The organism is Erythrobacter sp. KY5, from assembly GCF_003264115.1.
Classification (GTDB): Bacteria; Pseudomonadota; Alphaproteobacteria; order Sphingomonadales; family Sphingomonadaceae; genus Erythrobacter.
Genome location: NZ_CP021912.1, coordinates 2,008,334 through 2,063,829 on the forward strand (window position 1 = coordinate 2,008,334; position 55,496 = coordinate 2,063,829).

Consider the following 55,496-nt stretch of genomic DNA (forward strand, 5'->3'; position numbering starts at 1 on the left):
CATAGCGCGGAGTGCAATCGGTGCTGATCGCGAGCGCCTTGTTGGTGCCGTGCACCCGCACCACCGCCGCATCGCCGCCGGTCTGGAGGGTGTCGACCATGACCTGGCTGTCATATTGCTCGGCAATCCAGGCCCTTGATGAAAGGTTCGGACTGGCGAGCATTTTGAGCAGGTCTGCGCCCGGATCATCGGTGTCGGGCACGTCCTGCATCGGCGCGATATTTGCCCAGCGCATATACTCCTCTTTCGAGAGGTAAGGGCGGTCATATTCCGGCGCATCTGCGGCAAGCGGACCGAGCGGGATGTCGCACACAACCTCGCCATTCCATTCGAGCACCATGTGGCGCGTGTCGGTGACCTCGCCGATTACCGCAAAATCAAGCTCCCACTTCTCGAAGATCGCCGCAGCCATCTCTTCCTTGCCAGGCTTCAGAACCATGAGCATACGCTCCTGGCTTTCGCTCAGCATCATTTCGTATGGCGTCATGCCCTCTTCGCGGCACGGCACCTTGTCCATGTCGAGCCGAATGCCGGCCTTGCCATTGGTTGCCATTTCGACGCTGGAGGAGGTGAGGCCCGCCGCGCCCATGTCCTGAATTGCGACGATTGCGTCGGTCGCCATCAGTTCGAGGCAGGCTTCGATCAGCAGCTTTTCGGTGAAGGGATCGCCAACCTGCACGGTCGGGCGCTTTGCCTCGGCGTCTTCCTCGAAATCGGCGCTGGCCATTGTTGCGCCGTGAATGCCGTCGCGCCCGGTCTTGGAACCGACATAGACGATCGGATTGCCGACGCCGGTGGCGGCGCTGTAGAAAATCTTGTCCGCATCCGCGATTCCGACCGTCATCGCGTTGACGAGGATGTTGCCGTCATAGGCCGGGTGAAAGTTGGTCTCGCCGCCCACCGTCGGCACACCGACACAATTACCATAGCCGCCAATCCCCGCGACAACGCCTTGCACGAGGTGCTTCATCTTGGGGTGGTCGGGCCGTCCAAAGCGCAGCGCGTTCATGTTCGCCACTGGCCGTGCGCCCATGGTGAATACGTCGCGCAAAATGCCGCCCACACCCGTCGCCGCGCCCTGATAGGGTTCGATGTAGGAGGGGTGGTTGTGGCTCTCCATCTTGAAGATCGCAGCTTGCCCGTCACCGATGTCGATGACGCCCGCATTCTCACCCGGGCCGCAGATGACCCAACCGGCCTCTGTAGGCAGCTTCTTTAGGTGAAGGCGCGAGCTCTTGTAGCTGCAATGCTCGGACCACATGACCGAGAAAATGCCAAGCTCGACAAGGTTCGGCTCACGGCCAAGGCCCGACAGAACGCGTTCGTATTCCTCGGGTGACAGGCCATGCTGTTCGACGATTTCTGGCGTGATTTCGCTCGTATTTGTAGTCATGGGCGATGCCCATAAGTCAGAGGCCCGCTGCCGCCAAGCCGCCTCTTTGGGTAAAATAGCGATTCTCCCCCACCCAGACAGCAAATGCAGTGATGACGGCAAAGGCTACGAGCGCCTGAAGATAGAGGAACAACCCGGCTTCCTCCGGATGCGGACCGAACCAGTTGATCGCCTGCATTGCCAGCATGACGAGCATAAGCAGAACCGGTTGAGCAATCGGACCGCGCGATTTGCTGCAATAATAGAAGAACGCAGCGAGCGTGATCCCGATTTCCAGCGGCATCGCGATTTCGGGAGAATTCCACAGGCCAAGGCCGTAGGTCTTCTCGCCGCCTGCGATCGTGAGGTCAGGTGCGTGAACAAGCCAGTCGAGCGCCCAGTGCGAGGCGACGACCAGTCCGGCCAGCACGCCGCCCAGTGCACTGCGCTGCCAGATCGCGATGATCAGCGCAAAGCCAAGAGCCCATATGCCGGTTCCCGCAAGACTGTGGGTGAACGGATAATAATAAAGGTCGAGCGGCACCATTTCGGTCGCCGCAGGATCGACCCGCATCTTCTCGACCCCGACGATCGCCAATGTGAAAAAGGCCCAGTCCACGAGCTGCGCGGCCACGAAATACGTGCCGAGTTTCGGCCCGCGTGAATAGGCTGCTGCGGCGATGAATGCCGGTGCGAAATGCCCGATGAACATTGGAAAATCCTGCCCCCGATTTTATCCTAGCTCGTGAAGCGCAAAGTGGCCCATGTTGCAACAGCGCTTGCCGTGCCGGTCGCAAATGCTCCCCACATGATATCGATCACGCTGATCTTGGTCGCCCAAACCTTGAGAACAGCCTGACTTGTAAGGTCATATGTTGCGTAGCAAAGCGCGCCGAGAAGAACGCCATTGATGAGGGCGGTCATCACCTGTCCGCTCTCCAGACCCGGCTTAATCGCGAAATATGTCATTCCTGCGAGATAGAGAAAATAGAACACGGCTGCGGGTGCGGCACGGAATTCGTCGGCCATGATCTCGCCTATCACCGGGCGATAGAAGTTATCGCCCGCCCAGCGCAGCCAGAGTGCATCGAGCACGCCGAACACGACGGCAGCGCAGGCATAGGCGATCAGAAACTTGGTCATTAGAATTCTCTCTCGTACGAAGGTGGCCTTGACCGCGCCGATGCGCAGCGTCAATGCAAGAACCCATGGACGAGGGAACGGGTTCCGGATCGGAACAGATGCAAATCAATGAAATGAGTTTCGAGCAAGCTTTGGTCGCGCTCGAAGAGATTGTGACGCAGCTTGAGCGCGGCGATGTGCCGCTCGACAAGTCTATCGAACTTTACGAACGCGGAGAGCGGCTTCGCGCCGCCTGTCAGGATCGGCTCGACACGGCGCAGGCACGGATCGAGAAGATCGTTGCGGGCGCGGACGGCAAGCCTGCTGGCACCGCGCCTCTCGACGGGGACAACTGACATGGCCCTCGCAAGTGTCGAGAATGATCTGCTGGGCGATGCTCTCCACCGGGTACAGGGCGAGATTGATTCCGTATTCGACGCGTTCCTGCCTGTTCCGGATGATACAAGTGCCAGACTGGTCGAAGCCATGCGCTACGCTGCGATGGGCGGCGGTAAACGCGTTCGCCCGCTGCTGTTGGTAAGCACGGCGGAGCTGTACGGCGTAGATCGCACCGCAGCGCTCTGCGCCGCTGCCGCGGTCGAGGCGATCCATGTCTATTCGCTGATTCACGACGATCTGCCGTGCATGGATGATGACGACCTTCGCCACGGAAAGCCTACGGTGCACAAGGTCTATGACGATGCGACGGCGGTGCTGGCGGGCGATGCGCTTCACGCGCTCGCCTTCGAAATCCTCGCCGACAGCCAGACCAGCGCCGACCCCTTCGTTCGCAGCGAATTGATCGCAACGCTCGGAAAGGCGAGTGGCATGGGAGGCATGGCGGGCGGTCAGATGATGGACATGGTGGCCGATGAAGAAGGCGTCCAATACGACCTTCGCGCAATTACGCGCCTGCAACAGCTGAAAACCGGAGCGCTGCTGGCCGCGAGCGTGGAGATGGGTGCGATCCTGGGCAAAGTTGCGCCCGAGGGCCGCGCTCACCTGCGCGCCTATTCGCGCGATATCGGGCTTGCCTTCCAGATTGCAGACGACTTGCTCGATGTTGAAGGCGATGCCGACAAGGCTGGCAAGGCGCTGCGCAAGGATGACGAACAGGGCAAGCAGACGTTTGTCACGCTCATGGGCGTCGACAAGGCCCGCGAACAGGCCCGCGCGCTGGTCGATCAGGCAATCGCGCACCTCGCCAGCCATGGCAGCGAGGCGGACACGTTGCGCGCGCTGGCCCGGTTCATTGTCGAGCGGGATCGCTAGGAATACGGAGCCGGGCGAAAGAACCCGGCGTTTCATGAGGACGTTGCCATGACCAGCCGCATCGGGATTTATCCCGGCACATTCGACCCGATCACGCTTGGCCATGCCGACATCATTCGGCGCGGGTCCAAACTGGTCGACGAGCTCATCATCGGCGTGACCACCAACCCGTCGAAAAATCCCATGTTCTCGACCGATGAACGCTTCGCAATGGTAGAGCGGGAAGTCGCTGCCATGGGCCTCGAAAATGTCAGGGTGGTTGGCTTCAACGCGCTGCTCGTGAAATTCGCGCAGAAAGAGCGCGCAAACGTCATCATCCGTGGTCTGCGCGCCGTCGCCGACTTCGAATACGAATATCAAATGGCAGGCATGAACCAGCAGCTTGACGACGACATCGAGACCGTGTTTCTTATGGCGGACGTCTCGCTTCAACCGATTGCATCGAAGCTGGTAAAGGAAATCGCGCTTTATGGCGGTGACATCTCCCCCTTCGTCAGCGCACCGGTAAAGGACGAAGTGATCGCCCGCGTCGAGGAAGTCGGCCGCAAGGGCGATTATTAGAGCTGGTGAAGGCCGCACACTCATTCATTGAAGTGTCAGCCTGCCGCCGTTAGACGCATCAGCCATTCTGTTCTCAAACTTACGAAGGCCGCTCGGACCCGTGAAGGCACCCATGTTCAAGAAAACCCTCGGCTCGCTTGCCGCTATCGCAATTCTTTCGGCCTCGACTGCCGCCATCGCGCAGGAAGTTGACGAGGCGCTCAAGGATAATCGCGACGAAGGCGCTGTCGCAGAAGAAGTCGACTCGCGTACCTTTCCGCCGGTCGAGTTCGACGCGAGCGTAAAACCCGACAATGTCTGGGTGCTCGACCTGTCGAATGGCGAGCGGGTGAAGATCCGCCTCATGGAAGAATGGGCGCCCAAGCATGTCGAGCGCATCAAGACACTGACCAAGGAAGGATTTTACGATGGCGTGGTGTTCCACCGCGTTATCGATGGCTTCATGGCGCAGGGCGGTGACCCTACCGGCACGGGGCAGGGTGGCTCCCAGCTTCCCGACCTTGAGGAAGAGTTCAATCCCATGCCGCATGTTCGCGGAACCCTGTCGATGGCGCGCGCTTCTGACGACAACAGCGCGAACAGCCAGTTCTTCATCGTTTTCTATCCGCGTTTCAGCCTCGACAAGCGCTACACCAATCTTGGCCGCGTGATCGAAAACATGAAAGCCGTCGACGACATCAATCTTGGCGAACCGCCGCAGAACCCGACGCGCATCCTGCAGGCATCACTGGCGAGCGATAACAAGCCGCGCGTCACGGCGGCACCAGCGCCGCAGCCGGAACAGGATATCACGGCGGACCTGCTCAACGCCCCGCTCCAGTAAGGGCGCAACGATCTGGGTTATTCCCATTACCATGCGGCCTACGCCGCGCGCAGGGTTTACCAACCATAAGCTAAGCGACTATGGGCGCGGGCCATGCGCGTTGACCTGTTTGACTTCGAGCTTCCCCGGGAAAGAATAGCCCTCAGACCCGTGCGTCCGCGCGATGCTGCGCGCATGCTCTTGGTGCAGGGGGCGCAAGGCCCTCTTTGCGATCACGGCGTTTCAGATCTGCCAGACCTGCTTCAGCCGGGCGACGTGCTCGTCTTTAACGACACACGGGTGATACCCGCGCAGCTAGAAGGTCGGCGTGCGGGGGGAGATGCCAAGATCGGTGCGACCCTGCACAAGCGCATCGACCTTCGCCGATGGCAAGCCTTCATCCGCAACGCGAAGCGCGTGAAAGAGGGCGACCAACTGGTCTTTGGGGGCGGTGTCACCGTTATTGCTGAACAGCGTCACGGCGATGGCTCGATGACGCTCCTGTTCGAGGGTGCCGAGCCGGTGGAAGTCTTGCTCGACCGGGCCGGGACTATGCCGCTCCCGCCCTATATCGCCCAGCGACGCGGGGTCGATGACCAGGACCAGCGCGACTACCAGACGATGTTCGCGGCAGAGGATGGCGCGGTCGCAGCGCCTACGGCAAGCCTTCATTTCACGACAAAACTGGTTTCCGCGCTCGACAATGCGGGGATCAAGCGGGAGATGCTGACGCTACACGTTGGCGCGGGCACGTTTCTGCCGGTCAAGGCGGATGACACCGAAGATCACAAGATGCACTCCGAATTCGGGCGCATCAACGCCGGTACGGCTTCGCGCATCAATGCAGCGCGCGCGGCAGGTGGCCGGGTAATCGCTGTCGGAACGACTTCGTTGCGGCTTCTCGAAAGTGCAGCGGGCGAAGATGGCAAGTTGCGCGAATTTGCCGGTGACACGGACATTTTCATCACGCCGGGTTACAAGTTTCGCGTGGTCGACGGATTGATGACCAACTTTCATCTGCCGAAGTCCACTTTGATGATGCTTGTCAGCGCGCTCATGGGGCGCGAGCGTATGATGGAGGCGTACGAGCACGCGATCCGACAAAACTATCGTTTCTACTCGTATGGAGATTCTTCGCTGCTTCTACCTTGAGAGAGGGGCCAGCGTGCTTGCAATCGCGGCGTGCTGTGCCACATCGCGCATGATGAGCGAAACAATCCTTGAGATCAGCGGCCTTACCAAGGTCTATGCGGGCGGCACCAAAGCGCTCGACAATGTCGACCTGTCGATCCGCAAAGGAGAGATTTTCGCACTGCTCGGCCCCAACGGGGCGGGAAAGACGACGCTTATCGGGTCGGTCTGCGGCATCGTGCGGCCAAGCAGCGGAACGATCACGGCGTTCGGGCATGACCTTTCGAACGATTGGCGCAAGGCCCGTGCGCGTATCGGCCTAGTCCCTCAAGAGCTGTCGACCGACATGTTCGAAACGGTCTGGCGGGCGGTGTCCTATTCGCGCGGCCTTTTCGGCCATCCTCCAGACAAGGCGAGGATCGAGGAAGTGCTCCGTTCACTTTCGCTTTGGGAGAAGAAGGACAGCCAGATCCGTGAGTTGTCCGGCGGAATGAAGCGCCGCGTTCTCATCGCCAAGGCGCTGGCGCATGAACCTGAACTCCTGTTTCTGGACGAACCAACCGCTGGCGTCGACGTGGAGCTGCGCAAAGGCATGTGGGAGCAGATTGCGGCTCTGCGCGAACGCGGTACGACAATCATCCTCACCACTCATTACATCGAGGAAGCCGAATTGATGGCCGACCGGGTTGGCATCATCCGCGGCGGTAAGATCCTGATGGTCGATGACAAGGCGGCGATGATGCAGCGCATGGGAACAACCGAGGCCGTGTTCAAACTCGCAGAGCCTCTGTCCCAATTGCCGGACAGTATCGCGCGTTTTTCTGTGTTGCTCACCGAAGATGGGCGGGAGATTTGTTATCGCGGCGGCGATGGATCGGGCAGCGGAAGCGAGGAAGTCGCAGCACTTACAAAGGCCTTGATCGCAGCGGGAATCGATTATCGCGGGATCGACATCCACGATTCCTCGCTCGAAGACATCTTCGTCGATCTTGTCTCCGCGCGGGAAGAGGAGGCGGCGTGATGGCCTTCAACATTCGCGGCGCATGGTCGATCTATCAACGCGAGCTCATGCGCGCGCTTCGCACCGCCTTTCAGTCGATCCTTTCGCCGGTACTGACCACCTCGCTCTATTTCGTGGTGTTCGGGACAGTGATCGGCGGACGCATGGAACCGGTCGACGGGGTCGCGTATGGCGCTTTCATCATTCCGGGCTTGCTGATGTTGACCCTTCTGGGCGAGACCACCAGCAACTCGTCATTCGGTATCTACATGCCGCGCTTCACCGGAACCATTTACGAGCTTCTCTCCGCCCCTGTGGGCGTTGCGGAAACGTTGATCGGTTTCGTTGGGGCAGCAGCGACCAAGGGATTGATCCTTGCCGCGATTATCCTCGGCACGGCCACCCTGTTCGTCGATTATGAGATCAAATATCCGCTCGCCGCGATTGGATATATCATGCTGGTCGCTGCGAGCTTTTCGCTGTTCGGATTCATTCTCGGCATCTGGGCCGATAGCTTCGAAAAGCTCGGGATCATACCGCTACTGATCCTGACGCCGCTCACCTTTTTGGGGGGCACGTTCTACTCAATCGACGATCTGCCGGGGATATGGTCGACCATTGCCTACGCGAACCCCATCGCGTTTCTCGTCAGTGGCCTGCGCTGGACGTTCTATGGCACTTCTGATGTCTCGATCTGGGTATCGCTAAGCCTTACGCTTGGCTTCCTCGCATTGTGCACCGGGATCATTGCATTCATCTTCAAGACCGGTTGGCGGCTTCGTGAATGAGCATGGTGTGTTGCTGTGGCACCACACTTTCGTCAAATCGCTAGTGATACCCAGCCCGAAGGCGTCATATTCACTCGCGCGACAGAAATCCGATCCTAGTTCCTGAGTTGTCGCCCGACCCCCGTGAGCGACTTCAAAAGGAATAGAACAATGAAAAAACTGGCATATTGCGCGATTGCAGCTGCCTTCATGGCCACCCCCGGCGTTGTCTTCGCACAGGCTGAGGCGGCTGAGCCCTATGTGGGTCTCTCGGCAGGCTATCACGATCTCGGAGCCGACGATGACGACACGTTCGACATCGACGACACCGGTGCAATCTTCGGCGTTGTTGCCGGCGTCGACTTCCCCATCGGCCAGCAGGTCTTTGCAGGCGTCGAAGGCAACTACCACTTCGGCACCGACGCCATCGATTCCGAATACGGCGTTGCCGCCCGCCTCGGCATTCGCACTGGCGAGAATTCCAAGATTTTCGTGCGCGGCGGATATCAGGAAGTCGATCTTGACCTTGAAGCCATCCTCGACACCGAACTCCCCGACGGTTTCGAAGACAGCGACGGTGATTATCTCGTCGGCGTAGGCGGCGAATTCGGCTTTGGCGGCAGCAATGCGAGCATCCGTGTTGGCGTCGACACCATAGCGTTCGATTCCGTGCGCGGCACTGTTGGGGTCGTCTTCGGCTTCTGATCGCGACAGCAATTCAATCCAAGGCCCGGCGATGCAACCCATCGCCGGGCCTTTTCGTTTCGAAAGGCGCGCGGTGTTTCGTGGTGACACGGAGCCGATCGGCAGCTAGCGCGACCGACCATGAGCCAACGCTTCTCCTTCGAACTTAAGGCCACCGATGGCCGCGCACGCACGGGTAAAATCCAGATGCTGCGCGGTGAAATCCGCACGCCCGCTTTCATGCCGGTCGGAACGGCAGCAACCGTAAAGGCGATGAAGCCCGAGGCGGTGCGCGCGCTTGGCGCGGACATTATTCTGGGCAACACCTATCACCTGATGCTGCGCCCCGGAGCAGAGCGCGTGGCGCGGCTTGGCGGGCTACACAACTTCATGCGCTGGGATCGCCCGATCCTGACCGATAGCGGGGGGTATCAGGTGATGAGCCTGTCGGACCTGCGCAAGCTTACCGAAAAAGGTGTCGAGTTTCGCAGCCATATTGACGGCTCGAAACATATGCTCACGCCAGAGCGTTCGATGGAAATACAGCGGCTGCTCGGCTCTGACATCGTCATGGCGTTCGACGAATGCCCTCGCGCCGACCGCCCGCGCGACGAGATCGCGGCCTCGATGGAGCTTTCCATGCGTTGGGCAAAACGCAGCCGCGATGCCTTCGACAGCGGCGAAGAGCACGCCGCGCGTTCTGCCCTGTTCGGTATCCAGCAGGGGGCGCTTGACGAAGATTTGCGCCGGATCAGCGCCGACAAGCTCACCGATATCGGTTTTGACGGATACGCGGTGGGTGGCCTGGCAGTGGGTGAGGGGCAGGAGGCGATGTTCGGTGTTCTCGACTATGCGCCCGGCATGCTGCCCGCCGATCGCCCACGCTATCTGATGGGTGTTGGCAAGCCCGACGATCTGGTTGGAGCGGTTGAGCGCGGAATTGATATGTTCGATTGCGTTCTTCCCACGCGCTCCGGACGAAATGGACAGGCCTTCACATGGAACGGCCCGTTAAATCTTCGCAATGCGCGGTTTGCGGAAGATCAGGAGCCGCTTGACGAAACATCGACCTGTTCCGCGTCGCGCGACTATTCGAAAGCGTATCTGCATCACCTCATCAAATCGGGCGAAATGCTGGGCGCGATGCTTCTGACAGAGCACAATCTGGCGTTCTACCAATCGTTGATGCAGGCCATGCGTACTGCAATTTCCGAACAGCGTTTCGATAGTTTCGCTGCCGAATTCCGACGCAACTATCTGAGGAATTGATCCGGCAGGCGTTTGACTTGCCACGCACGCAATGTATTCTCTTTGTCGTCGCAGAGGGGATCATAACTTCATGAAAACGTGGAATTGTCGCGTCATGGGTGCCATGGCGCTGGCAGCATTGGCATTTGTGCCCGGAACCGGAACGGCGGTCGCACAGGGGCAATCCGAAGATAGCGCTGAAAAACTGGCCGAGCGATTTGGCACGCGTTCTTCCGTGCTCGATGTGAGCCTATCGCCTTCGGGCTCGAAGCTCGCCTGGATTGCGCCGGGAGCCAATCACACAGAGGTGCTCAACGTCTTCGACCTCGATGGTGACGGCGGCATCAAGCAGATCGCATCAAATTCAGAAAGAATCGGCGATCTTGAATATTGTGAATGGGCAACAGACACGCGTCTGATCTGCGAAGTCGTGGGGATGACGCGAACCGCCGACAATGTTCTCATCCCTTTCAGCCGCATGTTCGCGATCAATTCTGACGGTTCCGATCCCCTCGCAATGAACCGCCGCCAGAGATCGCGCGCGCTGGGTTTCAATCAGTATGGCGGCGATGTGGTTGCCCTTGATGTGGCGGGTGAAGAGGGAGAGATCCTCATTACCCGCAATTACATACCCGAACGCCAGCTCGGCACGCGAATGGCCAATCAGAAAGACGGGTTGGGCGTTGACCGCTTCGACGTGGTCGACGGCAAGCGAAAGCCGGCAGAAGCGCCTGATGAACGGGCGACATCGTACCTTGCCGATGAGAACGGTGCCTTGCGTCTCAAGGTTCGCTCGCTTGTTGATGGGACGGGCTTACTCACCGGGGAACGGGTCTTCATGGTGCGCGCGCCCGACGAATCGGGTTGGAGCAGGCTCGGCGATGTTACCTTGGATGGCCAGACCATTTCCGGCTTTTCTCCGGTGGCCGTCGATGCGCGAAGCAACACCGTCTTCGCCTATATCAATGTCGACGGATATCGGTCCGTGATCCAGATCCCGCTCGATGGCAGCGGAACGGCAAAGCTTGTGGCGGGCCGCGACGATGTCGATGTCGATCGCCTCATCCGCATTGGACGCCAGCGCCGCGTTGTCGGTGTAAGCTATGCGACTGAAAAGCGTTCGGTTGAATATTTCGACGAAGAGCTCGCATCTCTCGCAGTTGGCCTTGGCAATGCGCTTCCAAATCAACCTCTGATCAACATTGCCGGAGCGAACACGGACGAAAGCCGTCTTCTGATCATCGCTTCGTCCGATACCGATCCCGGCACCGTGTATCTCTATGACAAAGGGACGCGGCAGCTGGAGGTGCTTCTCGCCATGCGAGACTTCCTGGTCGATCACCCGATGGGTTCGATGAAGCCGATCAGCTATCCGGCAAAGGACGGCACCGAGATTCCCGGATACCTCACCCTGCCTGCAGGGTCAGAGGGTGAGAACCTACCGGCAATCGTCCTGCCACACGGCGGACCGGCTGCGCGCGATTTCTGGGGTTTTGACTGGCTGGTCCAGTTCTTCACCGCACGCGGCTATGCGGTCATGCAGCCCAATTACCGCGGGTCTTCGGGCTATGGCGAAGCCTGGTTTGGCCGGAACGGTTATCAAGCCTGGGACGTAGCGATTGGGGATGTGAATGACGCCGGACGATGGATGGTGTCGCAGGGGATTGCCGATCCGGAGAAGCTTGCCATCGTTGGTTGGTCCTACGGCGGGTATGCAGCGCTACTGTCGCAGGTTACAGCGCCCGACCTGTTCAAGGCGGTCGTGGCTGTTGCGCCTGTAACGGACCTTGAGTTTCTGCGCGATGACGCGCGCAACTACACCAACTTCCGTTTCCGCGATCGACAGCTTGGCACAGGTCCCCACATCGCAGCCGGCAGCCCACGCCGCCACGCAACCCGCTTCTCTGCCCCGGTCGCGCTGTTTCACGGTGACCTGGACCTCAATGTAAGCGTTCGTCATTCGCGCTCGATGGCTGATGCTCTGAGGGACGAGGGCAAGCAAGTTCAGTATGTCGAGTTTGAGGAGCTCCAGCATGACCTCGGGGACAACAAGGCGCGAAGCGAGATGCTGGCTTCAATCGACGAATTTCTGACCGACGCACTGTCTCGCTGAAACTTTGCCTCGGCGACCTCTCGACAAACGCGTTGCTTCGGGCCAATGGCGCTTGCATGAGTGATTTCACTGCAAAACTGCCCGATGATTGCGAAACGATGGTCGATGTCCGCGAGGGCGTCGATGCGACCGATCGCGCGCTGGTCGAGTTGCTGGATCGCCGGTTCGGCTACATGCGCGCGGCCGCGCGGATCAAGCCGACGCGCGATGACGTGCGTGATGAGGAGCGCAAGGCCAGCGTCATCAACGCAGCCGTCGCCGACGCCGAGACGCGCGGAATTCCAGGCAATGTGATCGCCGATATCTGGGAGCGGCTAGTCGAAGGGTCGATCGCGTACGAATTCGTCGAATGGGATCGCACCCGCGACTAAGCCTTTGTGCGATTGAGGAAACGCTCAAGCCGAGCTTCCTTCTTGTCCGGATTGGTCTGGCGGATCGTACGCGCAAGCTTTTCGATTTTCGCTGCCCACTTGTCAGCATGCTTTTCCGCGCCGCCAAATTTCACTTGTCCTAACGGCAAGATACGGACCGGCTTCATTCCGCAAAACTCAAGCACCTGCTTTTTCCAGCGGTGGATGATTGAATTGCCGTAAAGCAGCCGCAGGGCGAAGGGCGGCGTATCCATTGTGATGATTACGTCAGCTGAACGACCTGCCATGTTGCGGTCCCACCACGTGTCATTGTCGTGATAGCTAAAGGTGAATCCGGGCAACATGACCCTGTCGAGCAAACCTTTGAGAAGCGCAGGTTCCGCACCCCACCACATCGGAAAACAGAATACGACATGATCGCACGCGTCGAGGCGTTCGGCGAAGTGCGCAAGATCGGGCTCCCAGTTGGTTCGCTTGCGATAACCGTGCCTGAGGTTGGGATTGAATTCCATGTCACGCACGGCGATGCGGTGAATTTCGCAGTTCGCCGGTATAGCCGCTTGGTAGAGATCGAGGAGGTGCGAGCAGTAGCGGTCGGTATCGGGATGGCCGTCAACTAGCAGGATGTTCATTCGATGATCCCCTATCAGATTATCCCCGCTTGCCTCGCTTGACCGCAAATGAAAAGGGCAGCTCCCGAAGGAGCTGCCCGTTTCCGTTGTCTATGAGCTCGCGGCTATTAGCGCGAGTAGAACTCGACCACGAGGTTCGGTTCCATGGTGACCGGGTAGGGCACTTCGTCGAGCTTCGGCACGCGGGTGAACTGAACCTTGTCGTTGCCGTCGGGCGCGACATAGTCGGGAATTTCACGCTCAGGCAGGCTCTGCGCTTCGATGACGAGAGCCATTTCCTTGGCCTTGTTGCCGAGGCTGATGACGTCGCCAACATCGCAGCGACGCGATGCAATGTTGCACTTCACGCCGTTCACATAAATGTGGCCGTGCGAAACGATCTGACGTGCGGCGAAGATCGTCGGAGCGAACTTGGCACGGTACACGATCATGTCGAGGCGACGCTCAAGCAGGCCGATCAGGTTCTGGCCGGTGTCACCCTTCATGCGGGTGGCGTCCTTGTAGGTCGAGCGGAACTGCTTCTCGGTAACGTCGCCATAATAACCCTTGAGCTTCTGCTTGGCGCGCAGCTGCAGGCCGAAGTCGCTCATCTTACTCTTGCGACGCTGACCGTGCTGGCCGGGGCCGTAGGAACGCTTGTTTACGGGGCTGTTGGGGCGACCCCAGATGTTTTCACCCATCCGGCGGTCGAGTTTGTACTTGGCGCTCTTGCGCTTCGACATAAGTCTTTCCTTCAATCTAGCTGGACCAACCGATTGCTGGCCATTCAACCCGGCATCGCTCCGTCAACCATATCGGTTGGCGCGGCCACCGCTTCACCGGGGTGCGGGGCCAAAATGCGAAGGCGCGCCAATAGCATCATCGGCGCGCCAGTCAAGCTTTGTGAAGCGTCTAACTGCCGCGTCGATCAGTTGCCAGAATTGAACCGGCGCCATTCGGCTTTGGTCATGCAGACACGGGTCGGGCGACGGCTCGCGGCATCGAGCCGGACCCGGCGGCAAATGCGCTCTGCCTCTTCAGGCTCTTCTTCGACCTGCGGCGCAGCCGGTGCGGGAGCAGGGGCGTCAGCGGGACTCGACTGAGCCGCTTCGTCAGCAGGTTCACTATCCTGTTGCTCAACCTGCGTTTCGGTTACGGTCGGTGCCGTTTCCTGAGCCGGCTCATCGGCAGATGCGGACGCGGCGAATACCAGCGCGACCGCGGCGAGCGGGAGGGTGAGCTTCATCAAAATCTCATTGAAGTTTAGAGGGTTTGCAATGGCTAACCGCGCTCAGCTTGCTTGTCCACCGTCATTCGGGGGATCGCTGGACGACACAAAGGGGCAAATCACTCTGGGTCGCGGCGCGGGCGTTCAAGCGTGCTTAGAATGCCGCGCAATGTGCGCACTTCCAGATGGTTCCAGCCGGGTTTGGTGAGCACGCTGCGCAACGTGCGCGCGGTTGCCTCTCTTCGGCTTTCGGGAAGGAAATAGCCGCGAGGATCGAGCAGCTTCTCAAAATGGCCGATCAATCCTTCCAGATCGTCCTGTGGGGCAGGGGGCAGGAGTTTGTCTTCGGCAGTGGGCTGGACGAGATCCCCCATGGGGTCCTCAAGTTCGCGGCCTATCCGGGACCACTCATATGCGCACAGGATGACCGCCTGCGCGAGGTTGAGAGAGCCGAACTCGGGATTGATCGGGACGGTCAGGATATGCCGGGCGAGCGCCACATCCTCCGTTTCAAGACCCGATGCCTCACGCCCAAACAGGATCGCATGGCGTCCGGGTTCAGCATGGACCAAACGTGCCGCCCCGTCCGCGCCCACGACCGGCTTGGTCACACCGCGCTTGCGCACGGTCGTAGCGTAGACATGCTCGCAATCTGCGACGGCTTCGGCGGTGCTTGAATAGATTTTGGCCTCGTCGAGCACGATGTCGGCACCCGCTGCTGCCGGGCCAGCCGAAGGGTTTGGCCAGCCATCACGCGGGTTCACGATGCGCATTTCGGTCAGCCCGAAGTTCAGCATCGCTCGAGCGGCTTTCCCGATATTCTCACCAAGCTGGGGGCGGACAAGTACGATGATAGGCTTGTTCGCCATGCTCAGTCTTTCGCTGCTTCCTGTACGGAGCTGGCGAATTCTTCGAAATCGCGAGCTTCGGAAAAGTCGCGATAGACGCTCGCGAAGCGGATGTAGGCGACCGAGTCGATCTGTTTCAGCCCTTCCATAACCATTTCACCGATGCGGGCAGAAGGTACTTCGGCTTCCCCGGCGGTTTCGACCTGACGCTGAATGCCGGACACAAGCTGGTCGATGCGTTCCTGCGATACATCACGTTTGCGACAGGCGAGCGCGACTGAGCGTTCGAGCTTGGAGCGGTCGAAAGCCTCTCGACGCTCCTCGCCCTTGTCGCCCGACTTCACGATGGTGACTTCGCGCAGCTGCACGCGTTCGAAGGTGGTGAAACGGGCTCCACAAGATGAACATTGCCGGCGCCGCCTGATCGAGGTGTTGTCCTCGGTCGGGCGGCTGTCCTTCACCTGGGTATCTTCGTGGGCGCAGAACGGGCAGCGCATGTCGGTTATGAACTCGCTTGATTACCGTCCCGGATAGACCGGGAAGTCTGCGCAAAGCTTGGCGACTTCGCCGCGAACCTGCTCTTCGATTTGTGCATCGCCTTCGGGTCCATTCTTGGAAAGGCCATCGACTACGCGCGCGATCAGCTCTCCGACCTTGCGGAATTCGACCGGGCCAAAGCCGCGGGTGGTGCCCGCAGGCGTACCGAGACGGATGCCGCTCGTGACGAAAGGAGATCGGGTGTCGAAGGGAATGCCGTTCTTGTTGCAAGTCAGCCAGGCGCGGTCGAGACCTGCCTCTGCCGCCTTACCGGTCACGTCCTTGGCAGTCAGATCGACCAGCATCGAGTGGTTGTCGGTCCCGCCCGAGACGATGCGCAGCCCATTCTCTTCAAGGCTTGCAGCCAACGCGCGAGCGTTCTCAACTATGCGGTGCGCATAGGTCTTGAACTCAGGCTGGAGAGCTTCGCGAAAGGCGACAGCCTTCGCCGCCACGACGTGCATCAGAGGACCGCCCTGAAGGCCGGGGAAAACCGCCATATTGAGCGGCTTGGTGTACTTTTCGTCGTTCCACAAGATGATGCCCGAACGCGGCCCGCGCAGGCTCTTGTGGGTTGTCGAGGTGACGATATCGCAATGCGGGAAGGGCGAGGGGTGCGCGCCGCCAGCGACGAGGCCCGAAATGTGGCTCATGTCGCAAAGGAGGATCGCGCCAACCTCGTCCGCAATTTCGCGGAATGCGGCAAAATCCCAGACGCGCGAATAGGCAGTGCCGCCGCAGATGATGAGCTTGGGGCTATGCTCGCGAGCGGTCGCGGCGACCGCTTCCATGTCGATAAGCTCGTCGCCTTCAGTGACGCCATAGCTGACCGGATTGAACCACTTGCCGCTCATGTTAACCGGCGAACCGTGAGTGAGGTGACCGCCCGAATTGAGGTCGAGACCCATGAAGGTGTCGCCCGGCTCAAGCATTGCCAAAAACACTGCCTGATTCATCTGGCTACCGCTGTTCGGCTGCACGTTGGCGAAGTTGCATCCGAACAGCTGCTTTGCTCGTTCGATAGCGAGGGTTTCGACTACGTCAGCATAGTCGCAGCCGCCATAGTAACGCTTGCCCGGATAGCCCTCGGCATATTTGTTGGTGAAGACGCTACCGGTCGCCTCAAGCACCGCAGTCGAAGCGATGTTTTCAGAGGCGATAAGTTCGATCTTATCCTGCTGGCGCTTCAGCTCCTTTCCGATTGCCTCGGCAATTTCAGGGTCGGACGTGGCAAGATCGTCATGCCAGAAACCGTGCATCGGATCGGTGGAATGGTCAGGCTGCGTGCTCATTGGTGGGTCTCGATATGGTCGGGAGAGGTCGGCGGATTACCGAGCTTGGCAACTCGGCGCTGGTGACGGCCGGCAGGATCGCCTTCGTCAGCAAATTCGGTGTTGAGAAACGTAGCTACGCAAGACTTCGCCATTTCGATGCCGGTCAGCCGCGCACCCAGTGCAATACAATTTGCATTGTTGTGCTCGCGGGCCAGCGCTGCCGAGAGCGGCTCTGATACGAGAGCGCAGCGAAGCGCCGGGTGACGATTGACGCTGATCGATATGCCGATACCAGAACCGCACAGCGCAATTCCGTACTGTGCGGTACCGTCCGCCACGACTTCGGCCAGTTTGTATCCGTAGTCGGGATAATCGACGCTCTCCCCCTCATCCGGGCCGAGATCGGCGACTTCGTGGCCTTCGTCCATCAACCATTCGGCCAGGCTTGCCTTGAGATCGGTGGCGGCGTGATCTGATGCAATGGCTATACGCATTCGCGCTACATAGTCGTGGCAAGCCCGCGACTCCACCCCGCGCATGACGCTTTTCGACGTATCAGAGCGTCGAGATGCGGATTTGCCGCATCGAGCGGTCCGCCGGCCCCTTGTGCCATGGCACATAGTGAGCCATTTCATGCCGATGCGCGTCATTTGGACTCTTCGACTTTGCGCCGCTCTCTCGATGCCAGCATGGGAGACCTTGGCGGCCGATCCCGGTACGCAGGCTGAACGTGTATCGCGCGCGTCATCGCTCGAACAGGGCTACGGTGCGGTCGTCATCTCAATTCGCAGCGAGATCTATCTCGATGAGCCGCTGGATGTCTTTTTCCTACGCGAGGGGGGTGATGTTTCGACGAACGACGATGTTGTCCGGTTCGAACGAAAGCAGGGCTTGATCGCCTTCGGGAACGACACACTCAAATACAAGGTGCGCGCTTATCAGATACCGCCCGGAACCTATCGTCTGGTTGCTCACGGAATGGAGTGCCCGAAAGTTCCCGCCGAAGACGAACGTTGTTTGATTGATGCGCCCGGGCTCTTCGGGCGTGAGGAAATCTCTCGCCCAAGTCGCGGATATGGCGGGCTTGCCCCGACATTCGAGGTAAGGGCGGGCGCTGTCACTTTCGCAGGCGATTTCGCGCTGACATCGCGCAACACCATCGAATGGTCCGAACTGCCGGATGAAGAGCTTCGCGCGGTGCAGCGGCGCTTCTCAAGTCTTGCGCAAGCCCCGGAGCCGACCATTCCGGAGCAATTCCGGTTGAAATACGGGCTGTTCCCGCGCAGTTATGAGGATGACTTGAACCGGCGTTACTAAGGCTGCCCGGTTATTTCGCCTTTTTGGCTTTCTTGACTGCCTTGTTCAGCCACTTCCACAGGGCCTCGATCTCCTTTGCCGCTTTGCCCTCCGGATCGATTTCCGCTGCGGTCTCTCCCTTGGCAGAGGAGCGGTGAAACGCTGCACGATCCCCCAGTTCGACCGGGCACACTGCAAGCTTCATGTCTTTCGCGGTGCTTTTCGCTTCCTCGGTCAAGACTGTAGCCCCTGAAGGAACGGCGTTGAGGACCACAAAGGCGGGCGTTTCTGCGAAACTGACGAGATCTGCGATCGGCTCGAGCGCGGCCAGATCAAAGGCGCGGGGCTTGGTCGGGATAAGGACGATATCGGCCGCCTTGATCGCTTCGCGCGCGGCGGCATCGGCATGGGGCGGTGTGTCGATGACGATAAAGTCGACGCCGTTCTTCTTGGCGCTCTCAATCGTGCGTGTGAGACGGGCGGGGGGAGCGGTGACCACGACCGGAAGAAAGTCCCCGCGCCAATCGCTCCAAGTGGCGGCGGTTGCTTGCGGATCGGTGTCGATCACACAGCTTTCATGCTTCGCCACAGCGGCGCGCGTTGCAAGGTGAACCGCGAGGGTGGTTTTTCCCGAGCCGCCCTTCTGGCTGGCGATTGCGATAATTGTCGTCATGCACGAACCCCGAATTGCTGCGCTGCACAATAGTTAGAGCAAACGGGTGCACTTGGCGAGAGCCAGTTTCCACAGACGAACAGCGAGCGTTGCGGCAGGGCGCCAGAAAAGGCCGGCTTTGACGAATACGAAAGCTGCCTCGAAACGGAGTGTCGCGAGGCAGCCTTTCGTGATTACTGATCGAGGAAAGAACGCATCTTTCGGCTGCGGCTCGGGTGCTTGAGCTTGCGCAGCGCTTTGGCTTCGATCTGACGGATACGTTCGCGCGTCACCGAGAACTGCTGACCGACCTCTTCTAGAGTGTGGTCGGTGTTCATCCCGATGCCGAAACGCATACGCAGCACGCGCTCTTCACGCGGGGTGAGTGATGCAAGGACGCGGGTGACGGTTTCCTTGAGGTTTGCCTGAATCGCGGCATCGACCGGGATCACGGCGTTTTTGTCCTCGATGAAATCGCCCAGATGCGAATCTTCCTCGTCGCCGATGGGCGTTTCGAGGCTGATCGGTTCCTTGGCGATCTTCATCACCTTGCGCACTTTCTCAAGCGGCATCGAAAGACGCGCGGCCATCTCTTCCGGGGTCGGCTCGCGGCCTTCCTCGTGGAGGAACTGGCGCGAGGTGCGAACAAGCTTGTTGATCGTCTCGATCATGTGGACCGGAATACGGATCGTGCGCGCCTGGTCCGCGATCGAGCGGGTTATGGCCTGACGGATCCACCATGTCGCGTAGGTCGAGAATTTATAGCCGCGGCGGTACTCGAATTTGTCGACCGCTTTCATGAGGCCGATATTGCCTTCCTGAATGAGGTCAAGGAACTGCAACCCGCGGTTGGTGTATTTCTTCGCGATGGAAATCACGAGGCGCAGGTTCGCCTCGACCATTTCCTTCTTCGCGATACGCGCTTCGCGCTCGCCTTTTTGCACCATGTTGACGATGCGGCGAAATTCGGGAAGCGCCATGCCGGTTTGTGCGGCGATGTCGGCGATCTCGGTGCGGATACGCTCGATCGCGTCCTCTTCCTTCTCGGCGAAGGCGGCCCACTTCTTGTCTTTCTTGGCGTTCGCAGCAATCCAGCCGTCGTCAAGCTCGTTGCCGACATACGACTTTAGGAAGTCGATACGCTTGATCTTGTGACGTTCGGCAAGTCGCAGCATCTGACCGCCCAAGGCGGTCAGGCGGCGATTGAAGGCGTAGAGGTTATCGACCAGGAATTCGATCTTGGTCGCGTGGAACTGGACGCTTTCGACCTCGGCGGTCAGCTCTTCAGAGAGCTTCTCGTACTTGTTTTCCTTTGCCTTCGGGAATTCGTTACCTGCCGCGAGCGTTTCAACGCGTTCTGCCTGCAATTTTTCGAATGTCTTGAAGAGCTTGGTGATGCGAGCGAAGCGCTCAATCGCATCAGGTTTCAGGGCAGCTTCCATCTGAGCGAGGCTGAGAGTGTTGTCTTCCTCTTCCTCGTCTTCCTTTTTGGAAGAACCTTCCTCACCGTCTTCACCCTCTTCGCTCTCATCCGAATCGTCGTCGTCATCGTCGCGAATGGTCGGACCGGCGGTCTCTTCTGAGATCTCACCGTCATCGTCTTCGTTCTCTTCCTCCATCTTGTCAGGCGGAGGTTCCTTCGAAAGCATCGCGTCAAGATCGAGAATCTCGCGCAGCTGCATGTCTTCGGAATTGAGCGCTTCGGACCACTGAATGATCGCGTGGAAAGTGATCGGGCTTTCGCAAAGGCCCATGATCATCATGTCGCGGCCAGCTTCGATACGCTTGGCGATAGCGATTTCGCCCTCGCGGCTGAGCAGCTCTACCGCGCCCATTTCGCGCAGATACATGCGCACCGGGTCATCGGTGCGTTCACCGGTGCCGGTCTTTTTCGCGGCAGGCTTGGCAGCGGCCTTGGTGTCTTTCTTCTTTTCGGCTTCGCCTTCGACCGACATTTCCTCGACTTCGGCTTCCTGCTCGGCCTCGGCCTCGGCTTCCTCGTCGTTCTCGACGATCTGAACGCCCATTTCGGAAAGCGCTGTCTGGATGTCTTCGATCTGGTCGGGGCTCATCTCGCCCGATGGCAAGGCGGCGTTGAGCTCATCATATGTGATGTACCCCTTTTTCTTTGCCTTGCTCATAAGCTTCTTAACGGAAGCTTCGTTGAGATCGATCAGCGGTGCGTCGTCTTTGTCGGCGGCTTTAGCAGTCGAGGCCATACAAATCTGTCAATCCATTATCCGGCAACCTCGTTTGAGTGAGGCCGCGTAAGGTTTAATCCCACGCCAGCGTCAGTCGCTGGCCCAATCCTGTTCAGCCGGACTACCGGCCTTTTTGCGCCCGAAGGCTTTCAGACGCTCTTCAACTGTCGTGAGCTGTTCTCGCAAGCGCGCCTGTTCAGCAAAGGAACCCTCAGGATCCTCATCAAACCGGGCTATCGTCGCCGCCATAGCGGCTTCGAGCGCCGGCTTTTGCGCCAAGAGCGACACAGCTTCGGCCAATTCCTCGCGCGCTTCACCGGGTGGTGTGCCTTCTCTGAGGAAGGCGAAACGTTGGTCTTCCGGTGGGGCAGGATAGCCTTGCCGGTCAGATATGGCGCTTGGTGCCTGCGAATCAAGCGTTTCTGACAATTCAATCAACGATTCGATTGCAGGTGCGGCTTCTGGGTCAAGCCTGGCCAAACGGGTTAGCGCTTCGGAATGGCGCTCGATCTCTTCCGGGAAGCGGACCAGTCCGGCAATTACAGCGGACTGCAGACTTGCTCGCTGACCGCCTCCCATAGCGCGTTGCAACGTGGACCTGGCTTCTGGGGAAAGGCCCTTTTGTGTGGCTTTGAAGCTCTGCCAGGTGCCTTTCTGTTGTCGCTGGCGGGGTTCGCGCGGGGGAAACGCAAATGCTGAAAATCGGTCGAGCAATTCGCGGCGATACAGTGCCTGGATGTCTCGATCCTCGATCGTATCGACATGCGCCATCAAGCGCGCCTTTAGACCAGCTTTCGATTCCGGACTGCTGAGCGGCTGAGCGTGGCGTTCCGCATCCCAGAGGAAATCGAGCAGGCTGGCAGGCTGCGCGAGCAGCTTTTCCATCGCTCCTCCGCCCTTTTCCTTGATAAGGTCATCAGGATCGAGACCGCTTGGCAAAGTGACAATGCCGAGCGAGCGCATGGGCGCGAGCATTGGCAGAGCCCGGCTGATAGCGCGCATCGCGGCCTTCTGTCCCGCTGCATCGCCATCGAAGCAAAGCACCGGAACCTCGACCATTCGCCACAGCATCTCGAGCTGCATCTCGGTGAGCGCGGTGCCCATCGGGGCGACCGCGTCCTCGAACCCGGCCTGGGCCAGCGCGACGACGTCCATATAGCCTTCGACGACTATGACCCGTCCCGATTGGCGCGAAGCGGGCGCGGCGCGGTGAATGTTGTAGAGGTTGCGCCCCTTGTCGAAGAGCGGCGTGTCGGGCGAGTTCAGGTATTTCGCCACGCCCTCGCGCTTACCGAGGATACGCCCGCCAAACGCAATCACCCTACCGCGAGCGTCTTGGATCGGCAGCATGACGCGGCCGCGAAAGCGGTCGTAGGTCGTGCCGTCATCGGTGCGGATGCGCATGCCGGTTTCGACGAGCATCTGGTCTTCGAAACGGGGAAGGGCATTGGGGAGAGCTTGCTTGCTCTCTGGCGCGTAACCAAAGCCGAATTCGCGCAGCGTTTCCGGTTTAAGCCCACGCTTCTTGAGATAGTCGAGCGCCTCTCGCCCGACTTCCTCACGCAAGTTTTGAACGAACCATTCCTGCGCTTCGGTGGTGACGTCCACCAGTTCGGCCCGCTTTTCCGCGCGTTTCGCTGCGACAGGGTCAGGCGCGGGGACTTCCATGCCTGCTTCGGACGCCAGTTCCTTGCAAGCATCGATGAAGGACAGCCCGCGCTGTTCAGTCATCCAGCTGATGACGTCGCCATGCGCGCCGCAGCCGAAGCAATGATAGAAGCTCTTCTGATCGTTGACGTAGAAGCTCGGCGATTTCTCGTCATGAAAGGGGCAGCACGCCTTCCACTCACGACCCGCGCGGGTGAGCTTGGTCGTGCGCATGATCACGCTCGACAGCGTAATGCGCGCGCGCAGCTCGTCTTTCCATTGCGGGGTGATTGCCATTGTTGGACTGTGCGCCCAGCGCGAGCATCATTCAAGAAGCAGGCGCCTCAGCTTTGTGGAGCAGCCTGTGCATTGATAGCCGCGCATGCATTAGTGGCTCCGGGATCGACGCCGGGATAGGGACCGTTGCCGGTACCGCTAACCCCATTTGCGCGGATTTCGTAGTGCGGGGCTGGGCCAGCCGGTGGAAGGGTCAATTGCCAGTAGAAGGTAAGCGGCTCAGCGTCTTCCCATTGGTTTCCGCCGTCGCCCGCATTCACTGTCCAGATGAGCGCGCCCGTGTCGTCGCATGTGATGACGACCTGAACGCTATCACCCGCGGCTGCGACCGCACCGGCCTTCGAGAAGCCCGCATTGCCGGTGAAACCGAGAGCGGGCGCGATCATCTTGAAGGCGGTCGCCATCTCGACGTCGATATCGTCAGGTCCGTCGCCTGCGCCCGTGGCCGGGTCCATGTCTTCGCCCGGATAGACCGTGTGGACATAGGTGTAGACCGTGCCTTCGGGTGCACTGGCCGGATCGCATTGTTCCATTCCAGCTGGGCAGGCGACATAGGATGTGATGTCGGCAAGGATGCCAGCTTCATTCGAAAGCGAGGTCTTCACCTCCGGTCCCTGCGGTCCGACGATCTTCGCGCCCAGCTCGAGTTCGCCGAAGTCGCCCGGATCGATAGCATCGGGCAACGCTGCCGCTTCACCGTCGGTGGTAGCGACTTCGCGCTCGGCGGTGTCCCCGTTCTCACCACCGCAGGCAGCGAGGACGAGCAAGGATGCCCCGACAAGGGCAGTAGCGAAACGGCGGGTGGACATTTGAGGCTCCTAGAAGCTGTTTTTGACGAGAGCACTCGCGGTGCTCATGTCCATTTTACTTCCGTGGCGAGCCTTTAGTTCCGCCATGACGCGGCCCATATCCTTAATGGAATCGGCGCCAATGCTTGCCTTGACCTCGGCGATAGCGGACCTGGTTTCTTCCTCGCTCATCATCTGAGGCAGAAACTCCTCGATTATCTCGAGTTCGGCGCGTTCGTTCTCGGCCAATTCTTCACGACCACCGTCAACATACATGGTTATCGATTCGCGCCGTTGCTTCGCCATTTTTTGCAGAACGCTGGTGACGAGTTCGTCGTCCGGGATGTTCTTGCCGCTGGTGCGCTCTTCGATGTCGCGATCCTTGATCTTGGCGCTGATCTGGCGAAGCGTCGCGGTGCGCTCCTTTTCCTTCGCCTTCATGGCGGTGATGGTGGCGGCCTTGATGTCGTCCCGGATCATGGCAAATGGTCTTTCTTGTGGATGGTTTGTCGGTGTCGGCGCAATAGCTCAACTATCCCCCGCGAGATAGGTTGACGCAGGGGATGCGCAAGCCTAGCGGATGAGACTTAGCGACATTGCTGGAAACACCTTCAACGGAGAGCCCCGAATGGCTTCTGCTCCCTCTCGTCCTGCGCAGCCAAAAGGTGCGACGGGTTGTCTTGTTCTGGCTGACGGAACGGTCGTCTGGGGCAAGGGCTTTGGCGCTGTCGGTGATGCGGTGGGCGAGGTTTGTTTCAACACCGCGATGACCGGCTACCAGGAGGTGATGACCGATCCCTCTTACGACAGCCAGATCGTCACCTTCACTTTCCCGCATATCGGCAATGTCGGCGCGAACGAGGAAGATGTGGAGAGCCGAGGGCTTGGTGCGTTGGGCTGCATCGTTCGCGAGGAAGTGACCCCGCATTCCAGTTTCCGCGCGCGCGACGAATTCGTTCAGTGGATGGCGGGCCACGGCAAGATCGGACTGTCGGGCGTCGACACCCGTGCGCTTACCCGTCGTATTCGCTTGAATGGCGCTCCAAACGCGGTGATTGCGCATTCGCCGTCGGGTGAGTTCGACATCGACGCTTTGCTGGCCAAGGCGCAGGACTGGAGCGGGCTTGAGGGGCTTGACCTCGTCCCCAACGTCTCACGCGAGGCGGCAGAGGACTGGAAGGGGGGTCACTGGCAACTCGGCTTTGGCTATGTCGAGGGCACGTCGGATCGACCGCATGTGGTGGCGATCGATTACGGCGCGAAGAACAACATCTTCCGCAACCTTGTGAAGGCGGGGGCAAAGGTGACAGTCGTGCCCGCTCGCACCAGCTTCGACGATATCATGGCCTTGAAGCCCGATGGCGTGTTCCTCTCCAACGGTCCCGGCGACCCGGCGGCGACCGGCCAGTATGCGGTGCCCGTTATCAAGGCGCTGCTTGATGCGGACATGCCGATCTTCGGCATCTGCCTCGGCCACCAGATGCTCGCACTGGCGGCGGGCGCGAAGACAACCAAAATGCACCAGGGCCACCGCGGCGCGAACCATCCGGTGCAGCGAGTGGGCGAGGGCTGGGGTGAGACGTCGGGCCTCGTCGAGATCACGAGCATGAACCACGGCTTCGCGGTCGATGCGGACACCTTGCCCGACACGCTCGAACAGACGCATGTAAGCCTATTCGACGGCTCGAATTGCGGGATCGCAGTGAAGGGCAAGAATGCATTCGGCGTGCAGTATCACCCGGAAGCGTCGCCGGGGCCGCAGGATAGTTTTTACCTCTTCGAGAAGTTCGTCGGGGGGCTGGGGTAGAGAGTGAGCAATTGGCTCAAAATTTTTGGCGGCCTCGGCTGTGTGGTCCTCATCGTGGGCCTGATTTTGATTACTCCCGGTTTGTTTCTGGGGGCGTTGCTGATCGCAAATGCCGAGACAACTGTTTATGAACGCACAAAGTCCCCTGACGGAGGTCGCGAGGCCAGAGTCCAGTTTACTGACGCTGGCGCCATTAGCAGGTTCGAACGCTTTGTCTTCGTTAAGAGCAATTGGGTTCCAAGTGACTCGGCCTGGTTTAGTTGCAGGGCGTTTTGGGCTCACGGAGAACCGGAGATTGACCTTGAATGGCGGGATAACTCGACATTGCTGATCAAACACCATGCCGAGCCGAGGAACATCGCGGATGTCGCACCAACCTGTGGTTCGGTAAAAATCGTCACAATGGCCGTTGAGCCTTTCGAAGACCTATGACGGCATACAAGCGCAAATTTCAACGGACTGCGATAGGCTTCGCGCTAATGGCTGCGCCGCTTCCTTTGTCGCATCTGATCGCCCAAAATCCGGCGATGACGCCGCCGCCGTCCTCCGAATGGCCCGGCGCTGAGATCGTCGATGGCGTGGCGTTCCAAGGCGATGGCGGCATCACGATCGAAGCGGGCAAGAGCGGTCTGCCTGTGCTCGCATTCTGGCGGCCAATCCTGTTTCGGGAGGACACCAGCAAGCCGGTCGCAGGCCGCATGGATTGCCGGATCGTCGCCGCGGACGGGTTCTTCAGCGAAGCAGACTTCGACCCAGATGCGCGCCACGCGACAGTCGCCGACACACGCTCGCAGCAGGGCTACCGAGATCAGGACCGATTGCGCGATTACTCCGACACGATGCGCCAGCTCGACGTGGTCGGACGCCGCCCGCGTGAGCGTGAGCATTACGTGCTCAGCTACATCCTTGTGCGCGATGGCCAGCGGCTGATCGACATTCGCCGCAATTGCACCTTCATTTACGGCAACTCGATCGCGACGATCGACCCACTGCCTTACGTCTATCGCTACACCAAGATCACCTACGCATTCGAACCGAACATGGGAGAAGAAGGATGATGAGGGTCGCCGCTACTCTCCTGTCGCTTGCCAGCCTTTCGGCTTGCGACTTGTTCAACGATGAGGACCCGCGAGTGGGTGTCGAGGAAATCGATGCCTGCATCGAGCGGGTGCGCTCAACATATCATGAGGGTGTCCTCGACTTGCTGGACAGTGATGAACAGCGCCGTCCGACCTATACGTTCGATATTACCAAGATGGGCTTCGACGACATCAAGGATTTGACCGTTCCTGATCAGGGCGATGAGAAGGGTTCGGTCCAGGTTTCAGGGTTCGAAGCTCCGGGTTATGTAAAACGAAGATTCCTGGAAATGAATGTCGATGGAAAGGGCGCCTTTTTCCTGGGCGCCGACCCAGCCTATTACCGGGTTCAGGGCGAGCCAATCGCCCTGAAGGACGTTTTCTCCGAGGGCTGCAAACAGCAGCTCTCTGGAATGCGTTTCCTAAGCTTTACTTTCGCGCCAGTTCCCGCATCCGGCGATGTTACAGACGACAGCAGCACACCAGAAGAGAACAAGAGCTGATGCCCAAACGTACCGACATTTCCTCCATCCTCGTCATTGGCGCTGGTCCGATTATCATCGGTCAGGCGTGCGAATTTGACTATTCGGGCACGCAGGCGATCAAGGCGCTGAAAGAGGAGGGCTACCGGGTGGTCCTGGTGAACTCCAATCCGGCGACGATCATGACCGACCCGGAATTCGCCGATGCGACCTATGTCGAGCCGATCACGCCGGAAATCGTTGCCAAGATCATCGCCAAGGAAAAGCCCGACGCACTTCTGCCGACAATGGGAGGGCAGACCGCGCTGAATTGCGCATTGAAGCTCGATGAAATGGGTGTGCTGGCGGAGCACGGGGTCGAGATGATCGGTGCAAAGGCTGACGCCATCGACAAGGCCGAAAACCGCCAGCGGTTCCGCGAGGCGATGGACAAGATCGGCCTCGAAAGCGCGCGCAGCGGTGTGGCGAATACGGTCGAGCAAGCGCGCGAGGTGCTAGAGCGCACGGGTCTCCCATCTATCATCCGTCCCAGCTTTACCCTTGGCGGTACAGGTGGCGGGATCGCCTACAACAAGGAAGAATTCGATCGGATCGTTCGCGAGGGCCTCGATGCGTCACCCACAACCGAAGTTCTGATCGAGGAGTCGCTTCTTGGTTGGAAAGAGTACGAGATGGAGGTCGTACGCGACCGGGCCGACAATGCCATCATCATCTGCTCTATCGAGAATGTCGACCCGATGGGGGTGCACACGGGCGATTCCATCACGGTGGCGCCGGCGCTGACGCTGACGGACAAGGAATACCAGATCATGCGCACCGCCTCGATTGAGGTCTTGCGCGAAATCGGCGTGGAAACAGGCGGTTCGAACGTACAGTTCGCGGTCAATCCAAAGGATGGTCGCCTCATCGTGATCGAGATGAACCCGCGCGTCTCACGCTCATCAGCGCTCGCATCCAAGGCAACCGGCTTTCCCATCGCGCGCGTCGCGGCGAAACTGGCGGTCGGCTACACGCTCGATGAGATTACCAACGAAATCACGGGCGCAACCCCAGCGAGCTTCGAGCCGACGATAGATTATGTGGTCACCAAGATCCCTCGCTTTGCTTTCGAGAAGTTCAAGGGCGCCGAACCGCTGCTTGCCACTGCTATGAAGTCAGTTGGCGAAGTAATGGCAATCGGTCGCAACTTTCAGGAAAGTGTTCAGAAGGCCTTGCGCGGGCTTGAGACGGACCTGGATGGGTTCAACCGCGTGACGGAACTCGAAGGGGTTCATCGCGACGTGATCAACGCCGCCATCTCACGCCGAACGCCCGATCGGTTGCTGAAAGTAGCGCAAGCCATGCGCGAAGGTCTGAGCGTTGAGGACATCCATAATGTGACCGGTTACGATCCTTGGTTCCTGCGCCAGATCGAAGGCATCGTTGCAGCAGAGCGCGAGGTACAGGCCGACGGTTTGCCCCGCGACGCGGCTTCGCTTCGAAGACTGAAAGCCATGGGCTTTTCGGATAAACGACTTGCAACCCTTGCGGTGCGTTCCGTGGGCGTGGCGGGCGGCATGGGCGAAACGCAGGCGAAACGTTCGGGCTTGCTGCACGACGCGCTCCAGGCGATGGCGGGTGCCACCAGCGAGGAGGAGGTTCGAAAGCTGCGCCACAAGCTTGGCGTCACGCCCGTGTTCAAGCGGATCGACAGCTGCGCTGCCGAGTTCGAGGCGATCACGCCCTATATGTACTCGACATATGAAGCTCCCAGCTTTGGCGAACCAGAGGACGAGGCGATGCCTTCCGACCGGCGCAAGATCGTCATACTTGGCGGTGGCCCGAACCGGATCGGACAGGGGATTGAGTTCGACTATTGCTGCGTCCACGCCTGTTTCGCACTGGCCGAACAGGGCTTTGAGACGATCATGGTCAACTGCAACCCAGAGACAGTCTCTACCGACTACGACACCTCCGACCGTCTGTATTTCGAGCCGCTGACCGGTGAAGATGTGCTGGAAATCCTGCGCGTCGAACAACAGGCTGGCGAACTGGTTGGAGTGATCGTGCAGTTTGGCGGCCAGACACCGCTAAAACTTGCGCAGGCGCTCGAAGATGCGGGCATCCCCATTCTTGGCACCAGCCCCGATGCGATTGACCATGCCGAAGACCGCGAACGCTTCGCCAGGCTGGTAAACAAGTTGAAGCTCAAGCAACCCGACAACGGCATTGCGTACACCCGCGACGAAGCGGCGGCGGTGGCGGCTCGGATCGGGTATCCGGTTCTGTTGCGCCCCTCCTTCGTGCTGGGTGGGCGCGCTATGGAAATCGTGGATTCCGAAGCGCAGCTTGATGACTACATCAACACGGCTGTGACGGTCTCTGGAGAGAGCCCGGTCCTGGTCGATCAGTATCTGCGCGACGCGATCGAATGCGACGTTGACGCGCTATGCGATGGCCAAGAGGTACGCATTGCGGGAGTGATGCAGCATATCGAAGAGGCCGGGGTCCATTCCGGCGACAGCGCGTGCACCTTGCCGCCCTATTCGCTTCCTGCCGAAATCATCGAGGAAATGGAGCGCCAGGCAGAGGCCCTCGCACATGCACTTGGCGTCAGGGGATTGATGAATGTGCAGTTCGCCGTGAAGGATGGCGAAGTCTACCTGATCGAGGTCAACCCGCGCGCCAGTCGCACAGTGCCTTTCGTCGCCAAGGCCATCGGCCAACCGGTGGCGAAGATTGCTGCCCGCGTCATGGCCGGCGAGATGCTGGCTGATTTCGAACCCTTCAAGCGCGATCTCGATTACATGGCGATCAAGGAGGCAGTGTTCCCCTTCAGCCGCTTCCCGGGAGCAGACCCCGTCCTGTCGCCAGAGATGAAGTCCACTGGTGAAGTCATGGGCATCGACAGAACGTTTGAGGCCGCATTCTTCAAGTCACAGATCGGTGCGGGGATGGTGCCTCCTTCGGAGGGGACCGTCTTTGTTTCGGTCAAGAATTCGGACAAAGCGGCGATCGTGCCGGCAGTTAGACAATTGATTGAGCACGGCTTTCACATCATCGCGACATCGGGGACGCAGAAGTATCTTTCCGAGCAAGGGCTTTCGGTCGAACGCGTCAACAAGGTTGCCGAAGGCCAACCGCACATCGTTGACAAAATCATCGACGGTGAAGTGTCGCTGATTTTCAACACTACGGAAGGCTGGCAGTCGCTGCTCGACTCCAAATCAATCCGCGCGACGGCTCTTGAGAAGAAGGTTCCGTACTATACAACTGCGGCTGCATCCAAGGCGGCAGCAGCGGCAATCTCGGCTATAAAACCTTCGCAACTTGAAGTCCGTTCATTGCAAGACTATTATAGCTGAGCATTCACGCCGTCCCTCCCGACAATTCGATTGCAATATGGCTGCTCAGATAGAGGCGGCTACGGTCGAAGTTTCCTCGGTGGAATTGTCGATGGGGACGCAAGGTAGAAAGAAACGGGAATGGCAACGATGGAAAAGGTTCCGATGCTCGCGGAGGGTTATGAGCGTCTGACCGCTGACTTGAAGGCGCTTCGTGAAGAGAGGCCGCGCATCGTAGACGCGATCGAGGAAGCTCGCGCGCACGGCGACCTGTCGGAAAACGCCGAATATCACGCCGCCAAGGAGCGCCAGGGTCAGGTCGAAGCCCAGATCGGCGATCTCGAGGACAAGATCAGCCGGGCGCAGATCATCGATCCCAAGACTCTTTCGGGCGACAAGATCATTTTCGGTGCGACCGTCACTCTGCTCGATGAAGACGACAAGCCGGTGAAGTATCAGATTGTCGGCCAAACCGAGGCAGACGCTGCGAAAGGCCGGATATCTTATTCGTCTCCAATCGCACGTGCGTTGATCGGAAAGCAGGTCGACGACGAGATTGAAGTTACTGTCCCTTCGGGTGACAAGTTTTACCTCGTCGAAAAGATCGAATTTATCTGATCAAGCGTTGCTAAGTGTCTCAACCGAGGCGCTTCTCCATCGCGTAATTATGGATCGGCACGGCTTCATCCCCAGATGGGATTTCGAAGTCGCGCCGGTGCATGACCTGATATCCCGCGCGCTCGAATGCCGGCCAGGCCAGTTCGCTTGCCTCGGTATAGAGCGTCTTCATGCCTTCGCTGCGCGCGAATGCCTCACTGTGAGCGAGCAACTGGTCCGCGAGGCCCCGCCGTGTATGATCGGGGTGGCAATACAGCATGTCCAAGTGCCCGTCTGGCTCAAGCAGGGTGTAGGCGACGGCGTGATCTTCAGCGTCCGCTGCCACGAAGATGCGATGCCCTTGCTGGTTGCGGGCTCTGAAACGCTCAGGACCAGGGTGGCGCGCCGCCCATGCTTCTAGCTGCTGTTGAGAGTAGCCATAAGCACCGACGCCGCGAATGGCGGCAAGTGTAAGATCGGCGAGGGCAGAAGCATCGCCATCGCGGTAATCTCGGATGGCGTAGGCCATGATGCCCTTGTCAATCATTCAGGCGTCGGGGGTCAGCAGCTTGTGTATGTGCACCACGACATACTTCATCTCGGCATCGTCAACCGTGCGCTGGGCCTGCGAACGCCAGGCATCCACCGCCGCGTCATATGAACTATAGACGCCCACGACATGAAGGCTTTCCGGATCTGCGAATTCGTGGCCACGTGGGTCGGTAACCCGTCCACCCATCACGAGGTGAAGCTTTTGGCCTGGGGTGGTTTCTTCCATTTAGATTATCCCTGGGGAGTGGAGGCGCAAGCAAAGCGCCGATGCGCGCTCGTTTAGCGGACCGCGCATGCAATTCAACCCGGAGGGCGGGTTTGCGCTCAGCCGCGATTACGCCCGGTAAGGTCCCGGACGGCCCGCTCGGCACGTCGACGGGTGCGGCGACCAGTCGTCAGCGAGCTATCCGCGACATTTGCGGCGAAGTGCCTTGCCTCGCGTCGCAGGCGCCGGGCTTTTGCGCCCGCGCTTTCGCCTATGTCCTCAATCGCATCCTGACCTGACTGGGCCGCACCGGCAAAATCATCGATAAGCTTGATACCGAACGCAACGATTGCGTCCTGCATGAAGTTGCTGATCCGCGATGCTTCGGCTTTGGTTTCGCGTGCGACATGCGCCGCTTCATCGCCAAGATCTTCCGCCGCGCGTCGCGACCGGGTGGCAGCTGTGCCGATTGCAGTTGCTGCACCCGTTGCTGCCCGGCTCGCGACGCGCCGTCCAGGCGACGTCATCAGACCGATGAGAACACCTGCGACCACTGCGCCGCCAATCACGGTCAGCGGGTTCTCTCGCGTATAATTGGCTGCAGCCTGCGCGGCCTCTTTGATTTGATCCGCAGCGTCGCGTTCAGCGATGCGCCGCTCGCCGGCTTCGATCTTCATCCGAAGTTCGTCGCGGCGGGTGTCTCCGGTGTCGACTGAAGGGGTGGGGTCATCGCTCATGGTTTTCTCCGGAAATGTCATTTTTGTCGTGGTTAGGGTTCGGGGAGGGGGGATCCGCATTCTCAGCAGTGTCGGACTGACCCTTGTCGAGTTCGTCTTCGAGACCGAGCGCTTCGAGAATTGGCTGACGACCAAGCCACAACAGGATCGCACCAATCAGCAGCGCCAGGATGCCTCGTTTATCCTCTGCTTGAAATTTCGCGACCTCAAGAACATCTTTCGCGCCATCTCCGATACGCCCGCCGACGCGGCCAAAGACGCCTGTTGCCGAGAACGCTTCTTTCGCATGCTCGATATCAGCCATCAGGTTGGCGCGGGCCAGATCGCGCATCTCGCGGTCTTGGATAAGGCGTTCTTCAAGCTTGCTCATTGGTCTTCGATCTTTTCCGACGATGAGAACAGAGCGCTCAACTTCTGGGCGCGTTTCAGCGCCATCCACCCAAGCAAGCCGGTAATGAGCAGCATCCCGCCCACGACTATTCCTATCGCGCCCCAGATGGTGACGATCGGTTCAAGGGCAATCACGAGACCTACGGCTAGTGCCAATAGGGCTATGTGCAGAAGGATGAGGGCCACGATGACGAGGCCCGCCGAGGCACCGACCAAGCGCCCCGCAAGTTTCGCTCGCGTTTTCTGAAACGCGATTTCGGCTTCGGCATAGTTGCGAGCATCATCGATGATCGCGGAGGCTTCCTCGACCAGCGTTTCTTCAGTCTCGCCATCGTCGGGTTGCGATGCCTCGATATCGCTTGCCGGATCGGGCGCGCCGCCGTCTATGAGGCCCACGCCCGGGTGCCGGTCTGCGTCATCCATTCAACGCCCCCTTGGTGTCCCTACCATGCACAGTGCGGTTGGAGTCGATCAACGCGAACCGCGGAAGAGACGAGCAAGCAGGAAACCGGCGACGGCTGCAATGCCGACTGCAACGCCGGGGCTTTTACGAACCATCTCGCGTGCATCGTCACTGAGCTCTTCAACGCTCTTCGATTCGAGCTTTGCAGATGTCTCGGCGAGGCTGCGCGAAGCGGAACGGGCGTAATCGCCATATTGCTCACCGAAGCGCTCATCGATCTGTTCCGCCGTTTCGCCAACAACCTTGCCCAGCGACAAGATGGCGTCGCTTGCGCCAGATTTTGCTTCAACGGCGAGTTCGCCGGCACGGTTGCGGGCCTTGTCGCCATATGCCTTGGCTTCGCTCACGAGGTCATCTCCTCTGGTCTTTGCCTGAACACGATATTCGCCAGCACGCGATCCAGCTTCAGCACGGAGCGCCGCAGCGCCAGCCTTCGCTTCTTCAAGAGCGGCGTTAAAGCGGCTTTTTGCTTCGGCGGTACCGGTCGTTGCCTCAGGCTCTACAGCCTTGGCAGCCGTCGCGCCCGTCTTCTTCGGCGCTGCTTTGCTGGTGCCAGTGGCCTTGCGGGTCGAACCCTTTGCCGAGGTCTTGGCGGGGGTTTTGGTGGTTTTGCTGTCAGCCATGAATGTCTTCTGCCCTTCCTTTGCGGGTATTTCCATAAAGAATACACGCAAATGCTTGTTGTGTTCCAAGGTCGCTTGCACGGTCTTCGTCCGGCGCATAGGGGTTGCCGGGAAATTCGCAGCGGCCGCCCGGAAACAAAGCTCTCCGGGTGTCTTATGCTTATACAACACTTTCGACCCGGAGCGCAAACATGACCGCCATTATCGACATTCACGGACGCGAAATTCTCGACAGCCGCGGCAATCCCACGGTCGAAGTGGACGTGCTGCTCGACGACGGCAGTTTCGGACGTGCCGCTGTGCCCTCAGGCGCATCGACGGGCGCCCATGAAGCGGTCGAGCTGCGCGATGGCGACAAGGACCGGTATAAAGGGAAGGGCGTTCTCAAAGCGGTTGAGGCCGTGAACACTGAGATACGCGACCTTTTGATCGGGGCGTTCGATGCCGAAGATCAGCGCGATATCGACCTTTCGCTCATCGCTCTTGACGGGACTGACAACAAGGGTCGCCTGGGTGCGAACGCGATCTTGGGCACGAGCCTTGCGGTTTCGAAAGCGGCGGCCAACGCCAGAGGCCTGCCGCTGTATTCATATCTCGGCGGCGTTGCTGCGCATGTTCTCCCAGTGCCGATGATGAACATCATCAATGGCGGCGAACATGCAGACAACCCGATCGACATTCAGGAATTTATGGTCATGCCGGTCGGCGCCGACTCGATTGCCGAGGCCGTGCGCTGGGGTTCGGAGATCTTCCACACGCTCAAAAAGGGCCTTTCCGATAAAGGGCTTGCGACAAGCGTCGGTGACGAAGGCGGCTTTGCGCCTGATCTTGCAAGCACTCGCGCAGCTTTGGACTTCATCATGGCCTCGATCGAGCAAGCCGGCTTTAAGCCCGGCGAAGATATCGTTCTTGCACTTGATTGCGCCGCGACCGAATTCTTCCGCGACGGCAAGTACGAGATTTCCGGGGAGGGGCTCAGCCTCGATGGGCCAGCCATGGCCGATTATCTCGCCAAGCTGTGCGATGACTATCCCATTCGCTCTATCGAAGATGGAATGAGCGAAGACGATTTCGAAGGTTGGGCAGCCGTTACAAAGGCTATCGGCGACCGGGTCCAGTTGGTCGGCGACGATCTGTTCGTAACGAACCCTGATCGTCTTGCCGATGGTATCTCGAAGGGATTGGCCAATTCCCTTCTGGTCAAGGTCAACCAGATCGGAACACTGACGGAAACGCTCGCTGCGGTCGATATGGCGACCCGCGCCCGTTACACCAGCGTGATGAGCCACCGTTCAGGCGAAACGGAGGACGCAACGATTGCCGACCTCGCGGTTGCGACCAATTGCGGTCAGATCAAAACAGGCTCCCTCGCCCGTTCCGACAGGCTGGCGAAATACAATCAGCTGATCCGCATCGAGGAAGAGTTGGGCGATAGCGCCGAGTATGCAGGGCGGGCCTGTTTCGGTTCGCTTTCAGCCTGACCCCAGCAAAAAGCGCGCCCGAACCTTCCTTATTTCAGGGGTGAGGGTAGGAGGTCCGGGCGCTGAGGGTTTCGGGTCATCAGGCAGATGGGCCCGCGCTGGCAAAATGCTCGTCCATCGCTGCAAGGCCGCGTTCCGTGAGGCGCACCAGAACTCGCCTCTGGTCTTCGGGGTCATGCTCGCGGACGATCAGTCCCTCTTCAGTCAACACACCAAGCCAGCGGAGGCCGGTTGTGGGAGGGGCCGCGGACCCTATGCATGCGCTTGAGACGGAAACGGTCTTGTTTTCGACATGTGCGATGTAAAGGTCGAGCAAGATATCCCAGGCAGGTTCCCCGAAGAGTTCCTGATTATCGAAAATTGTCCCACGCCTGCGGCGCATTGTGTAGGCTTCGCGCGCAAACTCGGCGTAAATGGTCCGCAAGTGCTGGATCTCTCTCAAGCCGTTGGTTTGTCCATAGCCGGCATCAAATTGCGCACCGGCAATTCTGGCATGGTCTAGGCTCGGAACCCCGGTGAGGCTAGCGGTGCGTCGGATACCTGTCTCGGACGTTTCAGCCGCCGATAGCGTCTCAGCAATGGCGCGGAGCTGTCTGGCAAGTTCGCTGAGGTTCGCCTCCTGCCGGATCATGTCTGTCCGCTCCCGAGCGGCGATCTTTGCCAGGAAGCGGTTGTCCGTGCCTTCCTTCATGCGAGATTCCACGCCCAACGACGAAGAGGTGTTTTGGACACACCGATATGGTGATCCCGCAAATCCGAAGCAGCGCCACACTTTGCCGATTCGTTCGGTCGGCTGCTTCGATTAAGCATTCGGTTCAATGACAGCGCCATGATGACCTCCCCCTGGGGCGATGACCAAAACTGGCTGATCTTCGTGATCAAAGGCCCCGATCGATCATCTAGATTACGCTGGCACGAAGTTCATTACGGATTAGCCCGTAAGTACTTTTAATGAAGGGGAAAACTTGCTGAGCGGAGCCGCGTTGACGGTTATCGCGAACTCAGCCGATGCTCACTGGGGCACGACAAAAGATCACGTCCGGAACTGCCGATGTCTTCCGCGACGATCTCGAGATTATTCTTGAGCTGGTTGATGGCAGCATCGACGTGAATGGCCGCGATGCCTGCGCCTATTCGATCAAGCGCACGCAGAACATTCTCTAACGTGACGATGCTGCTTTTCAGCTCGTCCAGTTCGTCCAAATCCAGGTGAAGCACATTCGTATCCCATATGTCGTGCCAACCTGAGCGAACTGGCCAGCCGGTCGCGACCCGATGACAATTCCGGAAATACTTCCGCCTTCTCTAAAACTGTATCCGTTTTAATACCTAGTTATAGCGCGCCGCCAGATCGAGCAGAGCGATGGCGGCCTTGGCTGCTTCGCCGCCCTTGTCCTTCTGCTGCGGATCAGCGCGAACAAGCGCCTGGTCTTCGTTCTCGACCGTCAAGATGCCATTCCCAATCGCGATACCGTCCATCGTCAGCGCCATGATTGCGCGAGCGCTTTCTCCAGCCACGATCTCGAAATGATAGGTCTCGCCACGGATGACGGCACCGATGGCTACGAAACCATCGTATTCGCCACTCTCGGCCGCCATCGCGATGGCACCGGGAATTTCGAGCGCGCCGGGGACCGTTAAGACTTCCACGTCGTGGCCCGCTGCTTCGAGCGCGCCACGCGCTCCTGCAATGAGCATGTCATTAAGGTGCGCGTAGAAACGCGCTTCTACTACAAGAAATTTTGCCATGTTGGCTTACTCCGGGATCGGCATGTGATCGGTTATGGTGAGGCCATAACCATCGAGAGCGACGAGTTCGGGCCGCGAGTTGCTGAGCAGCACCATATCGTGGACACCAAGATCGGCAAGGATTTGCGAGCCGATGCCAATATTGCGATCCTGCTCGTCTCGGGTCCATTCATCGCTGCCGATCCGGTTGGTCAAAATCACGATAACGCCTGAACCGTGCTCTCCGATAGCTCCCATGGCACGCTGAAGAGTGCGCTTGCGGGGGCCGGGCTGTCCCAGAACATCGTCGAACACCGAGATCGGGTGCACACGAGCAAGGGTCGGCTCGCCGGGCACTACATGGCCTTTCTGAAGCACGTATGCTTCTCCGCCCGACACTTTGTTCACGTATGTGATCATGCGCCATTGGCCACCATAATCGCTTTCAAAGCTGCGTTCATCGATGCGCTCGACCAAGTGGTCGTTCCGCATACGGTAAGCGATGAGATCCCGGATCGTGCCAATTTTGAGGCTGTGCTTGCGCGCAAAATCCACCAGATCGTCGAGCCGTGCCATCGACCCGTCTTCATTCATGATCTCGCAGATCACTCCGGACGGGTTCAGCCCGGCAAGCCGTGAAATATCGACAGCAGCTTCAGTGTGGCCGGCCCTGACGAGTGTACCGCCATCGCGGGCCATAAGTGGGAAGACATGACCCGGCGTCACGATGTCATCGGCACTTTTGGTTGCATCGATCGCCACCGACACCGTTCGAGCACGGTCCGCCGCTGAGATGCCGGTCGTGACGCCCTCTTTAGCCTCAATCGAGACCGTGAAAGCCGTCTGCATGCTTTCCTTGTTGTTCCGGCTCATCGGATCAAGGCCAAGCTGGTCGACACGGCCCTTGTCGAGAGCGAGGCAAATCAGGCCCCTTCCATGGGTGGCCATAAAGTTGATTGCCGCAGGTGTCGCCATCTGCGCCGGAATGATCAGATCGCCTTCGTTTTCCCGGTCTTCGTCGTCGACAAGGATGTACATGCGACCATTGCGCGCTTCATCGATGATCTCCTCAATCCCGACGAGCACGGGGCTGTCATCATTGGCGTCCAAGAATCTCTGAAGCTTGGCAAGGGTTTCAGCGGTTGGGTTCCAGTCCGGCTCGCTTGCGTCGCGAAGCGTGTTGGCATGCAGGCCAGCGGCACGGGCGATGCCAGCTTTGGTGTATGCACCCGACTCGACGAGTTCGCGGACTTGTGTGATGGTTGATGTGCTCATTGGCGTTGAATAGCACATTATGATGTGATCGCAAGGGCTGCGAATGTGATGGCGCGTCACAGTGCTGACTCGCAGAGCTGGCGAGCTCGAATGTTGATCGCTATTGGTTTTTCGGTCACTTTCGATATCGAAGTCTTGTGCGATTTGCTCATCAAAACGCTGATATATTGCGTGAAAGTCACTTCCCAGTAGAGCAGTTGGCTCGGCAGAACCGGCAACCGCCGATGCCCTCTCAAGTTTGACGTCAATAAGTCGAAGAACCGCATCGAGCGACCGCATCTGTCCGCCTCGCTCAATGAAGATTGGCCGGTTTGCGCGGGCTGCACGTTGGAAAAGTGCTGCTGCAGATGTGTGCGGGTTGCGCAGCCAGGCCGTGAGGAACCGCTTCGCACCACCCGTGCCGAGGAAATGTGCGAGATAAAGTTCACGCGACACCGCTTCGCGGCCCAATACCCCGCGCAACGCGCGCCCGTTTTCAAGCGTGTATGCCGCCGCCATCATGGCCGCAATGCGTGGGTCATCCCGAAGCGCAAGCTTGGCTTGGCGCGATAATCCACCCTTAGAATCCTTGCCGGTGATCAGGTTTAACGCGGGGGATTGCGACCCATGGCGATCAAAGTTGATCAGCCACGTACTCTCGATGAATTGAAACAGGCCAGAAGCGCTTGATCCACGCGCCTTTGCCTCCGGATCGAGGCCCGATTCTATCTGAGCTTTCGCAAGCAGGTATCGATAGTCGACGCCAGTCTGCTGCGACGCTGCCCAAATCGCGGCGCGGACAGCGTTTGTGCGCCCAGAATGCCGATCAATCGATGAGGTGTTGTCTGAAGCGAACGCGGCGATGGTCGGGGCATCTGCTTGCCGGTTGTAAACGGCGCTCGATTGCGCATGGCCGGGGGCTACTTCCCCAAGCACAGACATCACGAGAATGATGTTCCAGATTGCCAGCCAGCGCCCCATATCTAGGGGCGTAATTGGTCAGAAGTTAAGGGGTTACTGACGCAGGGGCGGCTTTACCTCGCAGTAACCTGTTGGCGGAGCAAAGCGCTAACCATTTGCCGCTTTCAGCCGTGCCTTGGTCGAAGCGGCCACTTGTTTTCGGCGCGTTCGACCCAGGCTTGCGCGCTCGGCCTCGAGGTCGGCGATGATAGTCTCGAGCAACCTGCTGATGCGTGTCGTCGTGCGGATCCGTTCGACCAACGGCCACGTTGCTCGCTCGCCTTCAAGGATGAGCTTCGCGGCACGATCAAGCGAGGGTTGGGAAAGGGCGGAGAAGGGGTTCAGAACCCGCGAAGCAGGTACGATGTTGATGTCGCCGGTATAGTTCTGCTGAATTACTCCGTTAGCGGTTTTCGCCATATTATAGAGCTGCTTGCTCGCCAAAGATAAAGGTCTTTCGAGAATGTTGAACCAGGCGTTCGATGCCAGCTTGAACCCTTGCAAGTTGATATCGAACAGTTTGGAGCGCAGCGTGCCGGTTCCCTTGTCGGTGTTGACGAACGGCATGGCGACCGGGTTGGTCTGGCTTACGATGAAATAATTGACGCCATACAGCCTCGTCAGGCGCTTGGCCGGCAAGTCCTGACTGAGCGAGCCATCCACCCAACGGCTTCCCGGAAGATAGGGCTGTCGCATACCTTGGACATTCTTCGCAGCAAGCACGACCGGCGGGTAGACGCCCGGCAGCGCTGCCGATGCCTTCGCGGCTTCACGTAAGTAGACGTTTGGCGTGGTAATCGCGTTGAGCAGGCGAGAAGACTGGCGCGGCTCGGCCGGCGCAATGGAAAGGCTGATCTCGCGTCCGGACACTTTCATGGCTTCATCGAAAGTCAGGTCCGGGATCCCGGCATTTATGTACTCATCCAGCTCTTCAGGGGGCATCAACATGCGCGATCCGGCTTCGGGATTGATGGAGGGCAATGCGTCTCCGAGCGCGAACAGCTTTTCTGCGCACAACAGCTTCAACGCGTCCTCGCGCGTGCGGCTGCCGATGAGCGCGGAGACAATTGCTCCGCCACTGGAACCGGATATCACGCGAGGCAAGAGGTCCTGCTCGAGCAGGCATTTGACCACCCCGATGTGGAAGAACAGCAGCGAACCGGAACCGCTCATCATGAAGGCCGCATGGCCAAAACAGTCGCTGGCGCGGTGGAAGAATTCGATCCGCTCGTTCAGGTCGATATCGTCGGCAGCGGGTGAAGCGAGGTGCTCAAGCGCGAGCGCGAGCTCTTCGATGTAATCCTCAATCAGGTTCTTGGTGCCGAATTTGGCGTGGCTAAACATGGAAGGCTTACCCATTCCCCCAAGATTGCCGTGAATGCCTTCGTGAAGTGCGAAGAGGAGTTCGTGATTATCGGCGCGCTCGCGCAGCAGACGCAATTCATTGAGGCGTGAGCGGATTGCAGCGAAGTCATATCGCTCGCTTTGCTCAAAGCGGCGCCATTTGTCTTTGCCGGTCACTTCGTCATGGAGCTTGGCGTAACCGGCCCACTGATCGTAGCTCTCAGCCTGCTTCATCGCTTTCTCGAGGCTGGACTTATCGAGCCGCATCGCTGAATTCCCTTCGTGTTCCCACATGCATGAATGCTAAACGGCACCGAGGCGACGTGTACATGCTGCGCTGCAACATCGGATAGCACGAAAAAGCCCAGCGCGCCTAATCTGATCGCGCAACCGGTTGAGGAAGGTGGGTGGTGGACGCACTAGGGTTCGAACCTAGGACCCGCTGATTAAGAGTCAGCTGCTCTACCAACTGAGCTATGCGTCCACATCCGATCGTCGTATCGGAGCCGTGTCTGGGGGCGTCATTGACTGCGTCCCGAATCACGAGAGGCGCTGCATATAGCGCGCCTTTCGCGGATGAAAAGGGCTAATCGCGAAACTCTATGCGGCCTCGCGTGTCGATGCCCGGTTCAAGCGCTTGCGGGTGTCGCCATTCAACGTTACCCGCGATTCAAATGCATCGCCGAGATTTGTCTCGATCTCCACGACGCCGGACTTTTGCAGCTTGTCGACCAGGCTGAGCGCTTCCGGCTGAGGCATTTCAGAAATCTGGTGCAATTGGCGCAGGGTCGTTGTCTGCCCCTGCATTTCGCGAAAGTGGATAGCAGACAACATGATAGCCATCTTGTCTGCGGCTTCGTCGCGCACACAGGTTCGCGAGGCGAACCGGTTCGCAAGACGTGACAGCAATACGGGTACTCTCGGAGGTGACATAGTACGCCTCGATGGTCGAATTGCTAAGAAACAGATGCCTGACGACAGTTGGTGCCGAGTGTATGGGGGGATCGACACCCCTGCCGCCAGGACTTGAGCGCTCACTAATTGACCGACGAATCGGCGGGTGCGACCCGAACGCCCAGCTCCTCAGAGCTTGCTGCTTTATCGAGGTTCTTTACGTCTACGGAAAGTCGCCTAGTTGGGTGACGTGTGATACGTCGTCTCAATGCAGCGCCACTTCGACCACATCGAAACCTTGGTAGAGGTCAGCGACGTGCTCACTTACGTTCGCGACCAGGCGATCAAGGTCGGTGCCGCTCGGATGAGCTACCACGTAACACCGGCTTTCAATCAACAGAACTCTCTGACGGCTGCGGTGTACGCGCATGGGTTTAGTGCCGAATGGTTGGCCCTTTATGCTGAAGAAGAATTTCGGCTGACCGATCCCATTCCCGAGCGTGTGATGGAGTTCGGTTCGTTGATGACGTGGCAGGACGCGATGGACTGGCAGCCCAACTCGGAAGAACAGGCCGCCTATTTTGCGAGGATGAAGGAATACGGCCTGATCCACGGTTTCGGGCTTCCGCTTTACGGACGCAACGCAAAGGACGCTTACGCGAGCTTTGATTTCCTGAAACATGTTGACGATGTGGCGCCTGAAGCGATCGGACTGGTGAGAAGCATTTCTCAGGTGGCCCATCAACGCGTGGTCATCCTGGCCGAACACAAGTCTAACGCGCCCAATCTCTCGGATCGAGAAGTGGAGGTGCTGACATGGGCCGCACGCGGCAAGTCGAACAGTGCGATCGCCACGATCCTCGATATCTCGCCCGATACGGCTAAGACCTATTCGAAACGCATTTACGCTAAGCTCGAAGTTTCCGACCGGGTAGGGGCGGTTGTGAAGGCTCTGAGGATGGGCCTGGTGAAGGTTTGACTGGATTTACTGGCTGCTAAGGCCACCGCGCGGGGCGTTGCGGTTCCACCTGTTGACCATCATCAAGGCTCCGATGCAGATCATGTTGGTCAGCATCGACGATCCGCCGTGGCTCATGAATGGCAATGGAATGCCGACCACCGGGGCAAAGCCCATCACCATCAGAAGATTGACCGCGACATAAAAGAAGATCGTTGCAGTCATCCCACCTGCAAGAAGGCTCGCAAACCGGTCCCTTGATGCGCGTGCGACGCTTAGTCCCCAGCGCATGATGATGGCAAAGACGCCAATCACGAAAAGCCCGCCGATAAGGCCCCATTCTTCTGCCATGGTAGCGAAGACAAAGTCCGTGTGCGGTTCGGGAAGGTATTGCAGATGGCTCTGTGAGCCGTTGTTGAAGCCCTTACCGAAGATGCCGCCTGAGCCGATCGCAATCTGCGACTGGATGATATGATAGCCGTCGCCCTGTGGATCGGCTTCGGGATCGAACATCGTGAGGATGCGTCGCTGCTGGTATTCCTGAAGCCCAAAGAAAAAGACGATGGGGGCGGCGGCCGCCGCCGCCAGTCCACCGCCAACGAACCACTTGAGAGGCAAGCCAGCGAGCAGCATCACCACAGCGCCGCCAAACAATATCGCAAGCGAGGTCCCAAGGTCCGGCTGAAGAAGCACGAAGGAGACCGGCAATCCGATCAATGTCGCAGGGATCAGCAGAGCGCGCCAACCGGTGATAAGACCCACGGGAAGGGACGAATAGAACAGGGCAAGCGTCACAACGATCACAGGTTTCATGATCTCGGAAGGTTGGAGAACCATGAAACCAAGGTTGAGCCATCGCTGGCTGCCACCGTTCACCTGTCCGATAATCTCAACCAGCAAAAGCAACGCAAGAACAATGGCATATGCGGGATAAGTTATAAAGCGGACGAACTCTCTGGGAAGCGATGCGATGACTGCTGCCATCAAGAGAAACACGCCAAAACGCACCAGATGCGAGGAAGCGTAGGGATCCATTGATCCGCCGGCTGCCGAATAAAGTACGGCAGCTCCAAACGCGACGAGCAGAAACAGCGGGATTAGCATTCCCCACGGCTGACGCGCTATCGGATAGGGTATGATCCCGCCACGTGCGCTCATTCTTCCGCTCCACGTTCCGTTACCGGTGTGAGCGTATCGACCGGCGCATTGCCAGTGGCGGCCTGGTTCGCGCGCGGTGCGACAAAAGCATCGCCGATTTCTTCCTGAGTTTGCTCCGCTTCAAGCCGGGCTTCGGCTTCCACGCGGTCAAAGATGTCCTCGTCACGGCGCGGTGTTGGTTCAACCGTCGCTCCGCGCTCGGCGGCATAAGCGGCGTAGCGGCGGTCGAGGCGCTCCTGCGCGGTGCCGCCCCATTGTTCCTCGAGCGTGCGCAGAGCTTCAAGGCCTTTGGCGGGATCGAATAGAAAGGTCATCACATCGCGCGCGATTGGATAGGCGGCCCCTGAACCTCCGCCATGTTCGATGACGACAGCACCCGCATATTTGGGTTTGTCGGTCGGCGCAAAAAACGTGAAGAGGCCGTGGTCACGATACTTCCACGGGCCGCTGCGTCCGTCCGACACGCTGAGGCTGACGACCTGCGCCGTTCCGGTCTTGCCTGCCATCTGAATATCGTCGAACGGCAAACGTCCGCGTCCCGCAGTGCCTGGGCCGTTGACAACATCGCTCATCGCCTGACGCACATAGCTCACATGATCTGCGGGAAAATCGACCTGGTCGAAGCCTTTAGGCGGCGTGTCGAGCGTCAGCCGGGGCATGACGTGACGCCCTGTTGCAAGCCGCGCCGAGGTGACAGCAAGTTGGAGTGGACTTGCGAGATAATAGCCTTGCCCGATCGAGGCGTTGACCGTGTCAAAGGGCTGCCATTCGCGGCCGAATTTGTTGAATTTCCAGTCTGGTGTGGGGACGGTCCCGTAAAACTGGCTCATCACAGGCAGCGGGAATTCCTCACCCATTCCGCATGTGCGGGCCATCTCCGCCACGGCGTCGAAGCCGATCTGTTGCGCGAAATGATAGAAGTAGCTGTCGCACGATTGATAGATCGCCTTGGCCATGTCGACGCGGCCATGGTTCGACCAGCAGTTGAAGAAGCGGTTGCCGATCCGGCGCCCACCGCCGCAGGTAATCGCCTCATCGGGACTGATCCCGGCCTTCAGGAAGGCCATGCAGTGCATCGGCTTTACCGTTGATCCGGGCGGGTAGAGGCCCTTCAGTACCTTGTTCCGCAGAGGGACGCGCGGATCCTCGCGCAGCATGGCGTATTCCACGCTTCCGATACCGTCGGAGAAGGAGTTCGGGTCGAAACTGGGCATGGACGCCATGCACAAAAGATCGCCGCTTTCGCAGTCCATCACGACGACCGATCCGCTTTCGAGCCCGATCCTGCGCGCCGCATAATCCTGAAGCGGGCCGTCGATTGTCAGGCGAACCGGATCACCTTGTATGTCGTCGCGGGTTTCAAGGTCTCGCACGATACGGCCACCGGCGGTGACTTCGACACGCCGTGCACCGGGCACTCCGCGCAAATCCTGCTCGAACTGCTTTTCGAGCCCGTCCTTGCCGATCTTGTAACCGGGGGTGAGGAGCAGGGGGTCCGGTGCCTCGTCATATTCTTCGGATGACGCCGGGCCGACATAGCCGATCAGGTGACCCACCGAAGATGCGGTGGGGTAGAAACGCGAGAAGCCACGCTGAGGAATGACGCCCTGCATGTCAGGCAAGCGCACGCTGAGCGCGGCGAATTGCTCGTAATTGAGGCCGCTTGCCACTTCTACGGGCGCAAATCCGCGTGCAGCGGCCACTTCTGTCTTCAAGTCGGCAATGCGGTCGGCTTCAAGATCGAGCAGACCGCCTATCTGGTCGATGGTCGCTTCTGCGTCGGTCAGGCGTTCCGGGATAACATCGACACGAAAATCTGCACGATTGGAGGCAAGGGGGGCGCCGTTGCGATCAAGGATCCAGCCCCTGCGCGGCGGGATCAATGTCAGGTTGACGCGGTTGCTCTCCGACTCCAGCCGGTACTTCTCGTTCTCGGCAATTGCGAGATAACCCATGCGCACGGCGAGAAGCACGCCTATCCCCCCCTGGATCCCTCCAATCACGATAGAGCGCCGGTCGAAAGTGTTGCGCAGAGTCGTCGCATTGACCACCGCCGTGGTCTTGAAACCGGTTTTGCGCCGCTTGAAAATGCCCATCAACCGATCCTGCGCGAACGGGACAGCCGGAAGCGATCGAGCCACGCTATAACGCGCGCGATCAGCGGGTAGATAAGCACGCTGAGCGCGATCTGGGGAAAAATCGCGAAAATGACATGCTGTTGAATTGTTGCACCGGAAACCACCATGGCCGCGATGATATACAGGACAATCGCTAGACCGGCGGTGAACCAGTCCTGCCAAAAGCCGCGCCAGGGGAAGCGTGTTTCGATAAGCTCGAGCACGATCATGGTCAGCGACCATAGCAGGATTGCACTGCCAAAGGGCTGACCGCTGAACAGATCGTCAAACGCGCCCAGTGGTACGCCGACCCACAGCGGCATCAGACCGGGACGCATGACACGCCATCCCAGGAAGATCAGGAAACCCAGAGGGGGCAGGGCCGGCATCACATCTGCCAAGGCATAAAGCGGCAGCAGCGATCCGATCATGATCGAGATGTAGTGAACCGAGTTTGCGCGCCAGGGTGAGGTGACACGGTTTATGCCGCCGCTGCCATATGCGCGTCTTTGAACTGGCGGATCGAGCCGGTCGATCAATTCGCAAGCTCCTCGTCGCTCAGTTCATCGGTGGCGCGAACGCCGGCCGCCTCGACTGCTGCGGGTTCGTATATCGGTTCCACGACGACGAAATTTGTCGCCGAAGGTTCCGCGATAAGCTGCGCGATGCCGCCGTCCGGCGTCAGCTCGCTCAAGACCGCGACGGCGACCCCGGGTCGGTAATAACCGCCGGCACCGCTGGTGACGAAGACGTCCCCCACTTCAAGCGGGTTGAGGCCCAGATTGATAAGTCGGATGCGCAAAAGCCCGTCGCCGCGCCCTTCTGCAAAGGCAACAGTCTGGTCGGCGGCGCGGCGAACCGGAAGGACGCTTTCGGTATCGGTCAGCAGCAGAACCCGCGACGATCCCCGCGAGGTTTCAAGCACTCGTCCGATCACGCCGCGTTCGGAATGAACGGGCATGCCGATCTGGACACCGTCGCTCTGGCCTACACCGATATAGGCAAACCGGCGAGCGCTCGATGAGCTTGAACCCACTAGGCGAGTTGTCGCGATTGCGTCGCCTTCCTGCGTGGCCAGGCCGAGAAGCGCTTTCAGCCGCCTGTTCTCGGCTTCGACTGCCTGAGCTTCTGCCAGTTGGATGCGAGCAACTTCGACCTCTTCGCGCAGCTGAGCGTTCTGGCTCCCAGCGCGCCAATAACCTGTGATCGTATCCCAGGTAGAGTTTCCGCCGGAACGAACGGTTGCACTCGCTTCGCCCACAGGCGCTGCAACATCGGTTGCGACGCCGCGAAGGGGCTGAAACGTCGAAGGCTGCCACAGTGAGAGCGCCAGCATGCCAAGCCCGGCAAGTGCGCCAAGCCCAGCCAGCAAGTACCCGGTAAACACCGAATATTGCTGCTTTTTCGAAAAGCTCGATCGACGCGATGATGGCGGCGCCATGACCTTGCCCCAAGTCCCTTTGTTCGTGTCTCCCGCTGCTTACCTGCGAGGAGCGAATTTATGCGGTCATCAAGACGCCGCGATAGATCGGGTCTTCCATCGCCCGACCGGTGCCGATGGCCACGCAGGTCAGCGGGTCTTCGGCAATCGAGACCGGAAGCCCGGTTTCCTCGCGAAGATGCTCGTCAAGGCGACGGATGAGCGCACCGCCGCCGGTCAGCACGATGCCCTGGTCCACGATGTCGGCGGCCAATTCAGGAGCGGTATTCTCAAGCGCGATGCGAACCCCTTCGACAATAGCGCCGATTGGCTCCGAAAGGGCCTCGGCGACATGCGCCTGATTGATCGTAATTTCCTTCGGCACGCCGTTCACGAGGTCGCGACCTTTAAGAGTAATGGTTTCGCCCACACCGTCTTCCGGAACCATGGCGATGCCATAATCCTTCTTGATCCGCTCAGCCGTCGCATCGCCGATCAGCAGATTGTGATGTCGGCGGACATAGGAAACGATAGCCTCGTCCATCTTGTCGCCGCCGGTCCGCACTGACGTCGTGTAGGCAAGGCCGCGCAACGAGAGGACCGCAACTTCAGTTGTGCCGCCGCCAATATCGACCACCATCGAACCGACCGGTTCTGTAACGGGCATGTCGGCCCCGATGGCCGCTGCCATGGGTTCAAGGATAAGGTAAACTTCAGAAGCACCTGCATTCGAAGCCGCATCGCGGATCGCGCGCTTTTCAACCGAAGTCGAGCCCGAGGGCACGCAGATCACGATTTCAGGATAGCGGAACAGGTTGCGCTTGCCATGGACCTTGCGGATGAAGTGCTTGATCATCTCTTCCGCAATTTCGATATCAGCGATCACACCGTCGCGCAGCGGACGGATGGCCTCGATCGTGTCGGGCGTCTTACCCATCATCATCTTGGCATCGTCGCCGACAGCCTTCACGCGCTTGATGCCGTTGATTGTCTCAATCGCGACGACAGACGGCTCATTGAGGATGATGCCCTGATCTTGCACGTAAACCAGCGTGTTGGCCGTACCGAGATCGATGGCCATGTTTTGCGAACCGAATTTGAACAGGTTGTTCCAAAAGCTCATTTATGTTTTTCCGTTGCCTGGAATAGGGTAACGAACATTCCGCTGAAGGGGTCCCACGAAGGGGCAGAACGTCCGCAATCCATCCCAAAATTGACGAGACCCGTTGCGCCTAGCGAAAGCTTGTCAAAATTGCTAAAATTTTTGTTGACTGACCCCCGCATTTTCCCCCGCAGCCCTCGAATTTGCGGCGTGTGACAGCTAGCTTGCGACAAATGCCCCATATACGACGCCTCCCCACTGCTCTTGTGAACCGAATTGCCGCGGGTGAAGTGGTTGAACGGCCTGCTGCGGCGCTCAAGGAGCTTGTCGAAAACGCAATTGATGCAGGCGCACGGCGAATCAGCGTGGTGTTGACCGATGGCGGTCTTACCCGGCTCGAAGTCACAGACGATGGCTGCGGAATGACGCCGGATGATATGGCCCTGGCGCTTGAGCGGCATGCAACGTCGAAGCTTCCGGATGAAGCGATCGAGATGGTTTCAACGCTCGGCTTTCGCGGAGAGGCGCTGCCTTCCATTGCCAGCGTTGCGCGGCTCACCCTGGAAAGCAGGCCACAAGGCACACCAGACGGTTGGCGCCGTGTCGTCGATCATGGCGAAACAGTCGAAGATGCCCCCGCTTCCTTGCCAGTCGGTACAAGGGTGAGGGTGGAGCAAATCTTCGCGAAGGTGCCCGCGCGCCGCAAGTTCCTGCGCACACCGCGCAGCGAGTATATCGCCTGTCTGGACATCGTGCGACGTCTGGCCATGTCGAGGCCCGACATCGCTTTCACGCTGGAGAACGGCGCAGAGGGTAAGATCCGCAAAGCGCTTTCGACCCAAACCGATGAAGGGCTTGCGAACCGCGTCGCACAGATTGTCGCGCGCGAACTCAAGGACAACGCGGTTGAGATCGAGCTTGAGCGTGACGGGCCGCATGGTGCGATGCGCCTCACAGGACTGGCAGGTCTACCAACGTACAATCGCGGCGTGGCCGATCACCAATATCTGTTCGTGAATGGCAGGCCGGTGAAGGATAAGCTTCTTACGGGCGCTGTGCGCGGGGCCTATTCGGACATGCTGGCTCGCGATCGACATGCCGTGCTGGCGCTGTTCCTCGATGTCCCGCCCGAAGACGTCGATGTAAACGTCCATCCCGCCAAAACCGAAGTCCGCTTCCGCGATGCTACTGGTGTTCGCGGCTTCATCGTGTCGGGCTTGAGGCAGGCGCTCGCGACCGGCGACCGTCGCAGTGCACAAGGGCCCGACCGCGCAGCGATGGAGCGTTGGCAGGCCGAACCGATATCCGAACCCGCGCCTGCCATGCGCTCCATCTTCGAAAACCGTGACTGGTCGGCTCCGCAAGGGCGAGTGGCTGAGCCGCGCGTCGATTATGCGCCTCCTGCATATTCTGCTCTGCCACAAGGGCGGGCCGAAGAAGCTGCCCCGGTGACAGAGGAGGTTGCCGAGTATCCCTTGGGCATTGCGCGGGGGCAGGTCGCGAACACTTACATCGTTGCGGAAAGCAAGGATGGCCTGATCCTTGTCGATCAGCATGCAGCGCACGAGCGTCTGGTGCTCGAACGCCTCAAGCGCGCAGGCGCCGGGGAGGCAACACAGCGCTCGCAAGCGTTGTTGGTCCCGGACGTGGTCGAGATGGATGAGGCCGATTGCGACCGGCTTGAAGATGCTGCCGAGGGGTTGGCCCGCTTTGGTCTGACAGTCGAACGTTTCGGCCCGTCCGCGATGTTGGTGCGGAGTGTTCCCTCGGCCATTGCGAAGGCCGATACCGGGAAGTTGCTGCGCGATCTGGCGGATGACATAGCCAAGCATGGCAAGCAGGAAGATAGCGGCTCATTGCTGCTTGCCGAGCGGCTTGAATATGTGCTCGCCACGATGGCGTGCCATGGGTCAGTCAGAGCAGGGCGGGTGCTGAGCGTTGCCGAAATGAATGCCTTGCTGCGAGAAATGGAGGCAACCCCGCGCTCGGGCCAATGCAATCACGGCAGGCCGACATGGGTAAAATTGTCGATGGATGACGTCGAGAAACTTTTCGGACGGCACTGACATATTGCCAGCACCGCCCGAAAGCATGTTTGATTGTTGTGACTTTAGGTCGTGCGGAACTCTGGCACGCCCTGGTCGCGGTCAAGCTCCGGAATGATCCGGTAGCGTGCGAGGATCAGGCTGAAGATACCAAAGATCAGCAATCCAGCGGCCGTGATCGTAAAGATTGCTCCCTGTCCGGCAAGGTCTGCAAGAGCATCGCCAAGCGTGCGAACTTCTTTTGCCCCACCCGACATGAAACCGGCCTGCACAAGCGACCAGCCAACCACTGCGTAAACGACACCGCGGGCGCAAAAGCCGATCCCGCCAAGCGTGCGCGTGAAGTCCGGGGCTGATCCCGAAATCCGCTGCATGAAATCGCCGCTGATGCCTTTCTTGAACTGCACAGCCGCAACGATGAAGAAGATCACGCCAAGGATTCCGAGGACCGTTCCACCAAACGTCGTACCAAGGACACCCGACGCAGCCTGCTGCGCACCGCCGCCAGAGCCGCCACCTGATGTGGCAGCAAACTGATAGGCCGAATAGGCAAGAACCGCATGGCCGATGCCCGATCCGGCGTGCCCGATACGCTTTGCCCAACCCTTTGCATCCGACCCGTTATTTTCAATATCGAAAACCGGCGAGGCGAAACGAAAAAGCGAATATCCGAACAGTCCAATCACCATCAGCCACAAGATTGCAGTGCCTGCCGGAAAGCCTTCGATAGCCTTGAAAATGCCATCTGTTCCCTCGCTGATTGCGCCAGCACTGGTGAGGGCGACGAGGCCCAGCATGGAATACAGGATGGCCCGCGACAGGTAACCTGCCCGGACCAACCAGTTAAACTTTTCGGATTTGTCGACCATTTCGAATTCCCACGGTTAGCGTTCTATGGTCTAACCCGCAGGCACGCGGAAAAGTTCCTCTAAGCGTGCGCTGATTTGTCATCGGCTCAGAAGGTACGGCGACGAATTCCTTATGGTTTCTATGCGGCTACCGGCTCATCGAAGTGATCGGGGTGGTCGAGCATCAGCCGGGCCAGTTCGCATTGCGTGAGCCGCTTCGAGAAATGTATCCCGGCGACACGACCGTCTGCCCACTTCGTCGATGCGTTGTAAATCTCAAGGCCTCCGACTTCAATCGTGAGCAGAGTACCGGGCCGTAGCTCCAGCCCTTCGATCCGCATGCCTCCCATCGACAGATTGATAACCCGAACCACATGGCAGTTGCCTGCAGCCCAGACCTTCGCATGCATGGAACACGGGATACGCACGGAGCGGTAGGAGAATGAAGGATCAAACACGCGCGCCTGATCGTCATTGTCTAGGCCGTGGCGATTGCCATCGCTCCAGGCAACACGCGCCCGGACAATCTTCGCTTCGTCCCAGAAATACGCAACGCGATCGCCTTTTTTGAGGGGCTGGTCGCACTGGACCATAACTCCCATGTCGGACATGTTGCGGATCATGCCGAGATGGATGCGGTTGTTGATGATCAGGCATGCCGGACGAAACGCTGCGAGAAAGCGTCGATTGGCTCGGCGTTCGGGATTGGCCGCGTTAATCGAAGTCGCCGCTGCAGCATCGGTGTGGCTATCGGTGGGAGCAAGAGCGCTAGCGTCCGGTCGAGTGTCCGTCGCGCGCTCAATGAAAATCGACATACCTTACTTCCCTCTGTTCACCATCCGATTGACTGACACTCTCGACCCGGGAGCGTGACCGAGCCACTGAGCGGCTCGTTGAATTCGTAGCGATCCTTTCAGACGCCAGGTCGGACCACACGATCCTGGCGCCTGAAAGGACCCTCGCCGAAGCGACCACCTGGGTTGCCGTCGAAGCTCGGGAAAACTTCGGTTCGTCAGCTTGTTGAGCACTCGCAGTGTTCGAAAACAGCGCCAGTGACGTCACAAGCAAGGCAATAGTGCATGATCGCTTCATGCCTACGAATGTTGCCTTGACTTCGCGTCATGAACGAGTTTCTTACCGTTATTGTAACGTTACAAGGACAGGGAACCCTGCGGACCGTAGAGCGTTACACGGTAAGATAATCGCAATTTTAAGAATACTAACGCGTCGTTAACTTTTATTCTTTGGGGTGTCATACCATGAGTGAATCGCAGATCACTCGAATTGACTTCGCTGAACACTTACGTCTGGAAGCCGCAAGGGTCCTGTTGGATCCTCTTTTCCAGCGCTCGCCGGTTCAAAGTCGTTTGCTTCAGTTTCTCGTCGATGCAACAGCGAAGGGTGGGGCGGGGCCGACCCAGTATGAGGTCGCTGTTGATGGGCTTGGCAAAGACGAAGATTTTGACCTTGCCCAGGACAGCTATCCCCGTGTTCAGATTTCGCGCCTTCGATCAAATCTCGACGCCTATTATTCGCGCAATGCGCCGCTCGATGGGCGACGCATTACGCTTGAGCTTGGAAATTACCTCCTCAAGCTGACCGAAACGCCGAAAGTTCCGATCCTGGACGAAGCACACAAGGAAACGGCCGAGCCTGCCTTGGTGGTTGATCATGAAGAGGGTCTGCCGGTTGCAATTCCCGACGCGATCGAAGTCCTCGCCCGACCGGACACAAAACCGCTGGTCATCACTCAACCTCAAAGACGCAGCTACAAGGGACTTATCTTTGCTGCATTCGGCCTTGCGGCGGCGGCATTCCTCATGATGGCCTATCAGACATGGCAGAACCTCGCTCCGGCGACGGAGCCTGACTCGGGCGTGCCAAGCGTCTTGCTTGCCATTGACCAGTCAGAACTCGACACGCTGCCCGACGGGCTTCGGGCAATTGCGGAGGAAGCGAGAGCCGATGCCGACATTCAGCTGTCCTATTCGATGGTGTCGCGCCGACATTTTGACGGCGCGAGCGAGCCAGCCGAATACCGTCTTGAGCTCCATTTCGATGCCCGAGACGAGACATCGGGAGAGGCCGCGCTCTTCCTCTACGCTCGCGATGACGAGCTGCTTTTCACAGATCGCATCCCCCTTCTGGCGGAGGATAGTGACGGGTTTAACAGCGATCTTTCGGCGGCGCTGGTCTATGCAACGTCGCCGACCGGCGCCATCGCGCAGCATGTCGCCTCGGGCATAGGGGACGAACCTCAAAGCGGGTATGAGTGCTTCATCAAGATCGAGGTGCTGCGGGGTAATTCCGGGAACCTGAGCGGGCTGGTTGACCAATGTCTTGAACGCTTCCCTCAGGATCGGTTTTCCTCCTTCACCTATGCAAGGCGTGCGCACTCCCATTTTCAGCAGCGAAGAATGGCCAAGGAGCCGATCCTCCGATCCGGACAGGGATGGGCGGACGTATCGCGAGCGCTTGAGCTCGATCCGTTCAACGCTTTTGCGAACTTCACCGCTGCCAAGGTTCAGTTGGCTGCCGACAATTGCTCGGCGGCGGCCGGACATATCGAACGCGCTTTCGAAGGGGCGGCGACATATCCCGCGATGATTGCAGCGCTCGAAGCTGAGGCCAATTCCTGCAAGATTACGCGGGACGACGATTATCTGACCGAAAAGCAGCTTCAAAGCATGGTCGCGCGCAATCCTGCACCCGATCCTCTGCTTCACATCTACCTGATGCTAGCCGCGTTGAGCAGCGGCGATGAGCAGAGCACGCTTAAACTCGCAAACCGGCCGCAGGTGTCAACCCAGGGCGGGGTAGAGCACGAGACGGTCCAGCTCTTGAGCAGCGCAGTCAAGGATCCGGACTTCGCCCGATCCAACGAAGGAAAGCTTCGTGAGGCGATCGGGCTGTTTCTGTGGTCAGACGCCGGCGTCGATCGGATTATGAGCAACTTGATCGAGCGTTCGACCGCCGCCTGATCAGACGTTGAACTTGAACAGCATGATGTCGCCGTCCTTGACGTCGTAATCCTTGCCTTCCTGACGCATCTTGCCAGCTTCCTTCGCACCCGCTTCTCCGCCTAGCGCGATGTAATCTTCGTATGCGATTGTCTCGGCCCGGATGAAGCCTCTTTCAAAGTCGGTGTGAATCTCGCCCGCGGCTTGGGGAGCCTTGGCGCCTTCCGGGAAAGTCCATGCGCGCGCCTCTTTCGGCCCGGCGGTGAAGAAGGTCTTCAAACCAAGAAGGGTGTAACCAGCGCGGATCACGCGGGCCAGGCCGCTTTCCTCAAGACCAAGCGTTTCGAGATATTCGGCGCGGTCTTCCTGCGGCATGCCGACAAGTTCAGCCTCAATCGCCGCAGACACGACAACCGCCTGTGCACCTTCGGCCTCAGCCTTTGCGAAGACAGCTTCGGATAATGCATTGCCGGTTGCCGCTTCGTCCTCTGCGACGTTGCAGACGTAAAGGACCGGTTTCGCGGTCAGCAGCTGCGCCTGCTTGAGGACACGCTCCTCTTCAACGTCTTTGGGTTCGACCAGGCGCGCTGGCTTGCCGTCCTTCAACAGCTCAAGCGCTTGTCCAAGCACGCTGGCCATGATCTTCGCTTCCTTGTCACCAGCCGTTGCGCGCTTTTCAGCGTTCGATACGCGCTTTTCAAGGCTCTCAAGGTCCGCCAGCATCAGCTCGGTTTCGACCACCTCGGCATCGGCAATCGGGTCGACCTTGTTCGAGACGTGCTGGATGTCGTCGTCTTCGAAGCAACGAAGCACGTGAACGATGGCATCGACCTCGCGAATATTGCCGAGGAACTGATTTCCCAGACCTTCGCCCTGACTTGCGCCTTTCACGAGACCGGCAATGTCGACAAAAGCAAGCTGCGTCGCGACGACCTTTGCGCTCTTGGCGATCTCAGCGATCTTGTCGAGCCGCTCGTCTGGAACGGCGACCTGGCCGACATTCGGCTCGATCGTGCAGAAAGGATAGTTCGCAGCCTGCGCGGCCTGCGTTTCGGTGAGTGCATTGAATAGGGTGGACTTGCCGACATTGGGCAGGCCCACGATCCCGCAGCGGAAACCCATGGGTACTCTTTCGTGAAAAGCGACG

The 55,496-nt window shown here is 59.1% G+C and carries 57 protein-coding genes, 1 tRNA gene and 1 pseudogene (1 of these 59 cut by a window edge); 23 read left to right on the forward strand and 36 right to left on the reverse strand.

The window, feature by feature from the left end; all coding sequences use genetic code 11:
- The 3 genes in view from purL to CD351_RS09470 are tightly spaced (at most 26 nt apart) and all read right to left on the reverse strand, a layout consistent with a single transcriptional unit that may run on beyond the window.
- Nucleotides 1-1,393 carry the 5' portion of a phosphoribosylformylglycinamidine synthase subunit PurL gene (gene purL, locus CD351_RS09460; protein WP_111992422.1) on the reverse strand. The gene continues 863 nt to the left of window position 1, outside the view, so 1,393 of the gene's 2,256 nt are visible here — the first part of the coding sequence; its start codon is at nt 1,391-1,393; the stop codon falls past the left edge of the window.
- 16 nt (nt 1,394-1,409) lie between these two features.
- The gene (locus CD351_RS09465; protein ID WP_111992423.1) at nt 1,410-2,084 is read right to left on the reverse strand and encodes a hypothetical protein; all 675 of its coding nucleotides are present in this window, start codon (nt 2,082-2,084) and stop codon (nt 1,410-1,412) included.
- Nucleotides 2,085-2,110: 26 nt separating this feature from the next.
- Nucleotides 2,111-2,515, reverse strand: coding sequence for a DUF2177 family protein (locus tag CD351_RS09470; protein ID WP_111993687.1), 405 nt, complete (start codon nt 2,513-2,515; stop codon nt 2,111-2,113).
- 65 nt (nt 2,516-2,580) lie between these two features.
- Here CD351_RS09470 and CD351_RS09475 point away from each other — a divergent pair, with 65 nt between their 5' ends.
- The 11 genes from CD351_RS09475 to CD351_RS09525 all read left to right on the forward strand — a co-directional run bounded on the left by CD351_RS09475 (nt 2,581) and on the right by CD351_RS09525 (nt 12,443).
- Nucleotides 2,581-2,850 (forward strand): exodeoxyribonuclease VII small subunit, encoded by a 270-nt coding sequence (locus CD351_RS09475; RefSeq protein ID WP_111993688.1) that lies wholly within the window; start codon nt 2,581-2,583, stop codon nt 2,848-2,850.
- Between the two features lies 1 nt (nt 2,851).
- Complete coding sequence (locus tag CD351_RS09480; protein WP_111992424.1) at nt 2,852-3,766, forward strand: polyprenyl synthetase family protein; 915 nt, start codon at nt 2,852-2,854, stop codon at nt 3,764-3,766.
- A 48-nt stretch (nt 3,767-3,814) separates the two neighbouring features.
- Nucleotides 3,815-4,327: a pantetheine-phosphate adenylyltransferase gene (gene coaD, locus CD351_RS09485; RefSeq protein ID WP_111992425.1), complete on the forward strand. Its 513-nt coding sequence runs from the start codon at nt 3,815-3,817 to the stop codon at nt 4,325-4,327.
- A gap of 112 nt (nt 4,328-4,439) precedes the next feature.
- On the forward strand, nt 4,440-5,150 hold the full coding sequence (locus tag CD351_RS09490; protein ID WP_111993689.1) for a peptidylprolyl isomerase: 711 nt from the start codon (nt 4,440-4,442) through the stop codon (nt 5,148-5,150).
- Nucleotides 5,151-5,243: 93 nt separating this feature from the next.
- Nucleotides 5,244-6,281, forward strand: a complete 1,038-nt coding sequence (queA, locus tag CD351_RS09495) for a tRNA preQ1(34) S-adenosylmethionine ribosyltransferase-isomerase QueA (RefSeq protein ID WP_111992426.1) — start codon at nt 5,244-5,246, stop codon at nt 6,279-6,281.
- Between the two features lie 52 nt (nt 6,282-6,333).
- Nucleotides 6,334-7,281, forward strand: a complete 948-nt coding sequence (locus CD351_RS09500; protein ID WP_111993690.1) for an ABC transporter ATP-binding protein — start codon at nt 6,334-6,336, stop codon at nt 7,279-7,281.
- The gene (locus CD351_RS09505; protein ID WP_174214263.1) at nt 7,281-8,048 is read left to right on the forward strand and encodes an ABC transporter permease; all 768 of its coding nucleotides are present in this window, start codon (nt 7,281-7,283) and stop codon (nt 8,046-8,048) included. Before CD351_RS09500 ends, CD351_RS09505 begins: the two co-directional genes overlap by 1 nt.
- Before the next feature lie 150 nt (nt 8,049-8,198).
- Nucleotides 8,199-8,732 carry an outer membrane beta-barrel protein gene (locus CD351_RS09510; protein WP_111992428.1) on the forward strand — a complete coding sequence of 178 codons (534 nt, stop codon included), beginning with the start codon at nt 8,199-8,201 and terminating at the stop codon, nt 8,730-8,732.
- 120 nt (nt 8,733-8,852) lie between these two features.
- The gene (gene tgt / locus CD351_RS09515; RefSeq protein WP_111992429.1) at nt 8,853-9,980 is read left to right on the forward strand and encodes a tRNA guanosine(34) transglycosylase Tgt; all 1,128 of its coding nucleotides are present in this window, start codon (nt 8,853-8,855) and stop codon (nt 9,978-9,980) included.
- Between the two features lie 70 nt (nt 9,981-10,050).
- Nucleotides 10,051-12,072 (forward strand): S9 family peptidase, encoded by a 2,022-nt coding sequence (locus tag CD351_RS09520; protein WP_162627678.1) that lies wholly within the window; start codon nt 10,051-10,053, stop codon nt 12,070-12,072.
- Between the two features lie 56 nt (nt 12,073-12,128).
- Nucleotides 12,129-12,443 carry a chorismate mutase gene (locus CD351_RS09525; protein ID WP_111992431.1) on the forward strand — a complete coding sequence of 105 codons (315 nt, stop codon included), beginning with the start codon at nt 12,129-12,131 and terminating at the stop codon, nt 12,441-12,443.
- Here the strand turns inward: CD351_RS09525 and CD351_RS09530 are convergent.
- The 7 genes from CD351_RS09530 to CD351_RS09560 form a co-directional block, all read right to left on the reverse strand.
- Nucleotides 12,440-13,075 carry an NAD(P)H-dependent oxidoreductase gene (locus CD351_RS09530; protein WP_111992432.1) on the reverse strand — a complete coding sequence of 212 codons (636 nt, stop codon included), beginning with the start codon at nt 13,073-13,075 and terminating at the stop codon, nt 12,440-12,442. The two genes, CD351_RS09525 and CD351_RS09530, sit on opposite strands and share 4 nt — an antisense overlap.
- 107 nt (nt 13,076-13,182) lie before the next feature.
- Entirely contained in the window at nt 13,183-13,797 is a 615-nt protein-coding gene (rpsD, locus tag CD351_RS09535) for a 30S ribosomal protein S4 (RefSeq protein WP_007164105.1), read from the reverse strand.
- A gap of 185 nt (nt 13,798-13,982) precedes the next feature.
- Entirely contained in the window at nt 13,983-14,300 is a 318-nt protein-coding gene (locus CD351_RS09540) for a hypothetical protein (RefSeq protein WP_111992433.1), read from the reverse strand.
- A gap of 101 nt (nt 14,301-14,401) precedes the next feature.
- Nucleotides 14,402-15,151 (reverse strand): RNA methyltransferase, encoded by a 750-nt coding sequence (locus CD351_RS09545; RefSeq protein WP_111992434.1) that lies wholly within the window; start codon nt 15,149-15,151, stop codon nt 14,402-14,404.
- A gap of 2 nt (nt 15,152-15,153) precedes the next feature.
- Nucleotides 15,154-15,627, reverse strand: coding sequence for a transcriptional regulator NrdR (nrdR, locus tag CD351_RS09550; RefSeq protein WP_111992435.1), 474 nt, complete (start codon nt 15,625-15,627; stop codon nt 15,154-15,156).
- A 21-nt stretch (nt 15,628-15,648) separates the two neighbouring features.
- The gene (glyA, locus tag CD351_RS09555) at nt 15,649-16,959 is read right to left on the reverse strand and encodes a serine hydroxymethyltransferase (RefSeq protein ID WP_111992436.1); all 1,311 of its coding nucleotides are present in this window, start codon (nt 16,957-16,959) and stop codon (nt 15,649-15,651) included.
- Nucleotides 16,956-17,435, reverse strand: a complete 480-nt coding sequence (locus CD351_RS09560) for an RpiB/LacA/LacB family sugar-phosphate isomerase (protein WP_111992437.1) — start codon at nt 17,433-17,435, stop codon at nt 16,956-16,958. The genes glyA and CD351_RS09560 overlap by 4 nt, the downstream gene beginning before the upstream one ends.
- Before the next feature lie 205 nt (nt 17,436-17,640).
- Between CD351_RS09560 and CD351_RS09565 the strand changes: the two genes are divergently transcribed.
- Nucleotides 17,641-18,258 carry a hypothetical protein gene (locus CD351_RS09565; protein ID WP_162627679.1) on the forward strand — a complete coding sequence of 206 codons (618 nt, stop codon included), beginning with the start codon at nt 17,641-17,643 and terminating at the stop codon, nt 18,256-18,258.
- A gap of 10 nt (nt 18,259-18,268) precedes the next feature.
- Here the strand turns inward: CD351_RS09565 and parA are convergent, their stop codons facing one another.
- From parA to CD351_RS09590, 5 genes are all read right to left on the reverse strand, one after another.
- Nucleotides 18,269-18,910 (reverse strand): ParA family partition ATPase, encoded by a 642-nt coding sequence (gene parA / locus CD351_RS09570; protein ID WP_111992439.1) that lies wholly within the window; start codon nt 18,908-18,910, stop codon nt 18,269-18,271.
- Between the two features lie 173 nt (nt 18,911-19,083).
- Entirely contained in the window at nt 19,084-21,108 is a 2,025-nt protein-coding gene (rpoD, locus tag CD351_RS09575) for an RNA polymerase sigma factor RpoD (protein ID WP_111992440.1), read from the reverse strand.
- Between the two features lie 72 nt (nt 21,109-21,180).
- Nucleotides 21,181-23,034 carry a DNA primase gene (dnaG, locus tag CD351_RS09580; RefSeq protein ID WP_111992441.1) on the reverse strand — a complete coding sequence of 618 codons (1,854 nt, stop codon included), beginning with the start codon at nt 23,032-23,034 and terminating at the stop codon, nt 21,181-21,183.
- A 47-nt stretch (nt 23,035-23,081) separates the two neighbouring features.
- On the reverse strand, nt 23,082-23,843 hold the full coding sequence (locus tag CD351_RS09585; protein ID WP_234027094.1) for a hypothetical protein: 762 nt from the start codon (nt 23,841-23,843) through the stop codon (nt 23,082-23,084).
- Between the two features lie 9 nt (nt 23,844-23,852).
- Nucleotides 23,853-24,302 carry a GatB/YqeY domain-containing protein gene (locus CD351_RS09590; RefSeq protein WP_111992443.1) on the reverse strand — a complete coding sequence of 150 codons (450 nt, stop codon included), beginning with the start codon at nt 24,300-24,302 and terminating at the stop codon, nt 23,853-23,855.
- 148 nt (nt 24,303-24,450) lie between these two features.
- Here CD351_RS09590 and carA point away from each other — a divergent pair, with 148 nt between their 5' ends.
- The 6 genes from carA (at nt 24,451) to greA (ending at nt 31,131) form a co-directional block, all read left to right on the forward strand.
- Complete coding sequence (carA, locus tag CD351_RS09595; protein ID WP_111992444.1) at nt 24,451-25,629, forward strand: glutamine-hydrolyzing carbamoyl-phosphate synthase small subunit; 1,179 nt, start codon at nt 24,451-24,453, stop codon at nt 25,627-25,629.
- Nucleotides 25,630-25,632: 3 nt separating this feature from the next.
- The gene (locus CD351_RS09600) at nt 25,633-26,061 is read left to right on the forward strand and encodes a hypothetical protein (protein WP_162627680.1); all 429 of its coding nucleotides are present in this window, start codon (nt 25,633-25,635) and stop codon (nt 26,059-26,061) included.
- A 47-nt stretch (nt 26,062-26,108) separates the two neighbouring features.
- Nucleotides 26,109-26,687 (forward strand): carbamoyl-phosphate synthase large subunit, encoded by a 579-nt coding sequence (locus CD351_RS09605; protein ID WP_234027095.1) that lies wholly within the window; start codon nt 26,109-26,111, stop codon nt 26,685-26,687.
- Nucleotides 26,684-27,211, forward strand: coding sequence for a hypothetical protein (locus CD351_RS09610; protein WP_162627681.1), 528 nt, complete (start codon nt 26,684-26,686; stop codon nt 27,209-27,211). Before CD351_RS09605 ends, CD351_RS09610 begins: the two co-directional genes overlap by 4 nt.
- The gene (gene carB, locus CD351_RS09615; RefSeq protein WP_111992447.1) at nt 27,211-30,534 is read left to right on the forward strand and encodes a carbamoyl-phosphate synthase large subunit; all 3,324 of its coding nucleotides are present in this window, start codon (nt 27,211-27,213) and stop codon (nt 30,532-30,534) included. The genes CD351_RS09610 and carB overlap by 1 nt, the downstream gene beginning before the upstream one ends.
- Before the next feature lie 120 nt (nt 30,535-30,654).
- Nucleotides 30,655-31,131 carry a transcription elongation factor GreA gene (gene greA / locus CD351_RS09620; protein WP_111992448.1) on the forward strand — a complete coding sequence of 159 codons (477 nt, stop codon included), beginning with the start codon at nt 30,655-30,657 and terminating at the stop codon, nt 31,129-31,131.
- A 19-nt stretch (nt 31,132-31,150) separates the two neighbouring features.
- Here the strand turns inward: greA and CD351_RS09625 are convergent, their stop codons facing one another.
- The 6 genes from CD351_RS09625 to CD351_RS09650 all read right to left on the reverse strand — a co-directional run bounded on the left by CD351_RS09625 (nt 31,151) and on the right by CD351_RS09650 (nt 34,080).
- Nucleotides 31,151-31,639 carry a GNAT family N-acetyltransferase gene (locus CD351_RS09625; protein WP_111993692.1) on the reverse strand — a complete coding sequence of 163 codons (489 nt, stop codon included), beginning with the start codon at nt 31,637-31,639 and terminating at the stop codon, nt 31,151-31,153.
- A gap of 18 nt (nt 31,640-31,657) precedes the next feature.
- The gene (locus CD351_RS09630) at nt 31,658-31,888 is read right to left on the reverse strand and encodes a DUF4170 domain-containing protein (protein ID WP_111992449.1); all 231 of its coding nucleotides are present in this window, start codon (nt 31,886-31,888) and stop codon (nt 31,658-31,660) included.
- Between the two features lie 98 nt (nt 31,889-31,986).
- Complete coding sequence (locus CD351_RS09635; RefSeq protein WP_111992450.1) at nt 31,987-32,604, reverse strand: hypothetical protein; 618 nt, start codon at nt 32,602-32,604, stop codon at nt 31,987-31,989.
- A complete protein-coding gene (locus tag CD351_RS09640) occupies nt 32,594-32,974 on the reverse strand; it encodes a hypothetical protein (RefSeq protein WP_111992451.1) in 381 nt (126 codons plus the stop codon). Before CD351_RS09640 ends, CD351_RS09635 begins: the two co-directional genes overlap by 11 nt.
- Nucleotides 32,971-33,417: a phage holin family protein gene (locus CD351_RS09645; protein ID WP_111992452.1), complete on the reverse strand. Its 447-nt coding sequence runs from the start codon at nt 33,415-33,417 to the stop codon at nt 32,971-32,973. The genes CD351_RS09640 and CD351_RS09645 overlap by 4 nt, the downstream gene beginning before the upstream one ends.
- A gap of 48 nt (nt 33,418-33,465) precedes the next feature.
- Nucleotides 33,466-34,080 (reverse strand): hypothetical protein, encoded by a 615-nt coding sequence (locus CD351_RS09650; protein ID WP_234027096.1) that lies wholly within the window; start codon nt 34,078-34,080, stop codon nt 33,466-33,468.
- A 191-nt stretch (nt 34,081-34,271) separates the two neighbouring features.
- Here CD351_RS09650 and eno point away from each other — a divergent pair, with 191 nt between their 5' ends.
- Nucleotides 34,272-35,561 (forward strand): phosphopyruvate hydratase, encoded by a 1,290-nt coding sequence (gene eno, locus CD351_RS09655; protein ID WP_111992453.1) that lies wholly within the window; start codon nt 34,272-34,274, stop codon nt 35,559-35,561.
- A gap of 79 nt (nt 35,562-35,640) precedes the next feature.
- Here the strand turns inward: eno and CD351_RS09660 are convergent, their stop codons facing one another.
- A complete protein-coding gene (locus CD351_RS09660; protein WP_111992454.1) occupies nt 35,641-36,252 on the reverse strand; it encodes a winged helix DNA-binding protein in 612 nt (203 codons plus the stop codon).
- A 317-nt stretch (nt 36,253-36,569) separates the two neighbouring features.
- Here CD351_RS09660 and CD351_RS15715 point away from each other — a divergent pair, with 317 nt between their 5' ends.
- Nucleotides 36,570-36,725: a hypothetical protein gene (locus CD351_RS15715; protein WP_162627682.1), complete on the forward strand. Its 156-nt coding sequence runs from the start codon at nt 36,570-36,572 to the stop codon at nt 36,723-36,725.
- 165 nt (nt 36,726-36,890) lie between these two features.
- Here CD351_RS15715 and ribH read toward each other — a convergent pair whose 3' ends face one another.
- The 6 genes and pseudogenes from ribH to CD351_RS09685 form a co-directional block, all read right to left on the reverse strand.
- Complete coding sequence (gene ribH, locus CD351_RS09665; RefSeq protein WP_111992455.1) at nt 36,891-37,310, reverse strand: 6,7-dimethyl-8-ribityllumazine synthase; 420 nt, start codon at nt 37,308-37,310, stop codon at nt 36,891-36,893.
- A gap of 6 nt (nt 37,311-37,316) precedes the next feature.
- Nucleotides 37,317-38,564, reverse strand: coding sequence for a 3,4-dihydroxy-2-butanone-4-phosphate synthase (ribB, locus tag CD351_RS15945; protein ID WP_234027297.1), 1,248 nt, complete (start codon nt 38,562-38,564; stop codon nt 37,317-37,319).
- A 690-nt stretch (nt 38,565-39,254) separates the two neighbouring features.
- Nucleotides 39,255-39,524: pseudogene (locus tag CD351_RS15950) on the reverse strand (3,4-dihydroxy-2-butanone-4-phosphate synthase); the annotation flags it as partial.
- An 87-nt stretch (nt 39,525-39,611) separates the two neighbouring features.
- Nucleotides 39,612-41,114, reverse strand: a complete 1,503-nt coding sequence (locus CD351_RS09675; RefSeq protein ID WP_162627683.1) for a DUF3336 domain-containing protein — start codon at nt 41,112-41,114, stop codon at nt 39,612-39,614.
- A gap of 141 nt (nt 41,115-41,255) precedes the next feature.
- Nucleotides 41,256-41,331 (reverse strand) — tRNA-Lys (locus tag CD351_RS09680).
- Between the two features lie 116 nt (nt 41,332-41,447).
- Nucleotides 41,448-41,780 (reverse strand): hypothetical protein, encoded by a 333-nt coding sequence (locus CD351_RS09685; RefSeq protein WP_162627684.1) that lies wholly within the window; start codon nt 41,778-41,780, stop codon nt 41,448-41,450.
- Nucleotides 41,781-42,009: 229 nt separating this feature from the next.
- On the opposite strand from CD351_RS09685, the gene CD351_RS09690 reads away from it, so the two are divergent.
- Complete coding sequence (locus tag CD351_RS09690; protein ID WP_111992459.1) at nt 42,010-42,720, forward strand: LuxR family transcriptional regulator; 711 nt, start codon at nt 42,010-42,012, stop codon at nt 42,718-42,720.
- Between the two features lie 6 nt (nt 42,721-42,726).
- Here the strand turns inward: CD351_RS09690 and rodA are convergent, their stop codons facing one another.
- Genes rodA through CD351_RS09715 form a run of 5 tightly spaced genes read right to left on the reverse strand, consistent with a single transcriptional unit; the run spans nt 42,727 to nt 48,517 of the window.
- Nucleotides 42,727-43,857, reverse strand: coding sequence for a rod shape-determining protein RodA (gene rodA, locus CD351_RS09695; protein WP_111992460.1), 1,131 nt, complete (start codon nt 43,855-43,857; stop codon nt 42,727-42,729).
- Nucleotides 43,854-45,953 (reverse strand): penicillin-binding protein 2, encoded by a 2,100-nt coding sequence (gene mrdA, locus CD351_RS09700; protein ID WP_111992461.1) that lies wholly within the window; start codon nt 45,951-45,953, stop codon nt 43,854-43,856. Before mrdA ends, rodA begins: the two co-directional genes overlap by 4 nt.
- A complete protein-coding gene (locus tag CD351_RS09705) occupies nt 45,953-46,513 on the reverse strand; it encodes a rod shape-determining protein MreD (protein WP_111992462.1) in 561 nt (186 codons plus the stop codon). The genes mrdA and CD351_RS09705 overlap by 1 nt, the downstream gene beginning before the upstream one ends.
- Entirely contained in the window at nt 46,510-47,415 is a 906-nt protein-coding gene (gene mreC, locus CD351_RS09710) for a rod shape-determining protein MreC (protein ID WP_111992463.1), read from the reverse strand. Before mreC ends, CD351_RS09705 begins: the two co-directional genes overlap by 4 nt.
- A gap of 58 nt (nt 47,416-47,473) precedes the next feature.
- Nucleotides 47,474-48,517 carry a rod shape-determining protein gene (locus CD351_RS09715; protein ID WP_111992464.1) on the reverse strand — a complete coding sequence of 348 codons (1,044 nt, stop codon included), beginning with the start codon at nt 48,515-48,517 and terminating at the stop codon, nt 47,474-47,476.
- Nucleotides 48,518-48,729: 212 nt separating this feature from the next.
- Between CD351_RS09715 and mutL the strand changes: the two genes are divergently transcribed.
- Nucleotides 48,730-50,562 (forward strand): DNA mismatch repair endonuclease MutL, encoded by a 1,833-nt coding sequence (mutL, locus tag CD351_RS09720; protein WP_111992465.1) that lies wholly within the window; start codon nt 48,730-48,732, stop codon nt 50,560-50,562.
- A gap of 44 nt (nt 50,563-50,606) precedes the next feature.
- On the opposite strand, the gene CD351_RS09725 is transcribed toward mutL, so the two are convergent.
- Together CD351_RS09725 and CD351_RS09730 are read right to left on the reverse strand one after the other, a co-directional pair.
- A complete protein-coding gene (locus tag CD351_RS09725; RefSeq protein ID WP_111992466.1) occupies nt 50,607-51,410 on the reverse strand; it encodes a DUF1206 domain-containing protein in 804 nt (267 codons plus the stop codon).
- 119 nt (nt 51,411-51,529) lie between these two features.
- On the reverse strand, nt 51,530-52,204 hold the full coding sequence (locus CD351_RS09730) for a PilZ domain-containing protein (RefSeq protein ID WP_111992467.1): 675 nt from the start codon (nt 52,202-52,204) through the stop codon (nt 51,530-51,532).
- Nucleotides 52,205-52,717: 513 nt separating this feature from the next.
- On the opposite strand from CD351_RS09730, the gene CD351_RS09735 reads away from it, so the two are divergent.
- Nucleotides 52,718-54,370, forward strand: coding sequence for a hypothetical protein (locus tag CD351_RS09735; RefSeq protein WP_162627685.1), 1,653 nt, complete (start codon nt 52,718-52,720; stop codon nt 54,368-54,370).
- Here CD351_RS09735 and ychF read toward each other — a convergent pair whose 3' ends face one another.
- Nucleotides 54,371-55,471: a redox-regulated ATPase YchF gene (gene ychF, locus CD351_RS09740; RefSeq protein ID WP_111992469.1), complete on the reverse strand. Its 1,101-nt coding sequence runs from the start codon at nt 55,469-55,471 to the stop codon at nt 54,371-54,373. It abuts the gene before it with no gap.
- Nucleotides 55,472-55,496: the final 25 nt, after the last annotated feature.

Bases quoted from the DNA above. Each gene is read 5' to 3' on its own strand.
- CD351_RS09645 (WP_111992452.1), bottom strand. From the start codon at position 33,417: ATGGATGACGCAGACCGGCACCCGGGCGTGGGCCTCATAGACGGCGGC.
- CD351_RS09480 (WP_111992424.1), top strand. From the start codon at position 2,852: ATGGCCCTCGCAAGTGTCGAGAATGATCTGCTGGGCGATGCTCTCCAC.
- carB (WP_111992447.1), top strand. From the start codon at position 27,211: ATGCCCAAACGTACCGACATTTCCTCCATCCTCGTCATTGGCGCTGGT.
- CD351_RS09675 (WP_162627683.1), bottom strand. From the start codon at position 41,114: ATGCGGCTCGATAAGTCCAGCCTCGAGAAAGCGATGAAGCAGGCTGAG.
- CD351_RS09640 (WP_111992451.1), bottom strand. From the start codon at position 32,974: ATGAGCAAGCTTGAAGAACGCCTTATCCAAGACCGCGAGATGCGCGAT.
- parA (WP_111992439.1), bottom strand. From the start codon at position 18,910: ATGACGACAATTATCGCAATCGCCAGCCAGAAGGGCGGCTCGGGAAAA.
- CD351_RS09500 (WP_111993690.1), top strand. From the start codon at position 6,334: ATGAGCGAAACAATCCTTGAGATCAGCGGCCTTACCAAGGTCTATGCG.
- CD351_RS09685 (WP_162627684.1), bottom strand. From the start codon at position 41,780: ATGTCACCTCCGAGAGTACCCGTATTGCTGTCACGTCTTGCGAACCGG.
- mutL (WP_111992465.1), top strand. From the start codon at position 48,730: ATGCCCCATATACGACGCCTCCCCACTGCTCTTGTGAACCGAATTGCC.
- tgt (WP_111992429.1), top strand. From the start codon at position 8,853: ATGAGCCAACGCTTCTCCTTCGAACTTAAGGCCACCGATGGCCGCGCA.
- CD351_RS09625 (WP_111993692.1), bottom strand. From the start codon at position 31,639: ATGGCCTACGCCATCCGAGATTACCGCGATGGCGATGCTTCTGCCCTC.
- CD351_RS09635 (WP_111992450.1), bottom strand. From the start codon at position 32,604: ATGAGCGATGACCCCACCCCTTCAGTCGACACCGGAGACACCCGCCGC.
- dnaG (WP_111992441.1), bottom strand. From the start codon at position 23,034: ATGGCAATCACCCCGCAATGGAAAGACGAGCTGCGCGCGCGCATTACG.
- CD351_RS09725 (WP_111992466.1), bottom strand. From the start codon at position 51,410: ATGGTCGACAAATCCGAAAAGTTTAACTGGTTGGTCCGGGCAGGTTAC.
- mrdA (WP_111992461.1), bottom strand. From the start codon at position 45,953: ATGGGCATTTTCAAGCGGCGCAAAACCGGTTTCAAGACCACGGCGGTG.
- glyA (WP_111992436.1), bottom strand. From the start codon at position 16,959: ATGAGCACGCAGCCTGACCATTCCACCGATCCGATGCACGGTTTCTGG.
- rpsD (WP_007164105.1), bottom strand. From the start codon at position 13,797: ATGTCGAAGCGCAAGAGCGCCAAGTACAAACTCGACCGCCGGATGGGT.
- CD351_RS09560 (WP_111992437.1), bottom strand. From the start codon at position 17,435: ATGCGTATAGCCATTGCATCAGATCACGCCGCCACCGATCTCAAGGCA.
- mreC (WP_111992463.1), bottom strand. From the start codon at position 47,415: ATGGCGCCGCCATCATCGCGTCGATCGAGCTTTTCGAAAAAGCAGCAA.
- rpoD (WP_111992440.1), bottom strand. From the start codon at position 21,108: ATGGCCTCGACTGCTAAAGCCGCCGACAAAGACGACGCACCGCTGATC.
- CD351_RS09490 (WP_111993689.1), top strand. From the start codon at position 4,440: ATGTTCAAGAAAACCCTCGGCTCGCTTGCCGCTATCGCAATTCTTTCG.
- ribB (WP_234027297.1), bottom strand. From the start codon at position 38,564: ATGAGCACATCAACCATCACACAAGTCCGCGAACTCGTCGAGTCGGGT.
- CD351_RS09585 (WP_234027094.1), bottom strand. From the start codon at position 23,843: ATGTCCACCCGCCGTTTCGCTACTGCCCTTGTCGGGGCATCCTTGCTC.
- CD351_RS09545 (WP_111992434.1), bottom strand. From the start codon at position 15,151: ATGGCGAACAAGCCTATCATCGTACTTGTCCGCCCCCAGCTTGGTGAG.
- CD351_RS09730 (WP_111992467.1), bottom strand. From the start codon at position 52,204: ATGTCGATTTTCATTGAGCGCGCGACGGACACTCGACCGGACGCTAGC.
- nrdR (WP_111992435.1), bottom strand. From the start codon at position 15,627: ATGCGCTGCCCGTTCTGCGCCCACGAAGATACCCAGGTGAAGGACAGC.
- CD351_RS09715 (WP_111992464.1), bottom strand. From the start codon at position 48,517: ATGAGCTTTTGGAACAACCTGTTCAAATTCGGTTCGCAAAACATGGCC.
- greA (WP_111992448.1), top strand. From the start codon at position 30,655: ATGGCAACGATGGAAAAGGTTCCGATGCTCGCGGAGGGTTATGAGCGT.
- CD351_RS09505 (WP_174214263.1), top strand. From the start codon at position 7,281: ATGGCCTTCAACATTCGCGGCGCATGGTCGATCTATCAACGCGAGCTC.
- CD351_RS09475 (WP_111993688.1), top strand. From the start codon at position 2,581: ATGGACGAGGGAACGGGTTCCGGATCGGAACAGATGCAAATCAATGAA.
- CD351_RS09605 (WP_234027095.1), top strand. From the start codon at position 26,109: ATGGCTGCGCCGCTTCCTTTGTCGCATCTGATCGCCCAAAATCCGGCG.
- CD351_RS15715 (WP_162627682.1), top strand. From the start codon at position 36,570: ATGCTCACTGGGGCACGACAAAAGATCACGTCCGGAACTGCCGATGTC.
- CD351_RS09525 (WP_111992431.1), top strand. From the start codon at position 12,129: ATGAGTGATTTCACTGCAAAACTGCCCGATGATTGCGAAACGATGGTC.
- CD351_RS09690 (WP_111992459.1), top strand. From the start codon at position 42,010: ATGCAGCGCCACTTCGACCACATCGAAACCTTGGTAGAGGTCAGCGAC.
- CD351_RS09530 (WP_111992432.1), bottom strand. From the start codon at position 13,075: ATGAACATCCTGCTAGTTGACGGCCATCCCGATACCGACCGCTACTGC.
- queA (WP_111992426.1), top strand. From the start codon at position 5,244: ATGCGCGTTGACCTGTTTGACTTCGAGCTTCCCCGGGAAAGAATAGCC.
- CD351_RS09540 (WP_111992433.1), bottom strand. From the start codon at position 14,300: ATGAAGCTCACCCTCCCGCTCGCCGCGGTCGCGCTGGTATTCGCCGCG.
- ribH (WP_111992455.1), bottom strand. From the start codon at position 37,310: ATGGCAAAATTTCTTGTAGTAGAAGCGCGTTTCTACGCGCACCTTAAT.
- CD351_RS09630 (WP_111992449.1), bottom strand. From the start codon at position 31,888: ATGGAAGAAACCACCCCAGGCCAAAAGCTTCACCTCGTGATGGGTGGA.
- CD351_RS09470 (WP_111993687.1), bottom strand. From the start codon at position 2,515: ATGACCAAGTTTCTGATCGCCTATGCCTGCGCTGCCGTCGTGTTCGGC.
- rodA (WP_111992460.1), bottom strand. From the start codon at position 43,857: ATGAGCGCACGTGGCGGGATCATACCCTATCCGATAGCGCGTCAGCCG.
- coaD (WP_111992425.1), top strand. From the start codon at position 3,815: ATGACCAGCCGCATCGGGATTTATCCCGGCACATTCGACCCGATCACG.
- carA (WP_111992444.1), top strand. From the start codon at position 24,451: ATGGCTTCTGCTCCCTCTCGTCCTGCGCAGCCAAAAGGTGCGACGGGT.
- CD351_RS09660 (WP_111992454.1), bottom strand. From the start codon at position 36,252: ATGAAGGAAGGCACGGACAACCGCTTCCTGGCAAAGATCGCCGCTCGG.
- CD351_RS09465 (WP_111992423.1), bottom strand. From the start codon at position 2,084: ATGTTCATCGGGCATTTCGCACCGGCATTCATCGCCGCAGCAGCCTAT.
- CD351_RS09520 (WP_162627678.1), top strand. From the start codon at position 10,051: ATGAAAACGTGGAATTGTCGCGTCATGGGTGCCATGGCGCTGGCAGCA.
- ychF (WP_111992469.1), bottom strand. From the start codon at position 55,471: ATGGGTTTCCGCTGCGGGATCGTGGGCCTGCCCAATGTCGGCAAGTCC.
- CD351_RS09510 (WP_111992428.1), top strand. From the start codon at position 8,199: ATGAAAAAACTGGCATATTGCGCGATTGCAGCTGCCTTCATGGCCACC.
- eno (WP_111992453.1), top strand. From the start codon at position 34,272: ATGACCGCCATTATCGACATTCACGGACGCGAAATTCTCGACAGCCGC.
- CD351_RS09590 (WP_111992443.1), bottom strand. From the start codon at position 24,302: ATGATCCGGGACGACATCAAGGCCGCCACCATCACCGCCATGAAGGCG.
- CD351_RS09650 (WP_234027096.1), bottom strand. From the start codon at position 34,080: ATGGCTGACAGCAAAACCACCAAAACCCCCGCCAAGACCTCGGCAAAG.
- CD351_RS09610 (WP_162627681.1), top strand. From the start codon at position 26,684: ATGATGAGGGTCGCCGCTACTCTCCTGTCGCTTGCCAGCCTTTCGGCT.